The sequence below is a fragment of the Mesorhizobium sp. M0159 genome, from assembly GCF_040322295.1.
Taxonomy (GTDB): Bacteria; Pseudomonadota; Alphaproteobacteria; order Rhizobiales; family Rhizobiaceae; genus Mesorhizobium.
This window is the reverse complement of sequence record NZ_JAMYTF010000018.1, coordinates 55,042-112,695: the sequence shown is the minus strand read 5'-3', so window position 1 is coordinate 112,695 and position 57,654 is coordinate 55,042. Positions and strand designations below refer to the sequence as shown.

Below are 57,654 nucleotides of genomic sequence, written 5' to 3'. Positions count from 1 at the left end.
GCCCAAGGCCGCGCGCCTGGTCCTCAAGCGGCCATGACCGCTGGCATCGGATGGATTGCATGGAACGGAACGCAAAGCCGGTTCCAGGTGTTGATCATGCCGAGCGCCACCGAGAGCTTGACCAGCTCCTCTTCCGAGAAATATTCGAGCGTCCTTGCATAGAGTTCGTCCGACACACCGTTGTCGGCAATCCTGGTCAGCGCGTCGGTCCAGGCCAAGGCCGCGCGTTCGCGCTCTGAAAACAGCGGCGATTCCTTCCAGGCGGAGACGAGATAGAGCCGCTGCTCGCTTTCGCCGTCGCGGCGCGCTTCGCGGCTATGCATCTCGACGCAATACGAGCAGCCGTTGATCTGCGACGCCCTGAGCTTGATCAGATGCAACAGGCTTTTTTCGAGCCCGCATTCGTCGACTGCCTTGTTGAGCGCCGACACCGCCTTCATGATCTCCGGCGCCGCGCCGAAAAATTGCAGCCTCTGTTTCATCGTCTGTAGCCTTTCATGCTTGCTTGGTTGAACTTGATTTCTGCGGCCGCCGATGGCGCTCGACGAAGGCGCAGTTCGCGGCGACCGAACGGGGATCGGCATCGGCCGTGTATTCTGCAACGATGTCGGACAGCCGGGCGTCGGCGAGCGCGGCGCGATAGGCACGCTCGGCCTTCAGCATGGCTACGTTGATGCCGCAGGGTTTGACATAGACCGAGGCATCGAGCTTCGCTGGGCCGCGCTGGCGGATTTCGGCGCAGCGGAACGCCGGTTCACGCCCCTCGACGGCCAGCACGATATCGAGCAGCGTTATGCGTTCCGCCGGCCGCGCCAGCCGGTAGCCGCCGGACGGCCCCGGCACTGATTCCAGAATGCCGGACGCAGTCAGCGCGTTGAGATGCTTAAGCAGATAGCTCGGCGACAGCCCGAACGCTTCGGCCATGGCAGCACCTGGCAAGGTCGCGGCGCCGTCAACGCCGGCGAGCATCGCGGCGCAGTGGATGGCCGCTTCGACGCCTTCGCCCAGCTTCATTGTTCTGATCTCCAATTCATGGAGATATACTATCCTGGATAATTTATGTCCGCAATAGCCATTTGAAAAAAGCGGCGCCCGCAGGTGCCGCTTTTCCACAACGGGCTGTGCGCTACTCCGCCGCCACCTTGGCCATCGGATTGTTCGGATGCGTCGTCCAGTTGGCATAGATCGGCGACACCGGCCTGCCGGTGCGCTGGTCCATCACGCCGACCGCCAACGCCTCCATGGTGATGCAGTTCTCGACCGGACAGACATTGACGCAGAGATTGCAGCCGACGCATTCGGCCTCGATCACCTCGAAATGCCTGACGCTGTCGACGATTGCGGTGATCGCCTGGTGCGAAGTGTCCTCGCAGGCGATGTGGCAGCGGCCGCATTTGATGCAGGCATCCTGGTCGATATGCGCCTTGGCGACGTAGTTGAGATTGAGATACTGCCAGTCGGTGACGTTGGGCGTGGCACGGCCGACGATGTCGTCGAGCGTGGCATGGCCCTTCTCGTCCATCCAGTTTTCCAGGCCGGCGATCATCTCCTGCACGATCTTGAAGCCGTAGGTCATCGCCGCCGTGCACACCTGCACATTGCCGGCGCCGAGCGCCATGAATTCGGCGGCGTCGCGCCAGGTGGTGATGCCGCCGATACCGGAGATCGGCAGGCCATGCGTTTCCGGATCGCGCGCGATCTCGGCCACCATGTTCATGGCGATCGGCTTCACCGCCGGACCGCAATAGCCGCCATGCGAACCCTTGCCGTCGATCGTCGGCTCCGGCGCGAAATTGTCGAGGTTGACGCCGGTGATCGAATTGATGGTGTTGATCAGCGACACCGCGTCGGTGCCGCCGGCAAGGGCAGCGCGTGCCGGCTTGCGTATGTCGGTGATGTTGGGCGTCAGCTTGGTGATGACCGGCATGCGGGTATTGGCCTTGCACCAACGCACCACCATTTCGATGTATTCCGGCACCTGGCCGACTGCCGCACCCATGCCGCGTTCCGACATGCCGTGCGGGCAGCCGAAATTGAGCTCGATGCCGTCAGCGCCGGTCTCCTCGACCACCGGCAGGATCGCCTTCCAGGCATGCTCCTCGCACGGCACCATCAGCGAGACGACGATCGCCCGGTCGGGCCAGTCCATCTTGACCTGCTTGATCTCGCGCAGATTGACCTGCAGGTCACGGTCGGTGATCAGCTCGATATTGTTCAGGCCAAGCAGGCGACGATCGGCGCCCCAGATGGCGCCGTAGCGCGGCCCGTTGACGTTGACCACCGGCGGCCCTTCTTCGCCGAGCGTCTTCCAGACAACGCCGCCCCAGCCAGCCTTGAAGGCGCGGATGACGTTATAGGCCTTGTCGGTCGGCGGCGCCGAGGCTAGCCAGAACGGGTTCGGCGATTTGATGCCGACGAAATTGTTGCGGATGTCTGCCATGCTCATGCCCTCCCGTTCGAGGTCAGTGCCCGATGAATGCTCTCCGCAGCATCGCGGCCTTGCGCGACGGCTGAAACAGTCAAGTCATCGCCGCCGAAAATGCAGTCGCCGCCAGCCCAGACATTGGCCAGCGAGGTGCGCCCTTCCGCATCGACCTTGATGCGGCCGGCTTCCAGCGCGACCTCCGCACCGCTGCCGTTGAGCGCAGCTGGGACAAAGCTCTGGCCGATCGCCTTGAACACCTGGTCGGCGGTCAGCGTCAGCCGCTCGCCGGTGCCGACGAGCCGGTCGCCGTCCATCGCGGTGTATTCGAGCTCGATCGCCGACACCTTGCCGGCGTCGGCAATGACCCGCTTCGGCTGCAACCAGTGCCGGATGATGACGCCGTTGGCAGCGGCCAGGTCCTGCTCGAATTCGGAGGCGTTCATGTGCTCCGGGCCGCGCCGATAGCAGATCGTCACCTCTTCGGCTCCGAGCAGCTTCGACTGCACCGCCGCATCGATCGCCGTCATGCCGCCGCCGATGACGACGACGCGCCGGCCGACCGGCAGGCTGGCCAGATCGCTGGCCTGGCGAAGCTCGGCAATGAACTCGACGGCATTGCTGACGCCCGGCGCCTCCTCGCCATCCGCTCGCAAGGCATTGACGCCGGCAAGCCCCATGCCGAGGAACACCGCATCGTAATTCCTGGTCAGATCCGACAGCTGGTAATCACGGCCGAGCGCCTTGCCGTTCTGGATGTCGATGCCGCCGATCGACGTGACATAGTCGACTTCGGCCTGGGCAAAATTGTCGACGCTTTTATAGGCGGCGATACCGTACTCATTGAGGCCGCCGGGCTTCGGGCGGGCTTCCAGGATGGTCACGTCGTGGCCATGACGGGCAAGCCGATGCGCGGCGGCAAGCCCCGCCGGTCCGGCGCCGACCACGGCGACCGTCTTGCCGGTCGGTTCGGGGCGCTCGTAGAACTGCTTGTTTTCGGCCATGGCGACATCGGTGGCGTAGCGCTGAAGGCGACCGATCTGCACCGGCTTGCCTTCGGCCACCTCGCGCACGCAGACTTCTTCGCACAGCGTCTCGGTCGGGCAGACGCGGGCGCACATGCCGCCCAAAATGTTCTGGTCAAAAATAGTCTTGGCTGAGCCGATCGGATTGCCCGTCGAAATCTGGCGGATGAACAGCGGGATGTCGATCGAGGTCGGGCATGCATTCATGCACGGCGCATCATAGCAGAAATAGCAGCGGTCGGACTCGACCAGCGCCTCGTGATGATCGAGCGGCGGGTGCAGGTCGGCGAAATTGTCGGCATATTGGTCCGGCGAGAGCCGCCCGCCGGCAATGCCTTGCTTGAACTGGCCTTCTGGCATCGTCAGTTCCCCATGTTCTTGTTTTGGGGAAGGCTAGCACGTTTTCATTTTTTATCAATTGGTCAATTTTCTGCGCAAACCGCTGAAAAGCCACGACTAAACATGACAAGTATACTCATGTTACCAAAGCCGCCGACAGGGAAGCTTGGCCATAGCGGCACTGCCGTTGCTGGACTGAGTGGTCAGCCTGGTAAGCTTAGCGTTGGTTTTGATCACCGAAGGCAAAGGGCCCTGAAGTCTTCGTCCGTCAGCTGCGTCCAGCTGCCATCGGGGCCGGGATCGGCCTCCTCCTGATGGCACAGCGCGACAAGTTCGGAAGTGAGCGACATCCGGCGCATGGATCAACAACCCCTCGTTGACTGCGAGCAAAGTCGAAAACCGCAGGGCGCGCAACCCGGTAACATTTCCAATTTGCCGTCATCTTTTTTTGGTTGGCTGTCGGATTTTCGTCGTGAAGATCGTCCTAGAATGGATCGCGCATGATCGATGTACAAACCGCAAGGAGCACGACAATGCCACAGTCCCCCATGCCCTTCTTCTGGTACGAGCTGATGACCACCGATCTCGACGCCGCCGAGGCGTTTTACACCTCCGTGGTGGGCTGGAGGGGGCAGCCTTTCGAAGGGGCCCAGGGCATGCCGCGCTATATCGTCATGAATGTCGGCGAGCGCGGCGTCGGCGGGTTGATGACGCTGCCCGATGACGCGCGCAAGATGGGCATGCCGCCGGCCTGGGTCGGTTATATCCTCACGAGGGACGTCGATGCCGCAACGGCCTCCCTCAAGAAGGCTGGTGGCGCGGTTCACCGCGAGCCCGACGACATTCCTGGCGTCGGCCGCTTCGCCGTCGTTGCAGACCCGCAAGGCGCGATGTTCAACTTCCTGCAGCCCAGCGGCCCCGACCAGCCGCCGCTACCGTTGGCGACCCCCGGCAACATCGGCTGGCATGAGCTCTACACGTCAGACTGGAAGGCGGCGTTCGATTTCTATTCCAGCCAGTTCGGCTGGGAGAAGGGCGACGCCATGGATATGGGTCCGATGGGCGTCTACCAGCTTTTCGCCTTCGACGGCGAGCCCGTTGGCGGCATGATGAACAAGCCCGAGCAGATCCCGGCGCCGGTCTGGCAGTTCTATTTCAACGTGCCCGGCATCGACGCGGCAGCCAAGCGCGTCACCGACAATGGCGGCAAGATCCTGATGGGTCCGATGGAGGTCCCCGGCGGCAGCTGGATCGTACAGTGCACAGACCCGCAAGGCGCGCACTTTGCTCTGACAGCGCCCGGGCATTAACGGCCGCGCTGATCGCGGGGCCGCCATCGTGCGGCCCCAAGGCTGCAGCACGCCTCACGACTCATTCACCGACAGTTGAATGCAGGCCGGACTATGTGAATGGTCCGGCCTTTGGCGATGACCTATGGCCGGGCTAGGTGAAAATGGAGTCGTAGATGAAGCTTTTCGAAGGCCTCGCCGGATATCAACCGTTCGCCCTTGCCGCCTTGCGCATCATGACGGCGCTGCAGTTCAATTGAGCACGGCACCCAGAAACTGTTCAATTTCCCCGTCGGCGACCATGCCGGCACCATGAGCGGGCTATCGGCGACCGCGGCCATCCTGGAATTCGGAGGCGGCATCCTGCTGGTATTGGGGCTTTTCACCAGGCCGGTGGCATTCCTTCTCAGCGGCGAGATGGCGATCGCCTATTTCATGGCGCACATGCCGCGCGACTTCTTCCCGGTCAACAATGGCGGCGATGCGGCAATATCGTTCTGTTTCATCTTCCTCTATCTGGTGTTCGCCGGCGCCGGCGCCCTGGCGCTGGACAACCGCCGCGGTGCCTGAAACGTCACCCACGCATCCGCTCGAAATTCGCGTCGAACAGCGGGATCCGCTGCATGCGCGCAGCGTGGCGTTTGCCCAGAAGCTCAATCTCGAAGCCGTCGGCTTCGTCGGCAATCTCTTTCGGCACATAGCCGATGGCGACGGACTTTTTCGAATGATGCGCGTAGCCGCCCGACGTGACCCAACCGCGCACGGCACCGCCGTACCAGATTGCCTCGTCGCCGATGACGTCGGCATCGACAGTATCGACGACAAAGGCCCGCAGCCGCAGTCTGCCGCCTTGCTTGCGCTCGGCCAACGCCGCCTGCTTGCCGATGAAATCGGCCTCTTTGCCGTAGGCGACGAAGCGGTCGAGGCCGGCCTCCAGCGGCCCATAGATCGGCCGGTATTCGCGCGCCCATGAGCCGTAATTCTTCTCGAGCCGCAGCGCATTGAGCGCGCGCGAGCCGAACAGGCCGATGCCGAATTCCTCGCCCGCCGCCATCAGCGCCTGACAGGCGGCACGCTGATATTCCGGCGCCACCCAGATCTCGTAGCCGAGGTCGCCGGTGTAGCTGACGCGCCCGACCAGGCACGGCGCCATGCCGATATCCATCCTGCTGATGGCCATGAACGGAAAGGCCGTATTCGACACGTCAGATCGTGTGACCTTTTCAAGAAGGTTCCGCGCGCTCGGCCCGGCGATCGATAAGCCGGTGAGTTTTGCTCCCAGCGCCTCGATGCTAACAGAGTCGTCCTTCGGCAGGTGCGCTTCGAACCAGCGCATGTGGTACTGCTCGGCGACACCGCTGCCGGCCAGGAACCAATCCTTACATGCAGAATTTGGACCGCCGAGATTGGCCAGCGTGAAATCGCCGATTAGCCTGCCGTCTTCCTTCAGCATCGGCGCCAGCGTCATGCGGCCGGGCCTTGGCAGCTTGCAGGCCAGCAAGCGGTCGAGCCAGGTTGCTGCACCCGCGCCGGTCACTCTGTATTTGGCAAATGACGAGATTTCCGACAGACCAACGCGTTGCCGAACCGTCTCCACTTCTTTCGCGACATGCTCGAAGTCGCTCGAGCGGCGCCAGGAGAATTCGTCCTTGACCCCTTCGGGCGCATACCACAGCGGCACTTCCAGCCCATAGGCGACGCCCCATTGCGCGCCCTCGGCCGACAACAGATCATAGACCGGCGTCGTCTTGAGCGGTCGCCCAGCCGGCAGTTCCTCGTTCGGGAAGCGGATCGAAAACCGCCGCGAATAGTTCTCGCGCACCTTGGCGTTGGTATAGGCCATCGTCGCCCAGTCACCGTAGCGCGACACATCCATCGCCCAGATATCGGCGCCGGGATCGCCTTCGATCATCCAGTTCGACAGCGCCAGCCCGACGCCGCCGCCCTGCGAGAACCCGGCCATGACACCACAGGCCACCCAGAACCCGGGCAGGCCGCGCACCGGCCCGACCAGCGGATTGCCGTCCGGTGCGAAGGTGAAGGGCCCGTTGATGATCTGCTTGATGCCGGTGTTCTGGAAGGCCGGGAAATGCCGGAAGCCGACCTCCAGCGACGGCGCGATCCGGTCGATGTCGGGTTCGAGCAGCTCGTGGCCGAAATTCCATGGCGTCTGGAACTCGGACCAAGGCTTGTTGGCCTTTTCATAAGTGCCCATCAGCATGCCGCCGCGCTCCTGGCGCAAATACAGCTCGCCATCGAAATCCACGGCATGGATGATTTCGGAACCAGTCTTCTGGTTCCAGGCGGCGACTTCCGGCATGTCCTCGGTGATCAGGTACATGTGCTCCATCGCCAGCACCGGCAGCTCCAGCCCGACCATGCGGCCGACCTCACGCGCCCACAGGCCGCCGGCGTTGACGACATGCTCGGCCACCACCTCACCCTTGTTGGTGATGACACGCCACAACCCGTCGGCGCGCCGCACAATGTCCTCGACCTTGGTGAAACGCTCGACCTCGGCACCAAGCTTCCTCGCCGCCTTGGCGTAGGCATGGGTAACGCCGGACGGATCGAGATGACCGTCCTCCTTGTTGCGCACGGCACCGACGAACTGCTTGGGATCGAGCAACGGCATCAGCTCGGCCGCCTCATCAGGCGATATCTCCTCGAGCTCGATGCCGAGATAGCGGCCCTTGGCGACGACGCCGCGCAGCCAGTCGAGCCGCGCCTCCGTCGCTGCCAGCAAGACGCCGCCTGTCAAATGCACGCCGGTCGCCTGGCCGGACAGTTCCTCGATCTCCTTGTAGAGCGAGATTGTGTATTTCTGCAGCTTGGCGACATTGGGATCGCCATTGATCGTGTGCATGCCGCCGGCGGCGTGCCAGGTCGAGCCGGAGGTCAATTCATCGCGCTCCAGAAGCACGATGTCTGTCCAGCCGTGCCGGGCCAGATGGAACAGCACGGAGCACCCGACGACGCCACCGCCGATAACCACTACCTTTGCATGCGATTTCATGGGATTCTCTCTGACGTCAACGAGTTGGATGGGAACGATGAATTCGGGGAGGAGCCCCACGAGCGCGAGCCTTCGATCATCACGGCTCGCTTTGCCCGATCGCTTCCTTGCGCTTGGCCACGTACGTCTCAAGCGCCTCGCGCCTGGAGACTTCCATCACCGGCTCGACATAGTCCTCCAGCGCCTTCTTCCAAAGCCTCGTCGCCCGCGCCGTGGCATCGAGCCCGCCAGCCTCCTGCCAGGCCTCGAAATTTTGCCAGTTGGACAGCATCGGCTGGTAGAAGGCTGTGGCGTAGCGCTCCAGAGTGTGCGGCTCGCCGAAGAAATGGCCGCCGGTCGGAACCGCACCCAGAGCCTCGACAGCAAGCTCGGCCTCGTTGACCTCGATCGGGCGCAAAAACTCCATCATGTGCTGGATCATCTCGACGTCGATGATGAACTTTTCGAACGACGCTGTCAGTCCGCCCTCTTGCCAGCCGGCGGCATGGTAGACGAGGTTGCCATGGCCGAGCACCGCGCCCCACAGCGCCATCAGCGTCTCATAGGCGCCTTGCGCGTCGGCGGCATTGGAAGCCGAGCCCGGCGTTGTGCGATAAGGCAGGTTGTAACGCCGCGCCAACTGTCCGGACGCGATATTCGCCTTGGTGTTTTCAGGCGTGCCGAACGCCGGCGCTCCCGATTTCATATCGACATTGGAGGTGAAGGCGCCATACATCACCGGCGCTCCGGGGCGGACGAGCTGCGTCAGCACCACGCCGAACAGCGCCTCGGCATTCTGCTGGGCGAGCGCGCCGGCAAGCGTCACCGGGCTCATCGCCCCCATCAGCGTGAATGGCGTTACCGCCACCGACTGGCCGAACTCGGCCATCGTCATCAGCCCCTCGGCCATCATCTCGTCGAAGCGGCGCGGCGAATTGACCGAAATGATCGTGGTGACGCCGGGATCGTCGCGCATCTCGTCAAGCGTCAGTCCGCGCGCGATTGCCATCATTTCGATGCCGTCGAGCGCCCTGCCGCGGCCGATGGCCGAGACGTGAAAGCTTTTGTCGGTCAGTGTCAGATTGGCGAAATAGGTGTCGAGATGACGGGAATTCGCCGGCAATTCTACCGGCGCGCAGACCTGGTTGCCTAGCATGTGGATGCAGTTGAAATGCTGCGCCAGCCGGACGAGATCGGAATAATCGCGCAAATTGCCGGCACGGCGGCCGCGCTCCATGTCGTGCACATTCGGCGGCCCGGCGACGAGCGTGAAGTTGATGGTATTGCCGCCGAGGTGGACGGCATGGGCGGGATTGCGCGGCGTCAGCGTATAGCTGGACTGCGTCGTCTTCAGCGCTTCCTCGATCATGCCGCGATCGATGCGGACGTTCATCGTTGCATGATCGACCTTGGCCCCGGCCTTCTCGAACAGCGACAGCGCCCGCGGGCTCATCACCTCGATGCCGAAATTCTCCAAGATATGCATCGACGCCTGGTGGATCGCCTCGATCTGGTCGGCCGAGAGCATCGCCATTGGCGGATAGGGATTGGTGACGCGGCGCAACGGCAGTTGCGGGATGGCGGTCGGTCCCCTGTTGCTGGTTCGCTCGGCGCCGCGCTTGCGTCTTGGTTCGCTCATGCCGCGCATCAAAGCGCCGGCACGAGGATCGAGCTGTCAAGAATCCGCCACCTGCGGGCGTGATTTTAGCCAAGGCGGCATTCCGGGAATTTCACATCGGTAAAAGCGACAACAAACGTCGGAATGGTTATACTTGTTCCGCGTCAGGCAAAGCGGCCGATGAGCCGTTAAGGAACGCAGCAAGATTCCTTTTATGTTTTCGGCCTAATGCTCTTGCAATGCGTAGGTTGAGTTTTAGTAAAATTGTAGCGATTGCCGTGCCGCTGGCGCTTTCGGCCTGCGCGACGCCGCCGAACCACATCAACGATGTCTGCGCCGTTTTCGACCAGAATGACGGCTGGTTCGACAATTGGCAGGCGGCGGCACAACGCACCGAGCAGAAATACGGCGTGCCGGTTCCCGTGCTGATGGCGACGGTGCGCAAGGAATCCGGCTTCAAGAGCAACGCCAGGCCGCCGCGCACCAAGCTGCTGGGCTTCATTCCCTGGAAACATATCTCCAGCGCCACCGGCTTCTCGCAGGCGCTCGACGGCACCTGGGCGCAATACCAGAACGAGACCGGCAGCTGGGCGGCGCGCCGCACCAGGTTTGCCGATGCCGTCGATTTCGTCGGCTGGTATCATTCCAAGACCGCCGAGACCCTCGGCGTCGCCCGCAACGACACCTACAATCTGTATCTCGCCTACTATCTCGGCTGGAATGCCTATAAGCGCGGCAATCGCGGCGACGCCGACGTGCAGCGCTATGCGCATGCCACCGAACAGATGGCGCAGGACTACGCCGCGCAGCTACGGCAATGCGCGCCCTAGCCTATTAACGGCTCTCAGCCGCCCTTGGGTTTGCGCGGCTTGCGCGTGGCGTCCTCGGCCTGTCGGCCGTCGCCGACAGTCGGCGGCATGATTGGTGCCACCTGGCTGTCGGCAGAGCTTGAGGTGCCGGTCTCTGAAACCTCGTCGCGAACCTCGTGACGGCGGGCTTTGGCGACCGCTTCGGCATTCTCCACTGCCTGACCCTCGGCATCGGCTTCAACGCTGCCAGTCTTGCCATGCGGGCGCTTGGGCGGATCTCCGGCAAAGCCCGGGCCAACACCGTGGTTTGCATCATCCGGCACGCCCTCATTTGCGGCGTGCTCCTTGTCGAATTTGATCACCGGCTCCATTTTCGCCAGCACGTCGTCGGACAGCCAGCACAAGCTCATATGGCCGTCGCCGAGATTTTTGACTGGCGGCACCTTGGTTTCGCAAAGGTTGTCCGGCACCAGTTTCTTGTAGCCGCAGCGCGTCTGGAACGGACAGCCGGACGGCGGGTTCATCGCCGAAGGGATGTCGCCCTCCAGCACGACGTGCTTCTTGACCACGCTTGTGTCGGCGATCGGGATCGCCGACAGCAATGCCTCGGTATAGGGGTGATAGGGCGGCGCGAATATCTGGTCGGTCGTGCCTTGCTCAACGATATAGCCGAGATACATGACGACGACGCGGTCGGCGATGTAGCGCACAACCGACAGATCGTGGCTGATGAACAGCATCGTCGTCTTGTTCTTGCGCTGGATGTCCATCAAGAGCTCGGTCACCGCGGCCTGGACCGACACATCCAGTGCCGAGACCGGCTCGTCGGCCACCACCACCTTGGCGTCGCCGGCAAAGGCACGCGCAACGCCGATGCGCTGTTTCTGGCCGCCTGAAAGCTGGCGCGGCTTGCGTGTCTCGAATGCCCTCGGCAGCTTCACCAGGTCGAGCAATTCCAGCATCCGCTTGCGGCGGTCGGCCACCGAGTCGCCGACATTGAACTTTTCCAGCGTACGGATGATCTGCGAACCGACCGAATGGCTGGGATTGAGCGTGTCGAACGGATTTTGGAACACCATCTGGATCGATGACACCGTGTCGACGCTGCGCTTCTCGATCCCGGTCGACTGGATCTCCTTGTTGCCGAGCTTCACGCGGCCGGAGCTTGCCGTTTCGAGGCCGAGCAGCACCTTGGCCAGGGTCGATTTTCCGCAGCCGGATTCGCCGACGATAGCGACGGTCTCGGATTCGCGCGCCATGAACGAGATCGTCTCATTGGCCTTGACGACACGGCCCTCGCTCGAGCCGAACACTTCGCTGCCGCCGACCTTGTAGTACTTCCGGAGGTCTTCGATCTGGAGCACCGGCGCACCGGGCACCACCCGCTCGTTGACCTTCTTGGCGCCGGGTGGCAGCGCCTCCCAGTCGATCTCGTTGAAGCGCACACAGCGCGAGAAATGCCCGTCATGGCCTTCGACCGCGATCATCGGAATTTCGGCGGCGTTGCAGACGCCCTCGACGAAATGGTGGCAGCGCGGGCCGAAATTGCAGCCCTTCGGCCGCTCGTGCGGTAGCGGCAACTGCCCCGGGATGGAGATCAGCGGCCGCGAATTTTTGTCGGCGCCCGGCAGCGGGATCGAGCGGAACAGGCCTTGCGTGTAGGGATGGCGCATCCGGTCGAAGACGTCCTTGATCTTGCCGGTCTCCACCGCTTCGCCCGAATACATCACCGTGATGCGGTCGCAGGTCTCCAGGATCAGGCCGAGATTGTGCGACACGAAGATCATCGAGGTGCCGAACTTCTCGCCCAGCCCCTTGACCAGGTCGACGATGCCGGCCTCAACCGTCACGTCGAGCGCTGTGGTCGGCTCGTCGAGCAGAAGCAGCGCAGGCTTCGACAGCAGCGCCATGGCAATGACGATGCGCTGCTGCTGGCCGCCGGAAAGCTGGTGCGGGTAGGAACGCATCATGCGCTCGGGATCCGGCAGCTTCACCGCGCGCACCATTTCCAAGGCGCGTTTGTAAGCTTCGTCCTTCGACACCTTGTCGTGGATCAGTGGCACTTCCATCAGCTGCTGGCCGACCTTCATCGCCGGGTTAAGACTGGCCATCGGTTCCTGGTAGATCATCGCGATCTTGTTGCCGCGGATAGCTCGCAGTTCTTCGTCGGACAGTTCTCCCATGTCCTTGCCCTGGAATTTGATCTTTCCGCCAACGATCTTTCCGATGTTGGAGAGGTCGCGCATGATGCCCAGCGACACGGTCGACTTGCCGCAGCCGGATTCGCCGACAATACCCATCGCCTCGCCGGGCATGACCGTGCAGGAAAAATCCATGACCGCCGGGATTTCGCCCTTGCGGGTGAAGAAGGAGATCGACAGGTTCTCGATCTCGATGATCGGCCCATTGGTCGGCCCATTGGTCGGCTTGGCGGGATTTCGAACTGCCTCATTCATGGGTCGCTCCAATCCTTGTTCTTCAGGCATGTCGGGCCGAACCCGGCATCGATCTTCCCGGCATCAATCTTTCATAGACTGTTCGCGCAACGAATCCGCCAGGAGGTTGAGGCCGAGCACGAACGACATCAATGCGATCGTCGGCGGCAGCGCCGGGTGGATGAAGGAGCGCAGCAGCCGGCTGGCATCCTTGATCGCCGTGCCCCAGTCCGGGCTTTCCGGCGCCAGTCCCAGCCCGAAATAGCCGAGCGTGCCGAGCAGGATCGTGGTGTAGCCGATGCGCAGGCAGGCGTCGACGATCAGCGGCCCGCGCGCATTGGGCAATATCTCCCACAGCATTATGTACCAGGGCGATTCACCGCGCGTTTGTGCCGCCGCAACATAGTCGCGCGTTTTGATATCCATGACCAGGCCGCGCACGATGCGGAACACGCCGGGGCTGGAGGCGAACACCACCGCCACGAAGATGTTGAGCTGGTTGGGATCGATGTGGATGATCTTGAACGGATCGGCATCGAAGACAAGGCCTGCATAGATCCAGCCGCCAAGTACCAACGTCAGGCCAAGCAGGATATAGAGGCGGTCGGGGCGGTTCTTGTAGCGCGTCCAGAACAGCACACTGAAGAAGATGATCGGAAACAGGAAGAACAGCCCTGCCATCGCGTAGGGGATCGGCGTGTCCATGATGCCCGGCGTCACCAGCAGGTAGAACAGGAGGATCACCGGGAAGGCCAGCACAAGGTTGGCGAGGAAGGACAGCACCGTATCGATCTTGCCGCCATAATAGCCGGCCGGCAGGCCGAGCGTAATGCCGACCATCAGCGCAAAACCGGTCGCCGCCGGCGCGATGATCAGCACGATCTGGCTGCCATAGACCATGCGCGAGAACACGTCGCGGGCGAGCTTGTCGCCGCCGAAATAGTATACAAGTTTCGACGCCGGCTCGATTGCGCCCGGCAGCGCGTCCTTCATGATCGGCACTTGGGCGAGCGGATCGAAGGGCGAGATGGTCGACGCGAAGATCGCCGTAAACAGCCAGAACAGGCAGATGCCGACGCCGACGATGCCGACGCCGCTGTCGAAAAGCTGGCCGTAAAGGCCTAGCTTCTTCTTGTAGCCGAAGCTCGCCCCCATCACCAGGGCGAGAGCGATCCAGACCGGCCAGAAGCGGGTAAGCACGCCGAGTACGACGTTGAAGGCGCTGAGATATTCGACCTGCATCCGCCGGTCTCCTATTGAACTCTGATGCGCGGATTGAGAAACGCGTAGCCGACATCGGAGATGAGCTGTGTGATCAGGACGATAAACACCGAGACCAGCGAGCAGCCGAGCAGAAGATCGATGTCGTTGTTGCCGGCGGCCTCGACCAGCGTGTAGCCGAACCCCTGGTAGCGGAACATCACCTCGACGATGACGACGCCGGTGAGCAGCCAGGGGAACTGCAGCATGATGACCGTGAATGGCGCGATCAGCGCGTTGCGCAGAGCGTGCTTTATCACCACGCTGCCGAAGGAGAGGCCCTTCAGCCGGGCGGTTCGGATATATTGCTGTGTCATCACCTCCACCATCGAGGCGCGGGTCATGCGAGCGATGTAGCCGATGCCGTATATCGCCAGCGTCATCACCGGTAAGGTGAAATTATAGAAGGTGATGCCCTGGCTGGCCGAGGCCGCCGAACCGTTCAGCACGCCAAGCCAGGAGGCAAAGATCACGGTGAAGATAACGCCCGAAACATATTCGGGCGTCGCCGTCGAGGCGATCGAAGCCACCGACAATGTGCGGTCGGTGCGTGAACCCTCGCGCATGCCGGCGAGAATACCGATCAAAAGCGAGATCGGCACCATTACGGCCAGCACGCAGAGCATCAGGATGCCGGTGGCGCTGAGCGCCGGAAAGAGTTTCGAAGCGACCGTCGTCTTGAACTTGGTCGAGCAACCGAAATCGCCTTGCAGGATGCCGGAGAATGTCGGCACGACCGGATCGTTGCAGAAGGAGAAACGCTGTGCGGGCTTGCCGGTCGCCGGGTCGGTCACCGGCTGCTTGGGCATGATGCCCAGCCATTGGCCGTAGCGGATAAAGAAATTCTGCCGATAGCCATGGTTGACCAGCCAAGCCTCAAGCTGCTCGGCGGATGTGTGCATTTCGGTCTGGCTGATCGCGAGCTTCTTCAGATTAGGCCCGAGATTGACCAGGAAGAAGACGATCATCGTCAGGCACAGCATCGTCAATGCCATGGTGCCGAGACGCCTGATAACGAAAGAAAGCATGGCGGTCCCCTGCCGGTCGGGTTGGGGGGTGGAACCGGTTTGCAAGCCGTGCGCTGCCGCCAGCGGCAGAACAAGCCTTCAGACCAGTCCCAGATGCAATACCCTTTTTATTGCAGACCCAGGCCGAAGAGTCCGCAACTTTTTGCTGCGCCGACTTCCGGTCCAAGGACCATGCAAAGAGCGAGGGAAAGGGGCGAGACGCCCCTTTCCGGATCGTCCGGTCAGGCCTGCTCGAGCCAGACCTTGCCGTAGTCGCGCTCGAAGGTCGGGTGCATCTTGTAGTTCTGCACCGCCTTGACCGAATGGCTGTAGAGCTTGCGCCAATAAGGCTGGATGATAATGCCGGAATCCTGCAGGATCTGCTCGATGTCCTTCATCATTTCCTTGCGCTTGGCTGCGTCGGCAACCGCGAGCGCAGCGTTGAGCTTGGCATCCCACTCCGGATTCGACCAAGCCGTCTCATTCCAGGCTTCACCGGTACGATACCCGATCGCCAGAACCTGGACGCCGAGCGGCCGCATGTTCCAGTTGGTCATCGACAGCGGATACTTCGTCCAGTCGTTCCAGAAGGTCGAACCCGGCAGCACCGTACGTTTGACCTTGATGCCGGCGTCGCGCATCTGCGCGGCGATCGCATCGCCTGTGTTCTTGTGCCAGTCCTCGTCGACCGTGATCAGCTCGTGCTCGAAATCGGCCTGGCCGGCTTCCGCCATCAGCGCCTTTGCCTTCGCCGGGTCGCGAGCAACCTTCGGCAATTCGTAGTATTCCGGATGGATCGGGGCGACATGGTGGTTCTCGGCAACCGTGCCGGCATTGCCGTAGCCGAGCTGGAGGACGACAGCGTTGTCGACCGCGAGCTGCAGGGCGTTGCGAACCTTCTGGTCGCCGTAAGGCTTGTTGGCCACATTGGTGCGGCAGACGATCGTCGAGGCGGTGACGACCTCGGACTTCGCCAAGTCCATGCCGTCGAGGATCGACACATAGTCGGCCGAGGTTTCGAAATTGGTGTGCACTTCGCCTGCTTCGAAAGCGCTGACCATCGCCGCCGGATCGGTGCCGTAGTCGATGAACTCGATGCCGTCGAGGAAGACGTCACCATCCCACCATTTGTTGTCTTCGCGGCGCTTGTAGACCACTTTCTGGCCGACATCGTAGGAGACCAGCTCGAACGGCCCAGTGCCGATCGGGCAGGACTTGAAGTCGCCGCCTTTTTCGTCGAACGTCTTGTGGACGATGAGGCCGGGATAGTCGCACACGTTGGGAATGAGGGCGATATCCGGCTTGCTGAGCGTCAGCTTGATCGTGTGGTCATCGACCTTGGTCACCGCGCTCTCATCCAGCTTGTCGTCCTTGACCAGCGAACCGAGGCGACCCGGCATGGAATTGCCTTCGGCCTTCTTGTCGGCCCAACGCTTGAGGTTGAAGATGACGTCGTCTGCGGTGAACGGATCGCCGTTGTTCCAGGTGACGCCTTTGCGCACATGCAGCGTGTATTCGGTGGCGTCGTCATTCACGTCCCAGCTCTCCAGCAGATAGGGGCGGAACGTGTATTCGGTGGTGTATTTGACCAGCGGCTCGAGCGCCTGGCGCTCGGCATTGGCGATTTCCGACCAGTCGGACTTGCGCGGATCCTTCGGATCCTTAATCCATTGCGCGACCTTCAGTATCCCGCCTTTCTTGCCCTTCACCTCTTCCGCCTTGGCCGGCGTCGGGTCTGCAAGGCCAAGCATGCCATAGGCCATCGCCGTCGAGGCGCCGAAGACGCTGGCGAGAGCCAGAAATTCGCGACGATCCATCTTGCCTGCCTTGGCATCTTCGGCCATGGCCAGGATGTGATCGGGAACGCGGTCGCCGTTACTCTTGTAGATCGTCATGACTAACTCCCATTGTTGGCTTTCTGCCTTTTAACATTCCGCATCCGCGCCATGATGTCAAAGACGGCACGGATTGGGAACATGCCAAGGAATGTGCAACTTTGAAAGCAGGGCGGTTCGCGCGATAACGACAGTCTTGGCGCAAATTTGCTACTGCGCCAGGGATTTCGTCTGAAATCTCAACGGGCAATTAAACTGGGACATTCGCCGCTGCGCCGCTCGTTCTTCAGGCAACCAGTTGTTCTGCGCGAACGGCCGGTTTCAATATTCCCGTTCGTAGAAAACACCGCCTTTGGCTTCGCCGGCGTCGGTTGCCTCGCCACGCAGCTTGACGCCGCGCCCAACGTCGAGATCGACGGTTGCCTTACCCGAGCCCGGCCTGTCGCCCTTCTGGATCGTCACATAGGTACGGTCGTTGAGATACTTGCCCGCCGAGACGGCGGTGCCACCCTGTTCATCGGTGATTACGTCGAGATCGTCGACGCCGATTGCGCTGCGCAGGTTCTGCAGCAGGGAGGTCGAGCCGCCGACGCCGGCCAGTTGTCCGGCAGCCTCGGCAAGCTGCGCGATCTGCAGCGGCGACAGGTTCGACATCGAACGGCCGAAGATCAGCTGCGCCAGCACCTCATCCTCCGGCAACGCGGGTACCGAGGAGAAGGTGAATTTCGGGTTGTTCGCCTCGCCCGACACCACGATGGTCACGGTGGCGCTGGTCGTCTTCGATTGCGCCGTGAGATTGAGGTAGGGCACCAGAGAGCCGGAAAAGCCGACGGTGCCTTCGGTGAAGGTCAGCCGCTTGGCAAGGATCGTCAACCGCCCGCGCCGCAAGGTGAAGGTGCCGACCGCCTGGGGTGACGATGCCGGGCCGGTCAGCCGCAGCGAACCGCCGAGCTCGGCGTCGACACCCCTGCCCTGGATGAAGATCTGGCTCGGCGCATTGACTGTGACGTCGAGATTGAGGCCGCTGCCGCCGCCACCGCTGCTTGCAGCGGCCGGGCGCAACGCCTTGTCCTGCGCACGTACGGCGGCCGGCGCATTCTTGTGCTTGACGTTGAGCTCGGCCAGCGAGCCGGGCAGCTTTTCGGGTACGGTGATGACGGTCTTGGCCAAGTTGACGGTACCGGAAATCACCGGCGCGGAGATGAGCGGTCCCTTGACGGTCAGGTCGCCGCCAAGATTGGCAGTGACCACCTTGCCGTCGGTATAGCGGCCGTCGACGAGCTTGATCGACAGATCGGCTGGAAAACCCTTAGCCGGATCGATGCCGACGGTGCCGCTGGCCGAAAGGCTGCCGCGTGTCGACAGCGTGCCGGTCAGGCGATTGATCCTGGCCACGCCATTGCCGATAGCGACATCGGCAGTGATGTCGTTGATCGCAAGCCCCGAGCGCGCGTCGAGCAGGCGGGCGCCTGACGTGCGGACCGTGCCTGAGATCACCGGCGACGTCGCCGGGCCGCGCACCTGCACATCGACGTCGGCCGTGCCGCTCAGGGACAGGCCTTGCGCGGCGAGTGTCCTGGTGAGGAAGGCGAACGGCACCTTGCCGGAAAAGTTGAGATCAAGGGTGGGCCCGCCTGATGTCGTCATCGTGCCGCCGCCCTTGAGGCCGAGGCCGGCGGCATCGCTCATGTTGGCGTCGAACGTCAGTCTGTTGCCCGAATACGTACCTGAGGATGAAACGCCCATGCCGCCGAAACCTGCACCACGGGTCTGCGACGTCTGAACGCCTGCGGCGTCGATCTTGAAGGCAACGGCCGGATTGGCCGGCGCGCCCGTCACCTTCACCGTGCCTGAGATGGAACCGGCGGCATCGAGGCCCGGCGAAAAACTGTTGGCTATCGAGATCGGGATGCGGGCCAGCGTCGCGTTGAGGTCGAACGCCTGCCCAGCCTTGCCCGTGACCGTCGCCGTGCCGCCGCCGAGGTTGAGCACCAGCCTGTCGAGGCTGGTCACTCCATTGGCGATGTTGATGGTCGAGGCCTGGGCGATGGCCGCCTTGATGCCGCGGATGGTCGCCTCGCCGGAGGCAAGTTCGACCGTCGTCGTGCCCTTGACCGCCTTGACCCGGCCGGCCGCCCTCAGCGGAATATCCTTGACGGTGGCGCCACCGGAAAAGCCGGTCCATTCGCCGTCGCGCTTGAGATCGACGTTGACGCCCCGAATAGCCGTGCCGCCGGAAGTTACGCTGTCGGCACGGATTTTGCCCGAGATCACCGGTGCCGCCAGATAGTTGGCGATCAGCGCGTCGATGCTCACGGCCTTGGCCGAGACATCGCCGCGCGAGATCGAGGCCGTCGTCGCCTTGACGGCGACTTGCGGCACGGTACCCGCCTTGGAGAAGGCGATCGTGCCGCGCACATCGCCATCGGCCTTTTCCAGTGCCAGGGCCGCAAGCGGACCGATATCGGGCAGGTCGAGCGCCACGGTGCCGGCCGGCAGGAAGGCATCGTCGAGCGCCAGGTCGCCGGAGATACGGTTCTTGCCGAGCGACAGCAAAAGTCCATTGATGGCGCGTTTGCCGTCCGATGTCGCCAGCACGGCGCTGCCCTGCAGCGGTTGGCCGCCGACATTTCCGGTGAGTTGCACATTCGCAGCCGGGTTGGCGGCATCAGCCTTGCCGGTGGCAGTGAGCTTCAGACCGGTGATCTCGCGCGCCGCGACCGAAAGCCTGTCGCTGTTGATACTCAGCGACAGATCCGGCGCGGTGCTGGCGCCTTGCGCATTCAGCGCGAAAGAGATGGCGCCTTTGGCGTCCTTGGATAGCAGCGAGACGTCGCCTAGCGCGCCTTTGACGTCGGCGCTGAGCTTGTTGTCGGCAAGGCTCGCCTGGCCGTCTGCCGTCAGCGAACCGGACGACAGCCTGACGGTATTGGCGGTGACATTGCCATTGGCGTCCCGCTTCAGCGCGGCACTGAATTGCGTTCGCTCGGCGAGCACGCCACGTACCGACCCCGGCAGTGCCGCCGAGGCGGCGTCCGCCTTGACATTGAGGGCGATGGCGCCGTCGGCCAGCGAGACCCGCCCGTTGAAGCCGCTGTTCAACGCGTCGCTGGTCACCGTGCCGCTATCGATGACGATGGCATCGGCGGCAAGGCTGCCGGCGAGTTTGGCGGTGACCTTGCCGGCGATCAGCGGCGCGATAGTCGGATTGTCGAGGCCGATTTTTTCGGCAGTCACGGTGCCGGAGATCGGCCCGCTCCGGGCTTTCACGTCAAAGCGATCGGAGTGCAGCGCAAGCGTGATGCCCTCGATCTTAGCCAGATTGGTGGCGGCCGATGGCAGCGTCGCGGAAATGTCGAGCTTCGGCTGGGCGCCCTGCCCGGCCGCCGTTAGCGATATCGCCTGTAGCTCGAGCTTGATCGGGCTCTCCTTGCTGCCAAGTGACAACGGCAGGCTCGGACCGGTAGAGGCCAGGTCGAGCGAAAAATCGCTGGCACCGTTCGGATTGATGGTGCCGGCTGCCTTGCCGGAGATTTTCTCGCCGGCAAGCGTCGCCTGCTCGATGGCCAGGCCGCTGGCCGACGAGAAACGGCCTGCCGCGTCGAGATCCAGCGGCCCGAGGCCAGCCTGCCGGGTCTGGCTGGTTTCGGCGCCGCTGAGGCGGGCGGTGAAGCGAAATTCTGGTGCAGCCGACGATCCGGTGACCTGCGCGGTGCCGCTGAGCGCGCCGACGGCATCGAGACCCGGTGAAAAATCATTGGCAAGCGCTGCCGGCACCGCCGACAAGGTGGCAGCGAGATCGAGCGTCTGGCCGGCCGTACCCGACACGGCAACCGAACCACCGCCGACACCGAGCGCCAATTTCTCTATGCTCACCCTGCCATTGGCGATTGTCAGCGCTGATGGCTGCGCGACAGCTGCCTTGATGCCGCGGATGGTCGCCTCGCCCGAGGCAAGCTCGATGCTGGTGGTGCCGTTCGCAACCCTGACCCGCCCGGACGCGCTGGCCGGAATGCCGGCGACCGTGGCGCCGCCGCTAAAGCCGGTCCAGTCGCCATCGCGCTTCAGGTCGACATCGATGCCGCTGATCACCGTGGTTCCGGAGGTGATCGTGTCGGCCTTGATCTTGCCGGCGATTGCCGGTGCTTTGAGATAATTGGCGACCAGCGCGTTGACGGCGATTGTCTTCGCCGCCAGTTCGCCGCGCGAAATCACGGCGCTCGTCGCATCGATCGCGACCGTCGGCGCTCCGTTGTCGTTCGCAAAGCGGATGGTGCCGCGCACGTCGCCGGCTACCGACTGGCCCGCGAGTGCGGCCAGCGGAGCAATATCGGCGGCATCGAGGGTCAACGTGCCGAGCGGCAGCAGGTTGTCGTCGAGCCCGAGGTCGCCGGAGACCTTGTTGTCGGCTAACGAGACGGCAAGTCCATTGATGGAGCGCTTGCCGTCGGTTGTGACCAGCGATGCCTTGAGGTCGAGCGGCTGGTCGTCGACCGAGCCGGTCAGCGAGACATCGGCGGCTGGACTGGCGATATCGGCCTTGCCGCTCGCGCTCAGCTTGATCTGTTTCACCATATGACCGGACGCCGTCAGGCTGTCGCTGTTGGCCGAAACCGAGAAATCCGGAGCGCTGCGCGCGCCGCTTGCGGTCAGCGCGAAACCGACGGCGCCGCCGACCTTGGCGCCGACCAGCGGCGACAGCACCGATACGTCGCCCAGCGTACCCTTGATGTCGGCCCGGATATCGGTGCCTTGCGCACTGGCGGTGCCGCTGGCGCTAAGCGTGCCGGAGGTGAGTTGCAATGCGTTGGCGGCGAACGCACCGTCCGGGTCGCGTGTCGCGGTTGCGGAAAACTGCACGCGCTCGCCGAGAACCGAGCTGATTTGCGGCGGCAGCGCCGTCGAAGCCGCGTCGGCATTCATCTTGAGCGTCATCGACAGATCGGCAAGCGCCACTGTGGCTGTTACGGACGCATTGAGCGCGTCGCTGCGTAGCGTGCCGTCGTCGACGACAATCTGTTCCTTGCTGACGGAGCCGGCGAGACCGGCGCTGACCCTGCCCGTTATCAGCGGCGCCAAAGTCGCGACGTCGGTGTTCAGGTCGGCCGCCGTCAGCTTGATGGTGACCGGCCCGCTACGGTTCTGGATGTCGAAACCATCGGAATGCACTTGCCCGATCAGGTCGTCCACCCGCGTGCCGCCCGCCACCACCGAGACCAGCGACGCGCCGATATCGACCATCGGCGCCTTGCCACCGCCGAAAGCGCGGGCCGTGGCATCCTTGATCGCCACGGTTATCGGCTGCGCCTCGCTGCCGAGGCTGAGCACGATCGGCGGCCCCTTTGCGGCGAGCTTCACCGAAAGGTCGCTGGCGCCGTTCGGATCGACAATGCCTGTGGCGGTCGCGTGCACGGCGCCGCTGTCGATATTGGCGCGCTCGACATCGACGCCGCCGGCCGCGGTCGCTGTGCCGGCGAGGTCGAAGGTGGTCTTGCCGGCAAACAGCGGTTTCAGGGTTTCGGGCAGGAAGCGCTCGAATTCGCCATCGCCGTTGGCCTCGACATAATGACCCTTGTCGGTGAGCTGATGGCGACCGGTAAGCTGGGTGACGATCCGGCCGTCGACAACGAAGGTCCCTATGCCATTCCAGTTGGCGAGCGGTCCGGTGCCGGAAACGACAATGTTGACCGGCGGCGCGCCCGGCAGGTTGAGCAGGTTGGCGATGATGCCGCCGGCCGGCTCGGATGCCTTAAGGTCGAGGTCGAGCTTGTTGTCGGCCGGCGCGAAATGGGCTTTGGCGTCGACCGTGCCTTGCTTGCCGTCGTGGCGAACGATGTTGAGGTTGGTCTCGATCGCCAATGGTGAGGCGTCCGCCTTGAGCGCTCCCTTGGCTGCAAGTTCGGCGACACCGCTGCCGGCCAGAGCCTGCCCGAGCGCGATTTCGGGAAGGTCGAGTTGCCTGACGTCGATGGAAACCGGCAGCGTCGTCGCTCCGCTTTGGCTCGACTGTGTATTGGCCACCGGCAGCCTTGCCAACTCGATACGCTCGGCCCCAATGCGATCGGCGCTGAAGCTCTTCGACAGGAGTGCCAGCGGCGACCAATCGACGGCCACGTTGCGCGCCACCATCCAGGCGCCTTCGCGATCCTCCAGAACGACATGATCGACCCTCAGCGCGCCCGACCAGATGCCGTCGATGCCGACGACAGTGACCTTGCGATCACCGGTCGAGGCCATGGTCGAGATGATGCCGGCAAGGTTTTCGCGGCCGCGCTCGGTTTTGGTCAGCACGACGAGCGCCCCCACCGCCGCTGCCACGACGATGAGCAGCGTGTAGAAAAGGATACGGAGGATGCGCCTGAATATTGCCATCAGAATGCCTGGCCGATGCCGGCATAAATGCCGAAATGAGGATCGTCGGGGCCGCGGTTGAGCGGCACCGCCGCGTCGACGCGCAGCGGCCCGAACGCCGTCAGATAGCGCAAGCCTACACCCGCGCCGACCTTCATGTCCGAAAAATCGGGGACCTGCCTGGTCGACACCGTGCCGGCATCGACGAACGGCACGACGCCGATCTTGTCGGTGACGGCGATGCGCATCTCGACCGAGGTCTCGAAGAAGGAAAGCCCGCCGATCGGCTCTCCATTGCTGTCCTTCGGGCCGATGCCTTGATAGGCATAGCCGCGCACCGAACCGCCGCCGCCTGAGTAGAAGCGTCGATCTGCCGGAACATCTTGAAGACTGGCGCCGATGATAGAGCCGATGGCGACACGTTCGGCGAAAACGAATTTCGAGGCCGAATCGAGTGACTGGTAGGCCGACCCCTCGCCCTTCAGCTTGACAAACGCAGCCCCGCTCAAAATGTCGTAGCTAGGCTCGCCATAGGCCAGCACCCTGAAGCCCCGGGTCGGATTGAGCTTGCTGTCGCGATTGTCGTAGACATATTGCAGTGGAATGCTGGCGATCAGATAGGTCTGCTTGCCGAAAGCGTCGTGGATCCTCGAATAATCCAGCGCGACTTGCGCGGAAACCGTCTGCTTCTTGTCGAGTTCGTAGGATAGGCCGGTGCTGCCCTTGACCGAGAAATGGTCGTAGGCGTCGGGGTGCTCCAGCACGGTATTGACGCTGGCAATGAATTTCGACGCCGGCCCGACCACGCCCGGCTTTTCGAACATGACGCCGGCATTGTAATTGAGCTGGGTCAAGTCGTTGCTGCCGATGCCGCTGATCTTGCCGTCGATGCGCAGCTTTTCGGCGCGGCCAAACAGATTGCGATGCCCCCAATAGCCTTCGAGGCCCAGCCCTTCGGTGTTTGAGAAGCTGCCGCCAATGCCGAAATAGCGCGGCTTGCGTTCGCTTACCTGGACACCGATCGGGATGTTGCCCTCGGCGTCGAGGGCGTCGGCTTCCTTCACCGTCACGCTGTTGAAGACCTCGAGCCCGAGCAGCCGGTCGCGCGCATCGTCGATCTCATCGGGCGAATATTGGCGCCCGCGCTTAAGGCCGGTCATATATTCGGTGAAGTCGCGGTCGACCTTTTCCGTGCCCTCGACAGTGGTGTCGCCATAGCCGGCGACCGGGCCGGCCGCGACGGCAAGCGTCACGTCGAGCGTCGAACCGGCGTGCTCGGCGACGATCTCGCGGCCCGTCACCTTGGCCAGCGGCCTGCCTTCTTGCTTGAGTGCCCGCACGATCGCCGCCTCGGCCTTGAGCACGGCGCCCGAACTGGCGTCACCGCCGGCGATCAGGCCGAAATCGGCACTTGCCAGCCCCGCCGCATCGCCTTCCAGTCTGATGTTGCCAAGCGTGAATTTCGGCCCGGCTGCTATGCTTATCACCACCGGTATCGGCTGCGGACCCGAAAATTCGGCATCGGGCGGCAGATCGTCGAGCGGTTTGCCTTGGATCGTGATAGTGACCACACCCTCGTAGCGCGCGTCAGCGTAGAGTGCGGCAACAAGTTGCTCACGGTCACTGCGCGCCTTGGCCAGCAGGCCGAGAGAACCGGATACCGGGTGTTCCTCGTCGGCCTTCAGCGCCGAGGCGTTTTCGAGCTTCTCGGCGAGATCCTTGTCGGCGTCCGGCGCCTCGATCGTCACCGCATAGCGCAGCGGGTCGACGATATCGGCATCTTCGTCTTTGGATCCCCACAGCTTGATGCCGAAAATCTCGAAGGCTGCCGCACTTCCGGTTTCGGCAACAAGTGCCGTAGAGCACAACAATGCGAAAAGCAGGGCGCGCGAAAGCGCGCGCCGTGGCGCGGTTCCTCCCGACATCTGCCTTTCATACGCCGGCATTACGCTCCTAGCCTAGCTCGCAAACCTAAAATTGGAATGAAGTTCTGAAGCACTCGTAAAGGGGCCACAATCCAATTGCTGAAATAGACAGGGCTTGGAACTCACACCTTCTGCGTCGCCGCAAGAAAGCGTGATCCCCTGTCCTATGGAGCTACTACCGGTCACCGGCCGGAAAGCAAACCGTTGGCAGGCGGATCCTGCCGCGTCCCGATGTTGACAAGCGCGACTGAAGCTTGAAGATTTCTGGACGTAAGCACTTGTCTGGAGGGGTTTATGGCAATGCGCGCGGCTCGTGGTCTATCGATTCTTTTCCTTCTCTTTTTTGCCTGGAACGGTGTCGCGCAAGCGGCCGAAGCCCGGCGGGTGGTGACATCGGACAATTCCGACTATTTCGGTTTCGATCTCAGATCCGACCAGAATGTCAGCCTCGACCAGTGCAAGACCACCTGCCTCGGCGACCCGGCCTGCCGCGCCTTCACCTACAACCTCAAGGCCAAATGGTGCTTCCTTAAATCCGATTACAATTCGTTGAAACCCTTCGGCGGCGCCGTCGCCGGCAAGATCGTCAACATCGATGGCGATCCCGACATCGGCGCGCCACCCGAACTCGCCTTCTTCCCCAACTGGATGGCCGACCAGGCCCAGCAATACCGCAACAAGCTCACTGGCCCGACCTACACCAAGCCGACAGAAGGGCTGACGGCGCTAAGGGCCGCCGCCGAACAGTCGGCGCTGACGGGCGATCATCGCGCGGCCATGCACAAATACGAAGCGGCGGTTTCGGTGTTGCCTGATGATGGCCAGCTCTGGCTCGAGCTGGCGCGCGAAACGCTTGCCGTCCATCCGACCGCCAACAGCTCGGAGCCGTCGACCCTACCGGCGAACGCCACTTCCGCCGCCTTCAACGCCTACAAATTGCTGCGCACCACCAAGACGCGCGCCGACGTGCTGGCGCTGCTCGGGGACGGCCTTGATCGCCGCGATCTCTACAGGCCGGCCCTGCAGGCCTACGAGGCGAGCCTCGCTCTCGTCAATTCGCCGGCAGTCAGGGCCGCCTATCAGGATCTCAAGGCCCGCAAGGGCTTCCGCGTCATCGATCATACCGTCGATGCCGACACCAGCGCGCCACGCATCTGCGCGCAGTTCTCCGAGGAACTGGTCAAGACCGGCGTCGACTACTCGCAGTTCGTTACTGTCGACAACGCCGCTCCCAAGGGCGTCGAAGCCAAGGACAAGCAGATCTGCGTCGAAGGACTCGAGCACGGCCAACATTATGACGTGACCTTCCGCGCCGGCTTGCCGGCCGCCATTGGCGAAGTCACCGCGGCACCGGTGGTTCTGTCGATCTACGTGCAGGACCGCGCGCCTTCGGCCCGCTTCACTGGCGACAGCTTCGTGCTGCCCGCAGGCGCACGCCGCGGCATACCGGTCGTCACCGTCAACATGAATGCCGCCGAAATGAAGCTCTTCCGCATCGGCGACCGCTCGCTGGCCCAGCTTCTGTCGGGATATCAGTTCCTGCGCCAGCTTGACGGCTACGACATTTCGAACATCTCCGAACAGATGGGCGAGCCGGTCTGGCAAGGCCAGCTCGACATCGCCAACGACCTCAACAAGGAAGTCACCACCTCCTTCCCAATCGACGAGGCTTTGCCGAAGCGCAAGCCCGGCGTCTATGTGCTGACCGCACAAGCCGTCAACGATCGCAGCGACGACTATGATTCGCACGCCACGCAATGGTTCGTCGTCTCCGATATCGGCCTGTCGACCTATACCGGACAGGATGGGCTGAACGTCTTTGCCCGTTCGCTCGCAACCGCCAAGCCGATCGCCGGCGCCGAGCTGACGCTGCTGGCCAGGAACAATGAAATCCTCGGCACCGCGACCACCGACGCGGAAGGGCGGGCGGTGTTCAATCCCGGCCTGACGCGCGGCGACAGCGGCATGGCCCCGGCCGTGCTGATGGCCAAACAGGGCGACGACGATTTCGTCTTCCTCGATATGGGCCGCGCCGGCTTCGACCTGTCCGACCGTGGCGTCGCCGGACGGCCGGCACCTGGCGCGCTCGACGTCTATGCCTGGACCGAGCGCGGCATCTACCGCGCCGGCGAAGATGTCCATGTCGCGGCCCTTGCCCGCGACAGTGCCGCCAAGGCGGTCGAGAACCTGCCGCTGACCTTCATCTTCTCGCGGCCCGACGGCGTCGAGGACCGCCGCATCGTCAGCGATGGCGCATCGGCCGGTGGTCACGCGGTCGACCTGCCGCTGGAACCCAACGCCATGCGCGGCACCTGGACGGTGGCGATCCATACCGATCCCAAGCAGGCGGCGGTCGCCAGCCAGATGTTCCTGGTCGAGGACTTCGTACCGGACCGCATCGAGTTCGACCTGTCCTCCGACAAGCAGGAGATCGCGCAGGGCGAGACCGCCAACATTACCGTCGACGGCCGCTTTCTCTACGGCGCGCCGGCCGCGGGCCTCGCGCTCGAAGGCGAATTGACGCTGTCGACCGCCCGCGACTGGGATCGCTTCAAAGGCTATTCCTTCGGTCTGGCCGACGAACAGTCGGCGGAACCGACGGTGACGCCCTTCACCGGCCTGCCGGTGGTCGGCGAAAACGGCAAGGCGACCTTCCCTGTCTCCGTCGATCAATTGCCATCCACCACCAAGCTGGTCGATGCAAAGGTCACTGTCAGGATGCGTGAAACCGGCGGCCGTGCCGTCGAGCGCTCGCTGAATATCGGCATCCGCCCGCAGGGCCACATGATCGGCATCCGCCCGGATTTCGACGACGACGAGGTGCCGCAAGGCGGCACGGCCAAGTTCAGCCTGATCGCTGTCGACCCAGACGGCAAGCGTGAGGCGCTGAAGGGCGCGCAGTGGTCGCTGGTCAAGGTCGAGCGCAGCTACCAGTGGTACCGCTCGAGCAACTCCTGGAACTATGAGCCGGTCACCTTCACCAAGGCGGTGGCCAACGGCCAGGTCGACCTGAGCGCCGATGGCGAGGCGACGGTGTCGCTGCCGGTCGACTGGGGCCGCTACCGGCTCGAGATCGAGACAGCGGATCCGGAAGGCCCGGCCACCAGCTACGAGTTCGACGCCGGCTGGTATGTCAGTTCCACCACCACCGAAACGCCCGACGGCCTCGAGATCGCCCTCGACAAGGATACCTATGCGGCGGGCGAAGTGGCCAAGCTCAAAGTGTCGCCGCACTTTGCCGGCGAGCTGCTCGTCACCATCGGCGCCGACAAGCTCCTGAAGACCGTCACCGCCAGCGTGCCGGCCGGCGGCAGCACCGTCGACATCCCGGTCGGCGACGACTGGGGTGCCGGCGCCTACGTCACGGCAACGCTGTTCAGGCCGGGCGATGCGCAAGAGACACGCATGCCGGCGCGCGCCATCGGCGTCAAATGGCTGAAGCTCGATCCCGGCTCGCGGAAGCTTGCCGTCAGCTTGGCGCCGCCGGACAAGACCATGCCGCGCCAGCAGCTGTCGATCCCGGTGGCCGTAGCCGGCGTGCAGCCCGGCACCAACGCCTATGTCATGGTCGCGGCCGTCGACGTCGGCATCCTCAACCTGACCAACTACAAGGTTCCGGATCCGGAGAACTGGTTCTTTGGCCAGCGCATGCTCGGTCTCGAGGTTCGCGACATCTATGGCCGGCTGATCGACGGCTCGCTGGGCACAACCGGTAAGCTGCGCACCGGCGGCGACGGCGCCAACATGCAATCGCAAGGCAGTCCGCCGACCGAAAAGCTGGTCGCCTTCTTCTCCGGCCCGGTCCAGCTCGACGCCGACGGCAAGGCGCGGATCGACTTCGACATTCCGCAGTTCAACGGCACCGTGCGCGTCATGGCCGTCGCCTGGACAAAGGAAGCAGTCGGCCATGCCCAGTCCGACGTCATCGTTCGCGATCCGGTGGTGATCACCGCCGGCCTGCCGCGATTCCTGGCGCCCGGCGATTCCGCCGTCATGCGGCTCGACATCGCCGACACCGACGGCCCCGCTGGCGACTACAAGCTGACCATCGACACGACGGGCGACCTGTCTACCGGCAGTGCCGCCTTGCCTGAAAAGCTGACGCTGGCCAAAGGCAAGCGGCAGACGCTGACCGTGCCGTTGATTGCGCAGACCGCGGGCAACGCCTCGATCACCATCAAGCTTGCGCATGCCGACGGCACCGCCGTCGAGCAGACGCTCTATGTGCCGGTGCGCCCAGCGCAACTGCCTGTGACCACCCGCATGGTCGTCGACCTCAAGGGCAATGGCGGCGCGCTGCGCGTCGACAAGGAACTGCTGGCGGCAAGCCTGCTCGATGGCGCTTCGGTCAGCGTCGGCGTTTCGCAGGCGGCTGCCTTCGATGTACCGTCGCTGCTGATGACGCTCGACCGCTATCCCTATGGTTGCGCCGAACAGACCACCAGCCGCGCCATGCCGCTTCTCTACGTCAACGAGATGGCTTCCGGCATCGGCATGGCCAGCGACCCCGATCTGCATGGCCGCGTCCAGGACGCCATCTACAAGGTGCTGAGCTATCAGGCCTCGGCCGGCAGCTTCGGCCTGTGGGGTCCGGGTTCCGGCGATCTGTGGCTCGACGCCTATGTCACCGATTTCCTCACCCGGGCGCGCGAGCAGAAATACGACGTACCGGCCCTGGCGATGAACCAGGCGCTGAGCAATCTGCAGAACGCGATCGGCTACGATCAGGACGTCCAGGATCGCGGCAGCGAGATCGCCTATGCGCTCTATGTGCTTGCCCGCAACAAAAAGGCCTCGGTCGGCGATCTGCGTTATTATGCCGACACCCAGCTCGAAGCCTTTACCAGCCCGATGGCCGTCGCCCAACTGGCGGCGTCTCTCGCGCTCTACGGTGACACCCAGCGCTCGGAGGCAACCTTCCAGGCCGCGCTGCAACTGGCCAAGTCGACGCCCGAATATGACTATTACCGGTCCGACTATGGCTCGCCACTGCGCGACGGCGCGGCGATCCTGGCGCTTGCCGCGGAAAGCAAGCCGGTGCCGACCATCGTGCCGGCGCTGATCCAGCTGGTGACCAGGGAACGCGCCGACGCCAGGTGGACCAGCACACAGGACGAGTCCTGGATGCTGCTGGCCGCCCGCGCGCTGAAGGCCGGCAATGATTCGATCGCGCTGACCGTCAACGGCGCACCGCATGCCGGCGGCTATTCGGACCAGATCGCCGGTGGCGACCTGGCCGACAGTCCGCTGACCATCGTCAACACCGGCAGAAATCCGCTGCAGGCGGTCGTCACCACCGTGGCCTCGCCGATCCAGCCTCTGCCAGCCGGCGGCAACGGCTTTACCATCAGCCGTACCTACTACAAGCTAGACGGCACAGAGGCCAACGTGACGGAGGTCAAGCAGAACGAACGCTATGTCGTCGTGCTCAAGGTTTACGAGCAGAACACCTGGCCTTCGCGACTGCTGATCACCGACCTGTTGCCGGCCGGCTTCGAGATCGACAATCCGGGCCTGGTCTCCAGCGCCCAATTGACGAACTTCTCCTGGCTGGCGCAGACTGATGCCGCCCATCTCGAATTCCGCGACGACCGTTTCGTCGCGGCTTTCAATCCCAACGACGGCGATGGCGACCGCAACATCACACTCGCCTACGTCGTGCGCGCGGTGACGCCGGGCACCTACGCCCACCCGGCGGCAACGATCGAGGACATGTACCGGCCGCAATATTCGGCTCGCACCGCCACCGGCATGATGGAGGTCAAGGCGCCGTAAGGCAAAAAATAGCGGATAGGAATATGGCGATGGCGCTGCCCCTCATTGCCCTGCCGGGCATTTCTCCCCGTATAGAGACGGGGAGAAAGAGCCATGCGCCGAAGTTTTCGCCGAACTTTAACGTCGCAGAAAAGGCGCCAAGGGTCGCGACAGCCCCCTTCTCCCCGTCACTAAACGGGGAGAAGGTGCCGGCAGGCGGATGAGGGGCGGCGCCATGCTCTCCAGAAAATTCCTGCGCCGAGCGGCCATCACGGGCATTTCCTTGGTCGGTCTCGCTGCAATCACCGCCGCCGCCCTCTGGCAGCTCGACCGCGCTTTTCCGCCGCCGCTGCCGGCTGCTTTGGCGGTCTCGACCGAGGTGCAGGACCGAGACGGCCAGCTGCTGCGCGCCTTCGCTACGCCGGATGGCTACTGGCGGCTCGCTACCAGCCTGGACCAGGTCGACAAGCAGTTCGTCGACATGCTGGTCACCTATGAGGACAAGCGTTTCTGGGATCATCAAGGCGTCGACGTGCTGGCTCTGGCGCGTGCCGCCGGCCAGTTCGCGACCAGCGGCCATATCGTCTCCGGTGGTTCGACGCTGCCGATGCAACTCGCCCGGCTGATCGAACCGCGCGACAGCCGCAGCCTCGGCTCGAAGATCAAGCAGATGCTGCGCGCCCTCCAGATCGAACGGCGGCTTTCCAAGCGCGAGATCCTCGAACGCTATCTGACGCTGGCGCCCTATGGCGGCAATCTCGAAGGTGTGCGCGCCGCTTCGCTTGCCTATTTCGGCAAGGAGCCGAAACGGCTGACGGTCTCGGAGGCGGCCCTGCTCGTCGCTTTGCCGCAATTGCCGGAAAAGCGGCGCCCTGACCGCAACCTCGACGTCGCCCATGCCGCCCGCGACCGCGTGCTGACCCGCATGGTCTCGGCAGGCCTGCTCGGCGAACGTGAAGCCGCGCGTGCCGCGCTCGACGATGTGTCGGGGCTGCGGCGGACCTTGCCGGCGCTCGCTGCCCATGCGGCCTATACGATGCTGTCCAAGGCCATTCCCGGCCAGAAGCTGCAACTGACGATCCGCAAGAGTGTCCAGGAAGGGCTGGAGCAGGTGGCCAAGGATGCGGCCGCCAGGCTCGGCCCTCGCCTCTCGGTGGCCATGGTACTGGCCGATGCCCGTACCGGCGATATTCTTGGTGAGGTCGGCTCTGCCGATTTCTTCGATGCCAGCCGTTCGGGCTGGATCGACATGACCAAGGTCGTTCGCTCGCCTGGCTCGACGCTGAAGCCGTTCATCTACGGCCTCGCCTTCGAACAGGGCCTGGTGGCGCAGGAGATGCTGATCGAGGACAGCCCAGCCGATTTCTCCGGGTATCGGCCGAAGAACTTCGACATGGGCTATCAGGGCGATGTCAGCATCAGGCAGGCGCTGCAATTGTCGCTCAACGTGCCGGCGATCCGCGTGCTCGACGCGGTCGGCCCGGCCCGGCTGATGGCACGCTTTCGCCAGGCCGATGTGACCCCTATCCTGCCCGTCAACGAAGCGCCCGGCCTGGCGATCGGCCTCGGCGGCGTCGGGGTGACCCTGCGCGACCTGGTCCAACTCTATGCCGGCCTTGCCAATGGCGGCAAGGCACACACGCTGCATGACGGCACCGAGCCGGCGAATGCCGAACGCTCGACCACCACCATCCTCGACGGGCAGGCGACCTGGCAGATCACCGACATCCTGTCAGGCGTCAAGCCTCCCCAGGGTGCCGCCCAACGCGGCATCGCCTACAAGACCGGCACCTCCTACGGCTATCGCGACGCCTGGTCGGTCGGCTTCGACGGCCGCTACGTGCTCGGCGTCTGGGTCGGCCGCCCCGACGCCGGCGCTGTGCCCGGCCTGTCCGGCTATGTCTCGGCTGCGCCCATCCTGTTCGAAGGTTTTGTCCGTTCCAGCCTGGCCGCCGTACCGCTGCCGAGCCAGCCGTCCGGCGTCCGGCGGCCGAAGCGCGAGGTGCTGCCGGTGACGCTGACGCGCTTCGGCGCCGGCGCCGATGGGCTGGTACAGGCGATGCCGACCGAACCTGCGCCAACCATCATCTTTCCGCCCGACGGCGCTCGCGTCGATCTCGGCACTTCCTCGGCCGACCCCTCGCCGCTGGTGCTCAAGCTGCAAGGCGGCCGCGCACCATTCCGCTGGCTGGCCAACGGCAAGCCGCTGGTCGGCATCGACCGGCGGCGCACCGCGACCTGGCAGCCGGACGGCGCCGGCTATTCGACCCTAACCGTGATCGACGCGGCGGGACGCGCGGCCAGTGTGAAGGTTTTCGTCGAGTGAAAGTTTCCCTTGAATAATTTCCGGCAGGTGATTCAGGGGATTGTGTTTTACGTCTTGCTTTCGGCCGCCGGTACTTTCTCGGCGTCTGCTGACGCGCTGCCCGCCAGCTTTGTTCGGCTAGCCGACATCGATCCCAATATCCGGCAGGATATCCGCTATGCCGGCCTCGAAAATTTCCTGCATCGCAAGGTAAGCGGCTACGATGCGCCGGTATGCGTCCTCACCAGGCAAGCGGCGCAAGCGCTTTCGGCAGTGCAGAAAGCGATTGCCGCCGAAGGGCTGACGCTGGTCGTGTTCGACTGCTATCGCCCTGCGCGGGCTGTCTCCGACATGGGTGACTGGACAAAAACGAGTGGACCACCGGACCCGCAGTGGTACCCAAAGGTCAAGCGCAAGGATCTCATCGCCAAGGGCTATATCGGCGAACTGTCCACCCATTCGCGCGGATCGACGGTCGATGTCGCGATCGCGCGAGCCGACCGCAAGAGCGCTCCGAAACCGTCCTGCGGCGCGACCGATGCCGACACGCTCGATTTCGGCACGGGTTTCGACTGTTTCGATCCAGCGAGCGAAACGGCTCACCGATCCATAGCCAGTGAAGCGGCGGCTAACCGCAAAAGACTTGTCGAGGCGATGCGTGCCGGCGGCTTCAAGAATTACGCCCGCGAATGGTGGCACTTCACGCTGGAGAAGGAGCCGTTTCCAAAAGAGCGCTTCAACTTTCCCGTTACCGCCGAATAGCCGGCCGAAACCTTCGGGCGCGACGCAGCCATTGCCGAAAAGCTAGCCGTCTCTAGATAATCGCGTCGGGAGCGCGATCATGGTCCATGCGGGGAAAATAGTTTCTCGCATCGCCGAAACTAGGCGAAAAATTGCTTCAATAGGCCAAAAAAGGCAACATTGAATGCATCTAAATTCTATCAATTCGGTAGATTGGCGCGAGTTCAACGGAGGCGGAAATGACCAAACCTCATTTCAGGAAACTGCTCGGCGCACTGGTCGCCACGTCTGTCCAGTTCGGCACGCTCGGTTTCGCGTTTGCCGACACCACCATTCTCAACGTGTCCTATGATCCGACGCGTGAGCTCTACAAACAATTCGACGAGGCCTTCACCGCCCACTGGAAGGCCGAGACAGGCGAGACGGTCACCGTCCAGCAGTCGCATGGCGGGTCGGGCGCGCAGGCTCGCGCCGTGATCGACGGCCTCGACGCCGACGTGGTGACGCTGGCGCTCGAAGGCGATATCAACGCCATTGTCTCGAAAGCGAAGAGGATCAATCCCGACTGGCGGACGAAATTCGAAAACAATTCGGCGCCCTACACCTCGACCATCATCTTTCTCGTCCGCAAGGGAAACCCCAAGGGCATCCATGACTGGGGCGATCTGGTCAAGGACGACGTCCAGGTGATCACGCCGAATCCCAAGACCTCCGGTGGTGCGCGCTGGAACTATCTCGCCGCCTGGGCCTATGCCAGCGCCAAGGATGGCGGCGACGAGGCCAAGACCAAGGAATTCGTCGGCAATCTCTATGCGCATGTCCCGGTTCTCGACACCGGTGCGCGCGGCGCAACCGTGACCTTCGCGCAAAAAGGGCTGGGCGACGTGCTGCTCGCCTGGGAAAACGAGGCCTATCTGGCGCTCGACGAGTTCGGCGCCGACAATTTCGATATCGTCTACCCGCCGACCTCGATCCTGGCCGAGCCGCCGGTCGCCGTGGTCGACGCTAATGTCGACGCCAAAGGCACGCGGAAAGTTGCCGAAGCTTATCTGAGCTATCTCTATTCCAAGGAAGGCCAGACGCTCATCGCCAAAAACCATTATCGCCCTTCGAAGCCCGAGTTGGTGCCGGCGGAGGACTTGGCCAAGCTGCCTGAGATCAAGCTGATCACCATCGACGACCCGCTTTTTGGCGGCTGGAAGAAGGCACAGCCTTATCATTTCGGCGATGGTGGTATATTCGACCAGATCTACAAGCCGGCCCAGTAGCATTTAGATCAGGACGACATGACCACAGCACCCGCCAAGGCGAGGTGGCGATTCAGGCAGCCGAGCGTCATTCCGGGTTTCGGATTGACGCTCGGCTTCTCGCTTGCCTACCTCACCCTCATCATCCTCATCCCCCTGTCCGGGCTGATCTGGCGCTCGGCGGCGCTCGGCTGGACCGACTTCTGGGCGATCGTCACCGACCGCCGCACCATCAACGCGCTTGAAATCAGCTTCGGCACCGCCTTCGTTGCCGCCGCCGTCAACGTCGTCTTCGGCACGATCGTCGCGTGGGTGCTGGTGCGCTACAGCTTTCCAGGCCGCCGCATCGCCGATGCCATGGTCGACCTGCCCTTCGCGCTGCCGACGGCGGTTGCCGGCATCGCGCTGACCACGCTTTACGCACCGAACGGCTGGATCGGAAGCCTGCTGACGCCGCTCGGCATTAAGGTCGCGTATACGCCGCTCGGCATCGTCATCGCGCTGGTCTTCATCGGTCTGCCCTTCGTCGTGCGCACCGTGCAGCCGATCATGGAGGAGATCGACAAGGAGGTAGAAGAAGTGGCCGCCACGCTCGGCGCCAATCGCTTCCAGATCATCAGCCGCGTTCTACTACCCGGACTGGCGCCTGCCATCGTCACCGGTTTCGCGCTGGCCTTCGCGCGCGGCGTCGGCGAGTACGGTTCCGTCATCTTTATCGCCGGCAACCTGCCGTTCAAATCCGAGATCGCGCCGCTTCTGATCGTCATCCGGCTGGAGGAATATAATTACGCCGCGGCGACCGCGATAGCGGCGATCATGCTGGCGCTGTCCTTCGTCATGCTGCTGGTCATCAACCTGGTGCAGACCTGGAGCCGCAAGCGCTATGGCTGACCCGGAGATCAAATCCTACGCGCCGCACCATGAAAGCCAGTCGCCGGCGGTGACCGAGAGCCGCACGGCGAGAACCGTGCTGATGATCGTGACCTTTGCCTTCCTCGGCATTTTCCTGCTCCTGCCGCTGATAATCGTCTTCAAGGAAGCTTTCGCCAAAGGTATCGAGGCCTACACACAGGCGCTGAGCGAACCGGACACGCGCTCGGCGATCCGCCTGACGCTTCTGGTCGCGGCGATCTCGGTGCCGCTCAACATCGTCTTCGGTATTTCCGCCGCCTGGGCGATCGCCAAGTTCGAGTTCAAGGGCAAGGCGTTCCTGACCACACTGATCGACCTGCCGTTTTCGGTCTCCCCGGTCATTTCAGGCCTGGTCTATGTACTTCTGTTCGGCGCGCAAGGCCTGCTCGGCGCCTGGCTCAAGGCGCATGGCATCGTCATCCTGTTTGCCGTGCCGGGCATCGTGCTGGCCACCGTCTTCGTCACCTTCCCCTTCGTCGCCCGCGAATTGATCCCGCTGATGCAGGAACAGGGCAATGGCGACGAGGAGGCTGCCCTGTCGCTCGGGGCCAACGGCTGGCAGGCGTTCTGGTACGTGACGTTGCCCAACGTCAAATGGGGATTGCTCTACGGCGTGTTGCTGTGCAATGCCCGTGCCATGGGCGAGTTCGGCGCGGTCTCGGTCGTGTCGGGCCACATACGCGGGCTAACCAACACCATGCCGCTGCATGTTGAAATCCTTTATAACGAGTACAATGCCGCCGCCGCCTTTGCCGTCGCTTCGCTGCTTGCCGGCCTGGCGCTCGTCACGCTGGTCTTGAAAACACTTCTCGAGATGCGCTACGGCGCCGAGATCGCCGCGACGCGCGGACACTGACAAATGCATGTCGCCCAAAAGTGTGTAGCGTTTTTTGGACAACGACATGCATAAAATAAAGATTTGATGTCGCCCAAAAGTGGGAACCGGTTTTGGGATAACGGCATGCATCAACTACAAAAGGGATTTGCATGGAAGTTCGCGTTGCCAACGTGCGCAAGGAGTTTGAGCGGTTTCCGGCCCTCCGCGACGTTTCGCTCGACATCAAGTCGGGAGAACTGATCGCCCTGCTGGGACCTTCCGGTTCCGGCAAGACGACGCTGCTCAGGCTGATTGCCGGCTTGGAGCGACCGACCCGCGGAAAGATCTTCTTCGGCGAAGAGGATGCCTCCCAAAAGTCGATTCAGGAGCGCAATGTCGGCTTCGTCTTCCAGCACTACGCGCTGTTTCGCCATATGACGGTCGCCGACAATATCGGCTTCGGACTCAAGGTCCGGCACGGGCCGTCACGCCCGTCGGCGAAGGAAATCCGCCGCCGCGCCTCGGAACTCCTCAACCTCGTTCAGCTTTCCGGTCTGGAAAAACGCTATCCGGCACAGCTTTCGGGCGGCCAGCGCCAGCGCGTGGCGCTGGCCCGCGCCATGGCGATCGAACCGGCCGTGCTTTTGCTCGACGAGCCGTTCGGCGCGCTCGATGCGCAGGTGCGCCGCGAACTGCGCCGCTGGCTGCGCGACATCCACGACGCCACCGGCCACACCACGGTCTTCGTCACCCATGATCAGGAAGAGGCGCTGGAGCTTGCCGACCGCGTCGTGGTGATGAGCCAGGGCCGCATCGAGCAGGTCGGCACCGCCGACGAAATCTACGACACTCCGAACTCGCCCTTCGTCTACGGCTTCATCGGCGAATCGAGTTCGCTTCCGGTCAAGGTCGAGGACGGCCAGGTCTGGATCGCGGACCGGCCGATCGGGCTTTCCGCGCCGCACGCACCGCAAGGCGAAGCGACGCTGTTCTTTCGCCCGCACGACGTCGATCTGGTGGAAGAATGCAACGGCTGCATCGCCGGCACGGTCGCCGCCAGCCGCCGCGTCGCCGGCACCAGGCGGGTCGAGCTCGAAATCGGCGGCGAACGTCAGCGGGTCGAGATCGAATTGCCGGTCGACCATCCGGCGGCGCAGAAAACTCGAGTGGCTTTTCGGCCGCGGCGCTGGAAGCTTTTTCCGGCTGCTTGATCCTCTATCAGGCGCTACACCAGCCAGTTCTCGACCTTCAGGCCTTTGATCCGGTTGAAATCCCCGGTGTCGGCGGTCACCAGGGTAGTTCCAAGCGCACGGGCGTGGGCAGCAATAAAAAGGTCATTTTGGCCGATGGTCTGGCCCCTGCCTTCCAGTTCTGCGCGAATCGCGCCGTACTCGGCATCCACCGGCACATCGAGCGGCAAGACGGGAATCTCAGCCAGCAATTCCTCGACCTTCTTGTGCAACTTGGCTGATCTTTTCTTGACGCAACGCCGACGGCATCGGCGCCGCTGCCAAGCTGTCCTGAGACTCTGCTTGAAAGAAAAAACTAGAAATCGACCACAGCGGGAATATTTCTTCTATCGACAACGTGGAGCGGCCGCTCTGCGTGCCTCGTCGCGCACGATGCCTTGCCGCTATGGTCCGGCATTAAGCTCATGGCATTGGAGCCTGTTTTCATGAAGCGATTTTTGCTTGGCGTCGCCACATTGGCCGGCCTGGTCCTCGCATCCTCCCAAGCCTGGTCGGCCGACAGATTGCTCAATGCTTCCTATGATGTCGGCCGCGAACTGTTTGCGCAGGTCAACAAAGCGTTCGTCGCCGGGCACCCCGGTGTGACCATCGATCAGTCGCATGCCGGAACGTCGGCGCAGGCGCGTGCCATCGCCGAAGGCCTCGGCGCCGACGTCGTCACCTTCAACCAGGTCATCGACATCGACTTCCTGGTCAAGAAGGGCCTCATCTCCGCCGACTGGCAGAAGGACTTTCCCGACAACGCCTCGCCGTTCTATTCGCTGCCGTCCTTCCTGGTGCGCGCCGGCAATCCGAAGCACATCAAGGATTGGAACGATCTCGTGCGCGACGACGTCCAGGTGATCTTCCCCAATCCGAAAACCTCGGGCAATGCGCGCTACACCTATCTTGCGGCCACCGCCTACGCCAAGGAAGCCTTCAAGGGCGATGATGCCAAGGTGAAGGAGTTTGTGACAAAGCTGTTCAACAACGTGCCGGTGTTCGACAGCGGCGGGCGCGCCGCGACCACCACGTTCGTGCAGCGCGAAATCGGCGACGTACTCATCACCTTCGAGTCGGAAACGCGCGGCGTCCGCAAGGAGTATGGCGAGGACAAGTTCGAGCAGGTAACGCCTTCGGTCAGCCTGTTGGCGGAATTTCCGGTGGCGATCGTCGACACCGTTGCAGACGAGCATGGCACGCGCGATCTCGCCAAGACCTATCTCGACTTCCTCTATACGCCGGAGGGCCAGGACATCGCCGCCCGCAACGGCCTGCGGGCCCGGGACGCGGCGGTCGCCGCCAAATACAAGGCTGAGTTTCCCGATGTCCGCCTGCTGACGGTGGAGGACGTCTTCGGCGGCTGGGCCAAGGTCCAGGCCGACCACTTTGCAGCGGGCGGCCTGCTCGACCAGACTTATGGCAGCCGCTGAGGCGATCTTCCAACTTTGACAGAGGCCGGCTTTGCCGGCTTCTTTGCTTTCGCGCCGCGAAAGGTGATTTCTGGCACTTTCCGGGCGCATTCCGTCCAAAACGTTACAAAGAATCAACGCGTTTGTGCCTACCGTGAGAACGGACGGCTTGTTTTCGCGAACGGCTTCGCGTGATCAAACCGTCATGATTTGCACACAAACAGCCGCCAGACGCGGGTGGTTGGGGCTTCATGGGTTGACTCGGGGCATGCTTACCAAAAAAGGCAAATACGGCCTCAAGGCCCTCGTGCATCTGTCGGGCCTGCCGGTCGGCCAGCTCGCATTCGTCAACGACATTGCGGTCGCCAATAACATCCCCAAGAAATTCCTGGATGCCATCCTGGGCGAGTTGCGTAACGCCGGCTTCGTCCAGAGCCGCAAGGGCAAGGAAGGCGGTTACCGCCTTGCCCGGCCGGCTTCCGACATCAAGATCGGCCATGTCGTGCGTGTCCTCGACGGGCCGCTGGCGCCGATCCCCTGCGCCAGCCGCACGCAATACCAGCGCTGCGAGGATTGCGACGAGGCGACCTGCCAGGTTCGGCACATGATGCTGGAGGTCCGGCAGGCGATCGCCGAGGTGCTGGACAACCGCAGCCTCGCGGCCATGCGCGACGCCGACAATGACGATTTCCCGGTCGAACTGACGTCGCAAATCTAGCGCGCGAGCAGGCTCAACGCAGTCGCGACGGTGTCGGCGGCCGGACGCGTGCCATCCAGGGTTATCGCCGCCTCGTCCGCCGCTGGCGCCTCGAGCGTGGCGAACTGGCTGTCGACCAGGCTTGCCGGCATGAAATGACCCTTGCGATTGCCGACGCGCTGTTTTGCTGTTGCCGGGTCGATCTCCAGGTAAACGAAAACGATATCCGGGCAAAAGCCGCGCAGGCGATCGCGGTAGCTGCGCTTCAGCGCCGAGCAGGCGGCGACCACACCTTGCCCGCTTGCGACCGACGCGGCCATCCGCTGGCCGATCGCGTCGAGCCAGCCCTCGCGCAGCGCGTCGGTAAGCGGCTGCCCGCTCGCCATGCGCGCGACGTTTTCGGGCGGATGCAGCCTGTCACCTTCGATAAAGACGGCGCCCAATGCCGCTGCAAGCGCTTCGCCGACGACCGACTTGCCGCAGCCGGCGACGCCCATCACCACGATGGCGGGTGTCGTTCGAACAGTGCTCGCCGGCTTATATGCCACGTCTTGACCGGTCATGCAGGTCAGCGGCTTGCCGGCGCGCGGCCATAGAGCAGCAGCATGGCTACGATGACGACGCCGTAGATGATCTGCCGTCCCGCCTCCGGCATCTGCATGACAGAGAGAATGGACTGCAAGAGGGTGATCAGGATTACCCCGGCGACGGTGCCGAGATAGGAGCCGCGCCCGCCGAGGATCGAGGTGCCGCCGAGCACCACCGCGGCGATCGACGGCAGCAGATAGGCATCGCCCATCGACTGTGCCGCCTTGGAGGCATAGCCGGCCAACAGCACGCCGCCGAAGGCGGAGAGCCCGCCCGAAACCGCAAAGGCGATCATCACCACGCGCCTTGTATCGATGCCGGAAAGATAGGCGGCACGCTCGCGATTGCCGATGCCGTAGACGGTGCGGCCGAAGCCGGTGCGGGTCAGCACGAACACCATTGCGGCGCCGATCAGCGCCCAGATGAGGACGGCGTTGGGCACGCCAGGAACGGCAAAGCCGGTCGCCAGATAGCGCATCGCACCGGTCGCCGAATCCTGCGGCGAGAAACCGCCCGTGTAGACCACCATCAGCCCCTGCGCGACGGCGTTGGTGGCAAGCGTGATGATCATCGAGGGAATGCGCAGATAGGCGACGCCGATGCCGTTGACGATGCCGATCAGAACACCGCAGAAGATGCCGAACGGAATGGCAAGCGCCACGCCGACGGTACCGTATGCGGCCGCGGCGCAGGCCATCATGGCGCCGGCCGCCACCGACCAGGGCACCGACAGGTCGATCTGGCCGAGCAGGATGACCAGCATCATGCCGGTCGCGATGACGCCGAGAAACGACGCCACCTTGAGCTGCTGCAAAAGGTATTCAGGCGACAGGAAGCTGCGCGAATAGAGGCTGCCGAGGAACAGCAGCAGCACGATACAGGCGAACGCCGTCAGCACCGCCGGGTCGGCGCGGCGGAGGAATTTCGGCATGCGGCCTGCGAGACCACTCACAGTCGTTTCGCTCACAGGAACCACTCCAGCCGGTTGCGGACCCGAAACAGAGCGAACGCGCCGAGGCTGACCGCGATCAGCAGAATGACGCCCTGGAACAGGGGCTGCCAGAGCGGATCGAAATCGAAGACGAACAGCAGGTCGCCGATGGTGCGGAAGGCAAGCGCGCCGAAGATCGCGCCGATGGCGCTGCCCTTGCCCCCGAACAGCGACACGCCGCCAAGCACGACCGCGGCAATCGAAAACAGCGTATAGGCGTTGCCGCTGGCATAGGCCGCATCACCGGTATAGGTGAAGAACGTCAGGAACAGCCCGCCGATCGCGGCAAGCAGACCGGCAAGCGCATAGGCGGCGAACTTTCCACGCCGGATCGGCACGCCGGACATGTAGGCCGCCATCTCCGAGGAGCCGGCTGCATAAGCGGCGCGGCCTAGCACCGAACGGCTGAACGGCACCCAGACCACGAGCACGACCGCCAGCAGCGTCACCAGACTCGCCGGCACAAAACCAAACAGGCGCCCGGTCAGCGCATCGGCGAGCCCTTCATTGACCGAGCCGCCGGGAAACGGCCGAAGCAGCAGCGCGATGCCGAAATAGACCGCGCCGGTGGCGATGGTGGCGACGATCGGCTGCAGGCGTCCATAGATGACGATCGCACCGTTGATTGCCCCGCACAGCAGCCCGGTGCCGAGCACGGCGAGGACGCCGAAGGCGGTCTCGATGCCGGTGCCGACGACCAGCCACGAGGCCAGGCAGTTGGTCAGCGTGAAGATCATACCGACCGAAAGGTCGATGCCGGCGGTGATCACCACCAGCGTTTGCGCCATGGCGACGAAGGCGAGCAGCACGCCCTTGTTCGAGGCCGTTTGTACGACGTTGGCGGTGAAGCCCGCCGGATGGTTCGAGGTGTAGATGACGAACATGACAACGAAGATGCCGAACGCCAGCAGCGTTCCGCGCTGTTCGGCAAGCCAGTAGCGCCAATCCTTCACGCGTCCGCTCCTTGCTTTGGCATCTCTTCGTGAATGTTGAGCGCGCTGGCGATCAGCGCCCGCTCGGTGATTTCGGCGCCGACCAGTTCGCGCTTGACCGCGCCGTCATAGAGCACCAGCACGCGGTCGCAGCAGCCGATCAGCTCGTCATAGTCGGTCGAATAAAACAGGATCGCCGCGCCCTGGTCGGCAAGCTTGCGCATCAACTGGTAAAGCTCCTGCTTGGTGCCGACATCGATGCCGCGCGTCGGATCGTTGAGCAGGATGATGCGCGGCTGCCGCATCAGCCATTTGGCGATGACGACCTTCTGCTGGTTGCCGCCGGACAGTGCGCCGACCGGAATGTCGAGCCCGGCCGTCTTGATCGCCAGGAGACCAACCATGTCGTCGATCAGCCGCTGCTCGGCGGCGCGATCGATGATGCCGGCCCTGGACAGCCGGTCGAGGGCGGCAAAGGAGAGGTTTTCGCGCACCGTCATCGGCAGCATCAACCCTTCCGTCTTGCGGTCCTCCGGGATCAACGCCATGCCGATCCGGTCATCGCGCGCGGCGGCCGGGCTGGCGATCGCCACCGGCCTGCCGTCGATCAGGATCTGGCCTGACAGGCCGCGCAGCACACCGAAGAAGGCGAGCAGCAATTCGCGCTGACCCTGGCCGTCGAGGCCGCCAAGGCCGACCACCTCGCCCGCCCCGACCGACAGCGAGACATCGTGCAGCCGATCCGTCCAGGACAGGCTGCGCGCCTCGAGAACCGGCGCGGCTGCGGCAGCCGCCCGTGCGGGCTTGGGCGGAAAGATGTGGCTGTATTCGCGCCCGATCATCAGTTCGACGACTTCATTGTCGCTCTTGGTGCCGGCCGCGTAGCTGGCGACATTGCGGCCATTGCGGAACACCGTGCACTGATCGGCCAGCTCGGCGATCTCGTTCATGCGGTGCGATATATAGAGCAGCGCCAGCCCTTCCGAACGCAGCCGCTTCAACACGGCGAAAACTCTGGCGACGTCAGCCGCAGTCAGCGCCGAGGTCGCCTCGTCGAGGATCAGGATGCGTGGCTTGCGCGCCAGTGCCTTGGCGATCTCGACCATCTGCCTTCTTGAAAGGGGAAGATCCTTGACCAGCGCCAGCGGATGGATATCGGAAGCGCCGGCGCGAGCAAGGGCTTCTTCGGCGATGCGGCGCTGCGCCTTGCGGTCGATCATGCCGAAACGCTTCGGCGGATCGGAAATGACGATGTTGTCGGCAACGCTGAGTTCGGGGACGAGCGACAGTTCCTGGAAGATGCAGACGATGCCGGCCTGATTGGCAGCGGCCGGCGAAGCGAAGGTAACTTCGCTTCCGTCCAGCATCATGCGGCCCTCGTCGGGCGCAACGACCCCCGCCATAACCTTGATCAGCGTCGATTTGCCGGCGCCGTTCTCGCCGAGAATGGCGTGGATGCTGCCTGGAGTGACCGACAGTTCGGCCTTCTCCAGCGCCCGCACGCCGCCATAGCGCTTGGATATGCCTTCCATGCGGAAGAGCGGAACCGCACCGTCCATCGGCCCTCCCCAGGCGCTTGGCAATCAGGATGTCGAGCGCCGACGCCGCGGGATTCCCGCGGCGTCGGGCTGTCGGAGTTTACTGGTTTTCCTTGCTCTGGCCCATGATTTCCTGCGCCGTGAAATTGATGCCGCAGGTCGGGAAGGAATTGCCGACGAAGAAATTGTCGGACTGATCGGGGAAGAAATCCTGGCCTGCCTTGAAGTTCGGATCCTCGACGATCGCCAGCGGCAGCTTGACCGCTTGCGGCACGACCTGGCCTTCAAGTGCTGCAATCGCCGTCTTGATGGCAACCGCGACCTGAGCCGGGCCGGTGCCGGCCGACGAGCATTTCAGGCCGTCAGCGGCGAACTTGGCGCAGAATTTGCGGAAGCCGTTCTCCGTCTCGCCGCCGAACGGCACGAACGGATGCTTGGCATCGATCATCGCCTGCACGATGCCGGTATCGCCGCCCTGTCCGGTAATGCCGTCGAAGGGGCCGTTGGTGGCAATGGCATCGGCCGTAGCCTTTTGCGCAACGCCGTCATCCCACTTGCCGACGACCTCGGTGACATCCCATTTCTTGCCGGAAGCGTCGAGAACCTCGTGGATGCCGTTATGGCGATCGGTGTCGACGGACGTGCCGGCGACGCCGCGCACTTCCAGCACCTTGCCGCCGTTCGGCACGTGCTTGACCAGCCAGTTGGCCCACAATTCGCCAAGGCCTTTCTGGTCGACATTGACGTTGATGGCATCCTTGGTGTCGAGGATGTTGTCGAAGGCGACCAGCACCACGCCGGCTTCCTTGGCCCGCTTGATGACAGGACCGAATGCGGTCGGGTTCTGGGCGTTGACGACAATCGCGTCATAGCCGGAATCGATGAAATTGTTGATCGCCGAAATCTGGGCCGGCACGTCTTCGCCGGTCGAGACCACCTTGAATTCCTTGAGCTTGGCCGCGACGTCCGGCTGCGCTGCATAGGCCTTTGCCGTCTGCACCATCTGGATGCGCCAAGTGTTGGCGATATAGCCGTTGGCCAGAGCGATGCGGTACGGGCCGTCTTTCTTGGGGAACTTGAAGAACTGCGTATCGGCCGACCAGGGCGCGAAGCAGTCAGGCTCGGCCGATGGCCCCTTGACGATTTCAGGATCGGCGATCGCCGACGAGCTCAGCATGACGAAAGCAGTGGCGGCAACGATACCGCCAACGAGTGACTTGATCATCGATATTCCTCCCAGTTGCAGTTTTGTTTGTTGTTACGCCGATGAATTTGCGCGTTTCCGGCCCGGCACCTCCCGCCGTACCCGTCGCGCGTTCAGGTGGCCGAATGCCGACCCGATCCCCTCCTTTGCTGCCCGGCTAGTCCCACAAAAACTATCATATTATACATAATAAACAAGCATGAGCTGTCGCTTATGTATAATAAACAGCCTCCCATCGTCGGGGCGAAGTATCGCCCGGCGATAACTGGTAGCGCTACCATGACGTAGTGTAAAGCGCCATTGCGTCGAAGCTCGCTTCAGCGCGCCGTGCTCTCACGTCGCTTGAGTTCGAAGCCAAGGTCGACGACCCGCTGCTCTGGCCTGTTGCCTTCGATCGCCGCAAGCGCCATGGCGACCGCCCGCCGGCCGATCTCGTAGCGGTAGGTCCGAACGCTGGTGACCGACGGAAAGGCCACCTCCATCATGTCGAGATCGTTGAAGCCAACGATGCCGATCGTCTTCGGCACGGCGATCGAAGCGCGATGGCATTCGAACAGCACCCCGAGGGCGATATCGTCATTGTTGCAGAACACCCCATCGAGGCTCGGCACCTTGGCCAGCGCGTCGCGGAACAATTCGCGGCCGAGGGTGACGCTGGAGGGCACCGGCGTCGTGGTGGTGAGCCTCGGATCGAACAGGCCGGCCGCCTCCGTCGCCGCGCGATAGCCGGCAAGCCGCCGCTGAGAACGCGGATCCATGCGCGCACCGATGAAGCCGATCCGGCGATAGCCTGCCTCGATCAGATGTTCGGCTGCCGCCTTGCCGCCTTCGAAATGCGAGAAGCCGACCATCATGTCGACCGGATCGGGCCCGGTCTCCATCACCTGCACCACCGGACAGCCTGCCGTTTCCAGCAGTTTTCGCGACGCCGGCGTCTGGTCGATGCCGGCCACGATCAGCGCCGCCGGGCGTTGCGGGCCAAACACCTGCAGCAGCCGCTCTTCCTCAAGGCCGGAATAGTGGGTGTTGCCGAGCTGAATCCGGAAAGGGCCGTCCGACAGGCTGTCGTAGATGCCGCGCACCACTTCGGCAAAGACGTTGTTGGTAAGCGACGGCACCAGAACGCCAAAGACCTCGGCGCGCGCCGAAGCCAGCGCCCGCGCATTCGGGTCGGGCACATAGCCGAGCTCGTTCACGGCGGACTCGATCTGGCGGCGCAGATCTTCCGAGACACGCCCCGGCTCACGCAAGGCGCGCGATACGGTAATGGCGCCGACGCCGGCCTTGCGGGCGACGTCGGCGATGGTCGGGCGGCCGCCGCCGCGGCGTGAGCGCGGCTTGATCACCGTACTCGTCCGGACGCCGGGCAACCGCCCACACGCGACCGTGAAACGATGTTCAGCGTTTTTGAAACTGCTGCCATGCCAAACTGGCCCGTTGCCACACCTTGTCTGGCGTCGCGCAGCCTTCGGCTGTTGTCAAGCGACGGCCGGAGAGACTGTATCCGTACCGCTGTGCTTCAGGCGATCACAGCAGCGCTGCGCCGCGCCTTCCACAGCAGCAGCACCATGGCCAAAATGTTCAGCAGGTTCCAGGCAATGCCGTTGAGGAACGCGGCGGCATAGGAGCCGGTCAGATCGTAGATCCAGCCCGACATCCAGCCGCCGATCGCCATGCCGAAGATGGTCGCCATCATGACGATGCCGACGCGCTGGCCAGCCTCCTTGGCTGGCATATATTCGCGCACGATGATCGCATAACAGGGCACGATGCCGCCTTGCGACAGGCCGAAGACCAGCGAGACGACATAAAGCGAGGCAAGCCCGTCGAACGGGATATAGAACAACAGCGACAGGCATTGCAGCACCGAGCCGATCAGCAGGGTTTTCACGCCGCCGATGCGATCGGCAAGGAAACCCGAGCCAAGCCGGCTGACGACGCCCGCCGCCAGCATGATCGACAGCATATCAGCGCCATGCGCCACGCCGTAGCCGAGATCCATGCAATAGGCGACGATATGGACTTGCGGCATCGACATCGCCACGCAGCAGCCGAGCCCGGCCACGATGAGCAGCGCCTGCAAGGCCGCCGGCGACAGGGAGATCGGCTGGACCACGCGGCTGCCCGGCGATCCCGGAGCCGCCTGGGGCGGTGCGCCGCGCCGGAGCAGCAGGATCAAGGGCACCATGGTGACCAGGCAGACGACGCCGATCGCGGCATAGGTGAAGCGCCAGCCCTCGGTCTGCATGACATAGGGCATCGCCGTCGGCCAGATCGCTCCGGCGAGATAGTTGCCGGATGCGGCAGCCGTCACCGCGACGCCGCGGCGCCGGTTGAACCAGTGCGAGATGTCGGCGATCAGCGGCCCGAAGATCGCCGACGAGCCAACGCCGATCAACAGGCCCTGGATGAGGGTGAACTGCAGGATCGAACTGGTCAACGACGCCAGCAGGAAGCCGGCGCCAAGTGTAATCGCGGCAATCAGCGCCGGAATCCAATACCCCATGCGGTCGATGGCGCGGCCGAACAGCACATTGCCGGCGGCAAAGCCGACCATGGTCGCAGTATAGGGCATAGAGGCAGCGGCGCGATCGACGCCGAATTCTGCCTGCACGGCAGGCAGCACCACGACCACCGCCCACATGCCGACCCCGCCGATCGTTGCCAGCAGCATCGAGATGCCGAGCCGTATCCAGGCATAGGCACTGTCGATGCCGGAACTTGCTGCCTGGTTTGAGGCGATTGGGGTCAAGAGCGTTTCCTGTCCGCGGTTCTTAATCGGCGGTTCTGCCAGTATCGGCGCATTCGCATCGCCGAGCAGCGCCACGACAGGCAAATCCGTGGCTCCAGGGATTCGGGCCGAAGTGGAACAGGGGTGCGCCATAAGGCGTTTTCCCGGCAACGACCTAGTGGAAGGAGTTTGCCATGACCGCGCAACGGAAATGGTCCGCCGACGTCACCGAGCACAGCGACGCGCTGGACCTCGAGGAACACATCTTCGAATCCCACGATCCCAAGAAGATCGCCGCCTCGTTGAAGCGATCGGCCGAGCACAGCGACCGACGCAAGGCAGGGCCGTTTCAATCCGCCATGTCGATGCTGAATTTCTACATCAACCGCGCCGGCAAGAACCTGCCGGCGGCGCAGAAGAAAGTGCTGGAGGACGCCAAAGATGAACTGCGCGTCCTTTTTGGCCGCCCAAAGGAAGACTAGAATCGGTCACCATTAATTGGTTCTGCCAAATTCGGCTGAACTGGACCTAGTGACAGGGCCTCTTTGTCGCCAGTCTGCAGGCTCGGCTTGTATTCCCAAGCCCGCAAAAGCCTGGCGTCATGACGGTGAAGATCGGCATCAATCCCATCACCTGGAGCAATGACGACGTTCCGGCGCTTGGCGGGGATACGTCCTTGGAGACCTGCCTGTCGGAAACGGCGCTGGCCGGCTATCGCGGCACCGAACTCGGCGGCAAATTTCCGCGCCAGGCTGAAGTGCTTGGGCCGCTCCTGTCCTCCTACGGCCTGGAACTCGTCTCCGGCTGGTATGATGGCCGCATTCTCGACCGTACGGTCGACGAGGAATTCGCGGCGATCACCCCGCATCTTCAGCTGTTGCGCGACCTTGGCGCCAGGATCGTCGTCTACGCCGACACCTCGCGCGGTCGCCATGACGGCATTTTCGCACCGATCTCCGAGCGTCCGCGCCTCGCCGACAGGGACTGGCCGTCCTATGGCGAGAAACTGACCGCCCTCGCCGACCGCATGGCCGCATTCGGGGCCGGCATGGCCTTCCACCACCACATGGGCACCATCGTCGAGACGGACGATGAAGTCGACAGGCTGATGGCGGCGACGGGCCGAAGCGTCGGCCTTTTGTTCGATAGCGGCCACTGCCTGTTTTCGGGCGGCGACCCGCAATCGCTGCTGCAACGGCATCTCGACCGTATCGTGCATTTCCATTGCAAGGACGTTCGCAGGGCGGTGCTGGAACGGGCACGCCGCGAGGACATGAGCTTCATGGCGGCGGTAATGGACGGCATTTTTACCGTGCCCGGCGACGGCTCGGTCGATTTCCTGTCATTGCTGAAACTCCTCGCCGCGCGCGGCTATGAAGGCTGGCTCGTTGTCGAAGCCGAGCAGGATCCGGCCAAGGCGCATCCGCTGACCTATGCCAGCAAAGGCTATTTCTCGCTGCTCGCCACCACCCGCGAGGCCGGCTTCGAAGTGGCGACTCGGCAGGCAGAATGACCGGCCCGCATTGCGAGCCGGAGGAACATAATGGGCGCGCGCCTCGATGGGGTTAGCGACGCGAAGGCGCCCGGCGATCCGCGCCGCCTTGCTCCCTGCGCGGCGCGGATCGCAGAATCCCGGCTCTGGATTTCAAACCCCGACTTTCAAGCTTGAGGCCGGCCGGAAGCCGTGCCTTGATGCAACCGAGGAGGAGCGACATGGCTTTCGAAGCTGCGCTTGGCATGGAACGGCTTTGCACCATCCGGGAGATTGCCGAGAAGGCGGAACTTGGCGCCGCCACCGTGCATCGCGCGCTGAAGAACAGCCGCGAGATCAGCCCCGAAACCAGGCGACTGGTGCTCGACACCGTCTGCCGGCTCAACGAGGAAAAGATCGCCCGCGCCGCCCGGTCCGTCGGGGGATAGTGCCGTGGCGGACCACATGCGCCTTTCCCTCGACATCATGTCGGTCGACCGCGCTTCGGAAGAACCGATGCATCGTCAGATCTACGGCGCCTTGCGACGCTTCATCCTTGACGGCCAAATCCCGCAGAACACGCTGCTGCCGTCGACGCGCTCGCTGGCCGAAGATCTGAAGGTCGGGCGCAACACGGTCATCGCCGCCTATGACCAGCTCCTTGCCGAAGGTTTTATCGAGGCGCGTGCCGGATCGGGCACCTGGGTGGCGCCGATCCAGCAGAACCGCCCCTTGGCATCCCTGCGCGCCGGACTGGCAGCGCCGCAAAAGCTGTCGCGGCGTGGCCAGACCATCGTCAACGGCCCGCAGCCGCCACGCAATGCCGGCGTCATCAATTTCCATCCCGGCGTGCCTGAAACGGCATCGTTTCCGTTCACCATCTGGTCAAGCCTTCTGGTGCGCAATGCACGCAGCCGCGACGAGAGCCTGCTTGGTTATCTCTCCTTTGCCGGCCACCCCGGCCTGCGTCAGGCCATTGCCTCGACCATCGGCCTGTCGCGCGGCATCAGCTGCACCGCCGACCAGGTGATCATCGTCACCGGTGCGCAAGCAGCACTCGATCTCGTCTCGCGCGTGCTGATGGACGAAGGCGACCATGTCTGGATGGAGGAGCCCGGCTATCTCGGCGCCAAGAGCGCCTTTCTCGCCAGCGGCGCCAGGCTGGCACCGTTGAAGGTCGACCGGCGCGGCTGGCATCTTGCCGATCCGGAGCTGCCGCCGCCGCGGCTGATCTATGTGACGCCATCCTGTCAGTGGCCGTTCGGCACCATCATGCGCATCGAGGAGCGATTGCAGTTGCTCGACATCGCCGAACGCAACGGCGCCTGGATCGTCGAGGATGACTATGACGGCGAATACCGGTTCCGCGGCCGGCCGGTGCCGGCGCTGCGCGGGCTCGATCATGCCGACCGCGTCGTCTATATCGGCAGCTTCGGCAAGACGCTGATCCCGGCGCTGCGCATCGGTTATCTGATCGTGCCGCGCGAATTGTCGGTGCCCTTCGACCGGGCGGTGAGCATCACCGGTCAGTTCGCGCCGCTGATCCTGCAGGCAACGGTCAACGACTTCATCACCCAGGGCTATTTCGCCACGCATCTCAAACGCATGCGCCGGCTCTATGCGCGCCGGCAGGCGAACTTCGTCAAGCTATGCCAGGAGCATCTGGCCGAATGGCTGACCGTCACGGAAAACGATTCCGGCATGCAGCTGCTGGCGAGCTTCGTCAGGCCCTATAAGGACAGCGACGTGGTTGCCGCGGCCGTCAAGGAAGGGCTCGACGTCCAGGGCATCTCGATCAACTACCATTCCACAGAACCCGAGCACGGCCTGTTGCTCGGCTATGCAGCGATGGACGAACGCCAGATCCTGCGCGCCGTGCTGGCGCTGCGCGCCGCGTTTCTAAGATTGGACAGAAGCTAGAGCCGGCTCTCCATCTCGTTCACCGCGGGGTTGAGTCAATCGCCCGCAGTGATTAGGAAGATGGGGCGTCGGTCCTTGTTTTTCGGCGTTCGCGCAAAGCGCGCTTCCCAAGGCCGAACCACCCCGAAAACCAGAAGCATGCCCACCGCCGGTACGGCGGGCACGCATTCATCTGAACCATGAGGATTGCCATGAGAACCGCATCCTGTGCCTGTGGGCAACTGAGGATCTCCTGTAACGGAGAGCCGCAGCTGGTCGCACAGTGCCACTGCCTCGACTGCCAGAAACGGACCGGCAGCACATACGGCGTCGCCGCCTTCTTTGCGCGCGACAAGGTAGAAGCCGAAGGCGACGCCAGTACCTACAGGCGATCGGCTCGGAGCGGCCATCACGTCATTTTCCATTTCTGCCCGGGCTGCGGCTCGAGCGTCTTCTGGGAGCCCGAGCGAAAGCCTGAATGGATCGCCGTCGCGGTCGGCTGCTTCGCCGATCCGGCCTTTCCGGCCCCGGCGCATGTTGGGTGGGAAGAACGGCGTCATCCCTGGGTTTCCGGTTAGCGACGCCAACCCGCCAGGGCAGCGCTTTATCTTACTGGTTGATCTCGGGTTCAACGAGCTTCGCCAGATTTCGCAGCGACTCCTGCCAGCCGAGATAGCAGGCCTCAACCGGGATGGCGTCTGGAATACCTGCCTGCGTGATATTCACTTCGGTGCCGACCGACACTTTCTTCAATGTCACGGTCACCTCGATCTCGCCGGCCAGGTTGGGGTCGTCGAAGCGGTCGGTGTAGCGCAGCTGCTCATTGGGGACGAGCTCGACATATTCGCCGCCGAACGAGTGGCTGTCGCCGGTGGTGAAGTTGCGGAAGGACATTTTGAACGTACCGCCGACTTTCGCCTCGAAGTGATGAACCGTGCAGGTGAAGCCGTTCGGCGGAAGCCATTTCGCAAGTGCATCTGCTTCGAGGAACGCGCGGTAGACTTTCTCCGGGCTTGTTGTCAGAACGCGGTGCAGCCGTACGGTGCCGGGCATATCGTTAATCCTCCGTGTTGGTGATCGATGCCCCCTAGGACGAGCGGAGCCCGGCCTATCCGACACGGGCCTGCGGATTTTTTGGCGACCGGTAATGCCGGCCGGAATCCTCGCCCGGCCGCCGGACAAGGAACTCGACCGCAGGGTAGCAAACCGCGCCGGATCTGGTCTAGTTCACACTGTCGAACTTCTGCAGATCAACCGGTGCCGCCTTGCGCAATTCGATATCATCGAGCGAAGCATTCTCCAGCGCCACCCGCACCGCCGCGTCGATGTTGTGGATCATGTCCTGAATGTCGGCATCGCTGTGCGCCGGGTTCATGGCGACCATCACGGTACGGTTGAGGATGTCGAGCGAGCGCTTGCCGAGGTCGTCGGGATAATCCAGCCGCAGGCCCTGGTTCTCGGGCAGTGCGTAAGGATTGAGCGCCGGATGATGCGCGCCTTCATGCATCAGCACCTGGTCCCACTGGGTGAAATTGTGACGGCCGGTCTTGCCGGCAACGACGCTCGGAATGGTCTTCGAAAAAGTCTGCGCCGCCTGCTCGCTCGGCAGCAGGTACATCACCTGTGCGGCACAATCGTCGTCCGCGCTGTTCATCGGCGACGGTGTCAGCCCAAGATTGTCGAGATGGCGGGTGCCGGCCAGCACCTTCTTTTTCTCGGCCCGCATCGCCTCGATGATGCCGTCCAGCCGGTCGAGTTGGACGTTGAGCATCGCCCCCATCAGTTCGGAAGCACGCGCGCCGATGCCGGCGAAGGGTTTGATGCTGTCGCTTCTGCCCTGCCAATAGAAATGGCAAGGGTCGATGGCGCAGCGCGCCCGCTCCGCCACTTTCGGATCGCTGGTGGCGATGCCGCCGCCCTCACCCGAGGTCATGTTCTTGAAATAGTTGAAGGAATAGGCGCCGGCATGGCCGATCGAGCCGAGCTTGCGGCCCTCATAGCCGCCGCCGATGCCTTGGCAGACATCCTCCAGCACCAGCAAGCCGCGCTTGGCAGCAATGTCCATGATCGCATTCATGTTGCAGGCCGCGCCCCACATATGCACCGGGATGATCGCCCTGGTGCGCGGCCCGATGGCGTCGCGCAAAGCGATGGGATCGATGGTCAGGCTCTCGTCGATATCGACGATGACGGGAATGGCCCCGACCGACAGCACCGCGGTCGCTGTCGCCATATAGGTGTGCGCGGGAACCAGCACTTCGTCCCCCGGGCCGATGCCGAGCCCGATCAGGCCGGCGGCGAGCCCATAGGTGCCGCTGGCGGCCAGTGCGAAATGCTCGACGCCAAGATGCTGCGCATAGCGGGCCTCGAAGCGGTCGCATTCGCTGTCCTTGCCGTAACGAAACAGCGCGCCCGAGCGGATCACCCTGGCAATGGCTTCGATTTCCTCTTCGCCGGCGGTGTACATGACAGGCCTCCAAGGCTCTTGATAATGTGGTCGCTTGATGGTGTGGACAGCTGTAGGCTTGTCGGCACAGTTTGAAAGAACCACTCCGCCGCTATTCGACCAAGCCATCTGCGCCCGGAAGACGGTTCCTATGACTGGTTTTGAACCGTGATTGGGGAAATCGGTAGCTAAGTGTCTCAGCCGGCAGGCAAATCGTACCCATCCGAATTCGCCAAAGTGGCCCTGTCGGAAACCCAACTTTCGGCGTTCCATTCCGGCCAGTTGGGCAAACGGTTGGTTCCATGAAATACGGGACACACTTTGGAAGACCCTCGAAACCGGCGCGCCGGCGGGAAGGCGGCCGGTCGTGAACGCCGCCGGCTCCAGCAAACGGATCGTGGTCCACGAGGACGATGTCGGCATGTGCCACGGCGCCAACAGCGCCTTCCTCGAATTGAGCGGGCTGGGTGTCTGCAGTTCCGGCGCGGTGATGGTGCCATGCCCGTGGTTCCTCGAAATGGCCGAGAGCGCCGTCGCCAAACCTGCCCTTGACCTTGGCGTTCACCTGACGCTGAACAGCGAGAAGCAGCATTACAAATGGCGGCCGTTGACCGCGCCGTCGCGGGCGGCCGGCCTGACCGACGAGTTCGGCTTCTTCTGGCCCGACGTGGCGACCACGCGCCGCAAGGCGGTGCCGCAGGCGGTCGAGGCCGAGCTTCGCGCCCAGATCGACACCGCCTATCGCGCCGGCATCGACGTCACCCATCTCGACGCGCATATGGGCGCGGCATTGTCGCCGGAATTTTGCGACATCTACATCAAGCTCGGGCTCGAATATCAGCTGCCCGTGCTGTTGACCAAGACCCTGTCCGCCTATTCCCCCAACGACAATCTGGTCGGCGTCACCGAGGAGGCGTTCCAGCGCGGCGTGGCGCTGGCCCGTGCCGGCGGCTTTGCCATTTTCGACGCCGCCATCCAGACGACCTGGGGCCGGCCGCGTTCCAGGCCGATCGAGCCGGCTTACAAAGCGCTCATCGAGGGTGTGCGCGAGGGCCTGACCTTCTTTTGCCTGCATTGCAACGCGCCCGGTGAACTCGAGCTGATCGAGCCGCGCTCCGCCTATATCCGCACCGAAGAGTACGAGCTGTTCCGCGACCAGGGCTTTCGCGACTGGCTCGCCGCACAGCCGATCGACGTCATCGGCATGAAGCCGTTGCGCGAGGAGCTTCGCGCCGCACTCTCGGCCGGGCGATTATCAACGACAGCCCGCGGCAACACCGCGGGCGAACAGCGATTGGCGTCGGCAAAGGCCCGCAAAGCGGCCACCCGATCCGCGACGTGAGCCGATCGTCGCGGCCGGAAAACGGCGCCAGAGGGATTGGAACTGCAACGACAAATGGGAGAATAAGATGAAAACTCTTCTGAAAGTGGCATTGGGCGCCTTCGTCTCGGCGGGCCTGATGACAGGCATTGCGCATGCCGCGGGGCTCAAGGATCCGAAGGACGTGCGCATCACCTTCGTGGTGCATGGGTCGGCGTCCGATCCCTATTGGTCGGTGGTCAAGCGCGGCGTCGATGACGCGGCCGCCCTTACCGGCGCCAAGGTCGAATATTACGCGCCGCAGGTCTTCGACGTGGTCGAGCAGGCCCGGCTTCTCGACGCCGCCATCGCCACCAAGCCGGACGGTATCGCCGTCTCCATCGCCGACGCCAATGCGCTCGGCAAATCGGTCAAATCCGGGCTTGCCGCCAATATTCCCATGGTGGTTCTGGATTCCGGCGAAAAGGAAGGCGCCGAGCTCGGCACTACGCTCTATGTCGGCACCGTTTCCGAATATGATTCCGGCAAGAAGGCCGGCGAGCGGCTGGCCAAGGAAGGCACGCTCAAGGTCGTCTGCATCAACCACGAGGTCGGCAATGTCAGCCTCGACCAGCGCTGCCAGGGCCTCAATGACGGGCTGAAGCCCTCCGGCGGCGGCACCGAGGTTCTGGCCGTGGCGCCCGATCCCGCAGACATCCAGCGCCGCACGGAAGCCTATCTGTCGGCGCATCCCGACACGCAGGCCGTCTTTGCGCTCGGCGCCACCGCCGCCAACCCGCTGATCCCGATGTTCCGCGACAAGGAACTGTTCGGCAAGCTCAAGCTCTACACATTCGACATCAGCCCGGAGGTTCTCGACTCTGTCGTCGCCGGCGAAATGGGCTTCGGCATGGACGCCCAGCAATATCTGATGGGCTATCTGCCGGTGATCTATCTGGTCGAGCAGGCAACGCACGGCTTCTGGCCGCAGAACAACGCCTATACCGGACCGCTGTTCATAGACTCACCGGAAAAAGCCAAGGCGATCCTGGCGCTCGCCAAAGAGGGCATCCGCTAGGCAAGCGCTCCGACGGAACGGGAGAATGCGCCAAGCGCTCTCCCGATCCGTTCGAAGATTGCGAATTGAGCGATTGGAGAGCCTAATGGCGGTCGTGGAAGACAAGGCGATACCTCCGGGCGAACTGAAGGCGACCGACCGCTTCGGCATGACGTCGAAGCGGGCCGCCGGCGCCGACGAGCGGCTGGCCAGCACCGGCAAGCTGACCCAGTGGCTGCGCCGGCCGGAAGCCGGTGCCGCCGGTGGGCTGCTTGCGACGATCATCATCTTTGCGCTGCTGCCGGGCGCGGCAAACCTCTATTCGCTGCAGGGATCGATGACATTCCTGACGCTGTCGGCGGAGCTCGGCATCGTCGCCACCGCGGCAGCACTCCTCATCATCGCCGGCGAGTTCGATCTTTCGGTCGGCTCCATGGTCGGCTTTGCCGGTGTCGTCATCGGGCTGACGGTGAAGTACTGGGGCCTGCCGCTATGGGGTGGCATCGCCTGTGCCTTCGCCGTTGCCATCCTCACCGGCTATCTCAACGGCCTGATCGTGGTGAAGACGCGCCTGCCCTCCTTCATCGTCACGCTCGCCACGCTCTATATCCTGCGCGGACTGTCGATCGGCATCACCCGCGCCGTCACCGGCCGCACCCAGATCCCCTACATACTCGAAGGCGCACCGGACCCGGCGACGGCCGGCATTTTCAACGGCCATCTGCTCACCAGCCTGTTCCGCTGGATGGGCGCGCAAGGCTGGATCGCCACCCGCAGCGACGGCATTCCCTTCGTCGCCGGCATTCCGATGTCGATCGTCTGGTGGCTCGGCCTGACGGCGCTGGCCGGCTACGTGCTCACCCAGACGAAATACGGCAACTGGATCTTCGCCACCGGCGGCGACCTGATCGCAGCCCGCAACGTCGGCGTGCCGGTCGATCGCGTAAAGATCAGCCTGTTCGTCTACACCGCTTGCGCGGCGACACTGCTTGCCACCATCCAGGTGATGGAGGCGGGCTCCGCCGACACCACGCGCGGCCTGCTCAAGGAATTCGAGGCGATCATCGCCGCCG

At 63.4% G+C, this 57,654-nt stretch carries 40 protein-coding genes and 3 pseudogenes (1 of these 43 only partly in view); 20 read left to right on the top strand and 23 right to left on the bottom strand.

Annotated features, from left to right (window positions below):
- Positions 1-23 precede the first annotated feature (23 nt).
- From NKJ32_RS18815 to NKJ32_RS18795, 5 genes and pseudogenes are all read right to left on the bottom strand, one after another.
- Positions 24-482: a carboxymuconolactone decarboxylase family protein gene (locus tag NKJ32_RS18815; protein ID WP_352700215.1), complete on the bottom strand. Its 459-nt coding sequence runs from the start codon at positions 480-482 to the stop codon at positions 24-26.
- A 13-nt stretch (positions 483-495) separates the two neighbouring features.
- The gene (locus NKJ32_RS18810) at positions 496-1,014 is read right to left on the bottom strand and encodes an RrF2 family transcriptional regulator (RefSeq protein WP_352453193.1); all 519 of its coding nucleotides are present in this window, start codon (positions 1,012-1,014) and stop codon (positions 496-498) included.
- A 112-nt stretch (positions 1,015-1,126) separates the two neighbouring features.
- The gene (preA, locus tag NKJ32_RS18805; protein ID WP_352828434.1) at positions 1,127-2,440 is read right to left on the bottom strand and encodes an NAD-dependent dihydropyrimidine dehydrogenase subunit PreA; all 1,314 of its coding nucleotides are present in this window, start codon (positions 2,438-2,440) and stop codon (positions 1,127-1,129) included.
- A 2-nt stretch (positions 2,441-2,442) separates the two neighbouring features.
- Positions 2,443-3,807 (bottom strand): NAD(P)-dependent oxidoreductase, encoded by a 1,365-nt coding sequence (locus NKJ32_RS18800; protein ID WP_352571783.1) that lies wholly within the window; start codon positions 3,805-3,807, stop codon positions 2,443-2,445.
- 215 nt (positions 3,808-4,022) lie between these two features.
- Positions 4,023-4,145, bottom strand: a pseudogene (locus NKJ32_RS18795) (gamma-glutamylcyclotransferase); the annotation flags it as partial.
- Positions 4,146-4,319: 174 nt separating this feature from the next.
- Here NKJ32_RS18795 and NKJ32_RS18790 point away from each other — a divergent pair.
- Positions 4,320-5,096 carry a VOC family protein gene (locus NKJ32_RS18790; RefSeq protein WP_352757367.1) on the top strand — a complete coding sequence of 259 codons (777 nt, stop codon included), beginning with the start codon at positions 4,320-4,322 and terminating at the stop codon, positions 5,094-5,096.
- 155 nt (positions 5,097-5,251) lie between these two features.
- A pseudogene (locus NKJ32_RS18785) lies at positions 5,252-5,645 on the top strand (DoxX family protein).
- A gap of 4 nt (positions 5,646-5,649) precedes the next feature.
- Here the strand turns inward: NKJ32_RS18785 and NKJ32_RS18780 are convergent.
- Positions 5,650-8,091, bottom strand: coding sequence for a GcvT family protein (locus NKJ32_RS18780; RefSeq protein WP_352796769.1), 2,442 nt, complete (start codon positions 8,089-8,091; stop codon positions 5,650-5,652).
- A gap of 79 nt (positions 8,092-8,170) precedes the next feature.
- On the bottom strand, positions 8,171-9,709 hold the full coding sequence (locus NKJ32_RS18775) for a trimethylamine methyltransferase family protein (RefSeq protein ID WP_023675851.1): 1,539 nt from the start codon (positions 9,707-9,709) through the stop codon (positions 8,171-8,173).
- 218 nt (positions 9,710-9,927) lie between these two features.
- Here NKJ32_RS18775 and NKJ32_RS18770 point away from each other — a divergent pair, with 218 nt between their 5' ends.
- On the top strand, positions 9,928-10,518 hold the full coding sequence (locus NKJ32_RS18770) for a transglycosylase SLT domain-containing protein (RefSeq protein ID WP_023675850.1): 591 nt from the start codon (positions 9,928-9,930) through the stop codon (positions 10,516-10,518).
- Between the two features lie 14 nt (positions 10,519-10,532).
- On the opposite strand, the gene NKJ32_RS18765 is transcribed toward NKJ32_RS18770, so the two are convergent.
- The 6 genes from NKJ32_RS18765 to NKJ32_RS18740 form a co-directional block, all read right to left on the bottom strand.
- Positions 10,533-12,953 carry a dipeptide ABC transporter ATP-binding protein gene (locus tag NKJ32_RS18765; RefSeq protein WP_023675849.1) on the bottom strand — a complete coding sequence of 807 codons (2,421 nt, stop codon included), beginning with the start codon at positions 12,951-12,953 and terminating at the stop codon, positions 10,533-10,535.
- Between the two features lie 63 nt (positions 12,954-13,016).
- Positions 13,017-14,174: an ABC transporter permease gene (locus NKJ32_RS18760; RefSeq protein ID WP_023675848.1), complete on the bottom strand. Its 1,158-nt coding sequence runs from the start codon at positions 14,172-14,174 to the stop codon at positions 13,017-13,019.
- Between the two features lie 11 nt (positions 14,175-14,185).
- A complete protein-coding gene (locus NKJ32_RS18755) occupies positions 14,186-15,220 on the bottom strand; it encodes an ABC transporter permease (RefSeq protein WP_023675847.1) in 1,035 nt (344 codons plus the stop codon).
- Between the two features lie 221 nt (positions 15,221-15,441).
- Complete coding sequence (locus tag NKJ32_RS18750) at positions 15,442-17,094, bottom strand: ABC transporter substrate-binding protein (RefSeq protein ID WP_023675846.1); 1,653 nt, start codon at positions 17,092-17,094, stop codon at positions 15,442-15,444.
- Positions 17,095-17,355: 261 nt separating this feature from the next.
- The gene (locus NKJ32_RS18745) at positions 17,356-23,406 is read right to left on the bottom strand and encodes a translocation/assembly module TamB domain-containing protein (protein ID WP_352828429.1); all 6,051 of its coding nucleotides are present in this window, start codon (positions 23,404-23,406) and stop codon (positions 17,356-17,358) included.
- The gene (locus NKJ32_RS18740) at positions 23,406-25,331 is read right to left on the bottom strand and encodes an autotransporter assembly complex protein TamA (RefSeq protein WP_352757365.1); all 1,926 of its coding nucleotides are present in this window, start codon (positions 25,329-25,331) and stop codon (positions 23,406-23,408) included. Before NKJ32_RS18740 ends, NKJ32_RS18745 begins: the two co-directional genes overlap by 1 nt.
- Positions 25,332-25,604: 273 nt before the next feature.
- Here NKJ32_RS18740 and NKJ32_RS18735 point away from each other — a divergent pair, with 273 nt between their 5' ends.
- The 7 genes from NKJ32_RS18735 to NKJ32_RS18705 all read left to right on the top strand — a co-directional run bounded on the left by NKJ32_RS18735 (position 25,605) and on the right by NKJ32_RS18705 (position 38,297).
- Positions 25,605-31,085, top strand: a complete 5,481-nt coding sequence (locus NKJ32_RS18735) for an alpha-2-macroglobulin family protein (protein WP_352828426.1) — start codon at positions 25,605-25,607, stop codon at positions 31,083-31,085.
- A 214-nt stretch (positions 31,086-31,299) separates the two neighbouring features.
- Positions 31,300-33,390 carry a penicillin-binding protein 1C gene (pbpC, locus tag NKJ32_RS18730; protein WP_352828425.1) on the top strand — a complete coding sequence of 697 codons (2,091 nt, stop codon included), beginning with the start codon at positions 31,300-31,302 and terminating at the stop codon, positions 33,388-33,390.
- 42 nt (positions 33,391-33,432) lie between these two features.
- A complete protein-coding gene (locus tag NKJ32_RS18725) occupies positions 33,433-34,131 on the top strand; it encodes a M15 family metallopeptidase (RefSeq protein ID WP_352828423.1) in 699 nt (232 codons plus the stop codon).
- Between the two features lie 218 nt (positions 34,132-34,349).
- Positions 34,350-35,378 (top strand): sulfate ABC transporter substrate-binding protein, encoded by a 1,029-nt coding sequence (locus tag NKJ32_RS18720; RefSeq protein ID WP_023675840.1) that lies wholly within the window; start codon positions 34,350-34,352, stop codon positions 35,376-35,378.
- Between the two features lie 18 nt (positions 35,379-35,396).
- A complete protein-coding gene (gene cysT, locus NKJ32_RS18715; RefSeq protein WP_352621238.1) occupies positions 35,397-36,248 on the top strand; it encodes a sulfate ABC transporter permease subunit CysT in 852 nt (283 codons plus the stop codon).
- A complete protein-coding gene (gene cysW, locus NKJ32_RS18710) occupies positions 36,241-37,125 on the top strand; it encodes a sulfate ABC transporter permease subunit CysW (RefSeq protein WP_352621239.1) in 885 nt (294 codons plus the stop codon). Before cysT ends, cysW begins: the two co-directional genes overlap by 8 nt.
- A 131-nt stretch (positions 37,126-37,256) precedes the next feature.
- Positions 37,257-38,297 carry a sulfate/molybdate ABC transporter ATP-binding protein gene (locus NKJ32_RS18705; RefSeq protein WP_023675837.1) on the top strand — a complete coding sequence of 347 codons (1,041 nt, stop codon included), beginning with the start codon at positions 37,257-37,259 and terminating at the stop codon, positions 38,295-38,297.
- A 14-nt stretch (positions 38,298-38,311) separates the two neighbouring features.
- Here the strand turns inward: NKJ32_RS18705 and NKJ32_RS18700 are convergent.
- A pseudogene (locus NKJ32_RS18700) lies at positions 38,312-38,581 on the bottom strand (PIN domain-containing protein); the annotation flags it as partial.
- A 180-nt stretch (positions 38,582-38,761) separates the two neighbouring features.
- Between NKJ32_RS18700 and NKJ32_RS18695 the strand changes: the two are divergent.
- Together NKJ32_RS18695 and NKJ32_RS18690 are read left to right on the top strand one after the other, a co-directional pair.
- Positions 38,762-39,748 (top strand): sulfate ABC transporter substrate-binding protein, encoded by a 987-nt coding sequence (locus NKJ32_RS18695; protein ID WP_352623372.1) that lies wholly within the window; start codon positions 38,762-38,764, stop codon positions 39,746-39,748.
- A gap of 247 nt (positions 39,749-39,995) precedes the next feature.
- Positions 39,996-40,445, top strand: coding sequence for an RrF2 family transcriptional regulator (locus NKJ32_RS18690; protein ID WP_023675833.1), 450 nt, complete (start codon positions 39,996-39,998; stop codon positions 40,443-40,445).
- Here NKJ32_RS18690 and NKJ32_RS18685 read toward each other — a convergent pair.
- The 7 genes from NKJ32_RS18685 to NKJ32_RS18655 form a co-directional block, all read right to left on the bottom strand.
- Positions 40,442-40,921 (bottom strand): gluconokinase, encoded by a 480-nt coding sequence (locus NKJ32_RS18685; RefSeq protein WP_031211547.1) that lies wholly within the window; start codon positions 40,919-40,921, stop codon positions 40,442-40,444. The genes NKJ32_RS18690 and NKJ32_RS18685 overlap by 4 nt on opposite strands.
- 71 nt (positions 40,922-40,992) lie before the next feature.
- Complete coding sequence (locus tag NKJ32_RS18680) at positions 40,993-41,979, bottom strand: ABC transporter permease (RefSeq protein WP_023675831.1); 987 nt, start codon at positions 41,977-41,979, stop codon at positions 40,993-40,995.
- Positions 41,976-42,956, bottom strand: a complete 981-nt coding sequence (locus NKJ32_RS18675; RefSeq protein WP_023675830.1) for an ABC transporter permease — start codon at positions 42,954-42,956, stop codon at positions 41,976-41,978. Before NKJ32_RS18675 ends, NKJ32_RS18680 begins: the two co-directional genes overlap by 4 nt.
- Positions 42,953-44,494 (bottom strand): sugar ABC transporter ATP-binding protein, encoded by a 1,542-nt coding sequence (locus NKJ32_RS18670; protein WP_352705128.1) that lies wholly within the window; start codon positions 44,492-44,494, stop codon positions 42,953-42,955. The genes NKJ32_RS18675 and NKJ32_RS18670 overlap by 4 nt, the downstream gene beginning before the upstream one ends.
- 79 nt (positions 44,495-44,573) lie before the next feature.
- The gene (locus tag NKJ32_RS18665; protein ID WP_352571765.1) at positions 44,574-45,698 is read right to left on the bottom strand and encodes a sugar ABC transporter substrate-binding protein; all 1,125 of its coding nucleotides are present in this window, start codon (positions 45,696-45,698) and stop codon (positions 44,574-44,576) included.
- Between the two features lie 296 nt (positions 45,699-45,994).
- Positions 45,995-47,023, bottom strand: coding sequence for an HTH-type transcriptional regulator GntR (gene gntR, locus NKJ32_RS18660; RefSeq protein ID WP_352828420.1), 1,029 nt, complete (start codon positions 47,021-47,023; stop codon positions 45,995-45,997).
- Positions 47,024-47,196: 173 nt separating this feature from the next.
- A complete protein-coding gene (locus NKJ32_RS18655) occupies positions 47,197-48,429 on the bottom strand; it encodes an MFS transporter (protein WP_352757250.1) in 1,233 nt (410 codons plus the stop codon).
- A gap of 173 nt (positions 48,430-48,602) precedes the next feature.
- On the opposite strand from NKJ32_RS18655, the gene NKJ32_RS18650 reads away from it, so the two are divergent.
- The 5 genes from NKJ32_RS18650 (at position 48,603) to NKJ32_RS18630 (ending at position 52,356) form a co-directional block, all read left to right on the top strand.
- Positions 48,603-48,890 carry a DUF3175 domain-containing protein gene (locus NKJ32_RS18650; RefSeq protein WP_352453278.1) on the top strand — a complete coding sequence of 96 codons (288 nt, stop codon included), beginning with the start codon at positions 48,603-48,605 and terminating at the stop codon, positions 48,888-48,890.
- A 119-nt stretch (positions 48,891-49,009) separates the two neighbouring features.
- A complete protein-coding gene (iolE, locus tag NKJ32_RS18645; RefSeq protein ID WP_352757252.1) occupies positions 49,010-49,921 on the top strand; it encodes a myo-inosose-2 dehydratase in 912 nt (303 codons plus the stop codon).
- A 200-nt stretch (positions 49,922-50,121) separates the two neighbouring features.
- The gene (locus NKJ32_RS18640; RefSeq protein WP_352757253.1) at positions 50,122-50,328 is read left to right on the top strand and encodes a LacI family DNA-binding transcriptional regulator; all 207 of its coding nucleotides are present in this window, start codon (positions 50,122-50,124) and stop codon (positions 50,326-50,328) included.
- Between the two features lie 4 nt (positions 50,329-50,332).
- The gene (gene mocR, locus NKJ32_RS18635) at positions 50,333-51,799 is read left to right on the top strand and encodes a rhizopine catabolism transcriptional regulator MocR (protein ID WP_245274662.1); all 1,467 of its coding nucleotides are present in this window, start codon (positions 50,333-50,335) and stop codon (positions 51,797-51,799) included.
- 179 nt (positions 51,800-51,978) lie between these two features.
- Positions 51,979-52,356 carry a GFA family protein gene (locus NKJ32_RS18630; RefSeq protein ID WP_023675821.1) on the top strand — a complete coding sequence of 126 codons (378 nt, stop codon included), beginning with the start codon at positions 51,979-51,981 and terminating at the stop codon, positions 52,354-52,356.
- A gap of 31 nt (positions 52,357-52,387) precedes the next feature.
- Here the strand turns inward: NKJ32_RS18630 and NKJ32_RS18625 are convergent, their stop codons facing one another.
- Complete coding sequence (locus NKJ32_RS18625; protein WP_023675820.1) at positions 52,388-52,831, bottom strand: SRPBCC family protein; 444 nt, start codon at positions 52,829-52,831, stop codon at positions 52,388-52,390.
- 169 nt (positions 52,832-53,000) lie between these two features.
- Positions 53,001-54,245: a DegT/DnrJ/EryC1/StrS family aminotransferase gene (locus tag NKJ32_RS18620; protein ID WP_352595386.1), complete on the bottom strand. Its 1,245-nt coding sequence runs from the start codon at positions 54,243-54,245 to the stop codon at positions 53,001-53,003.
- 346 nt (positions 54,246-54,591) lie between these two features.
- On the opposite strand from NKJ32_RS18620, the gene NKJ32_RS18615 reads away from it, so the two are divergent.
- The 3 genes from NKJ32_RS18615 to NKJ32_RS18605 form a co-directional block, all read left to right on the top strand.
- Positions 54,592-55,566 carry a polysaccharide deacetylase family protein gene (locus tag NKJ32_RS18615; protein ID WP_352757257.1) on the top strand — a complete coding sequence of 325 codons (975 nt, stop codon included), beginning with the start codon at positions 54,592-54,594 and terminating at the stop codon, positions 55,564-55,566.
- 67 nt (positions 55,567-55,633) lie between these two features.
- Positions 55,634-56,602, top strand: coding sequence for a rhizopine catabolism ABC transporter substrate-binding protein (locus NKJ32_RS18610; protein ID WP_023675817.1), 969 nt, complete (start codon positions 55,634-55,636; stop codon positions 56,600-56,602).
- Between the two features lie 148 nt (positions 56,603-56,750).
- Positions 56,751-57,654, top strand: partial view of an ABC transporter permease gene (locus NKJ32_RS18605; RefSeq protein ID WP_023675816.1) — the 5' portion only. It continues 212 nt past the right edge of the window; only the first 904 of its 1,116 coding nucleotides appear in the window; it begins with the start codon at positions 56,751-56,753; its stop codon lies off the right edge, out of view.

What these genes read in the sequence shown, in the direction of transcription:
- NKJ32_RS18750 (WP_023675846.1), bottom strand. Translation starts at nt 17,094, where the DNA reads ATGACGATCTACAAGAGTAACGGCGACCGCGTTCCCGATCACATCCTG.
- NKJ32_RS18620 (WP_352595386.1), bottom strand. Translation starts at nt 54,245, where the DNA reads ATGTACACCGCCGGCGAAGAGGAAATCGAAGCCATTGCCAGGGTGATC.
- NKJ32_RS18810 (WP_352453193.1), bottom strand. Translation starts at nt 1,014, where the DNA reads ATGAAGCTGGGCGAAGGCGTCGAAGCGGCCATCCACTGCGCCGCGATG.
- NKJ32_RS18685 (WP_031211547.1), bottom strand. Translation starts at nt 40,921, where the DNA reads ATGGGCGTCGCCGGCTGCGGCAAGTCGGTCGTCGGCGAAGCGCTTGCA.
- pbpC (WP_352828425.1), top strand. Translation starts at nt 31,300, where the DNA reads ATGCTCTCCAGAAAATTCCTGCGCCGAGCGGCCATCACGGGCATTTCC.
- iolE (WP_352757252.1), top strand. Translation starts at nt 49,010, where the DNA reads ATGACGGTGAAGATCGGCATCAATCCCATCACCTGGAGCAATGACGAC.
- NKJ32_RS18815 (WP_352700215.1), bottom strand. Translation starts at nt 482, where the DNA reads ATGAAACAGAGGCTGCAATTTTTCGGCGCGGCGCCGGAGATCATGAAG.
- NKJ32_RS18640 (WP_352757253.1), top strand. Translation starts at nt 50,122, where the DNA reads ATGGCTTTCGAAGCTGCGCTTGGCATGGAACGGCTTTGCACCATCCGG.
- NKJ32_RS18690 (WP_023675833.1), top strand. Translation starts at nt 39,996, where the DNA reads ATGCTTACCAAAAAAGGCAAATACGGCCTCAAGGCCCTCGTGCATCTG.
- NKJ32_RS18745 (WP_352828429.1), bottom strand. Translation starts at nt 23,406, where the DNA reads ATGGCAATATTCAGGCGCATCCTCCGTATCCTTTTCTACACGCTGCTC.
- NKJ32_RS18765 (WP_023675849.1), bottom strand. Translation starts at nt 12,953, where the DNA reads ATGAATGAGGCAGTTCGAAATCCCGCCAAGCCGACCAATGGGCCGACC.
- NKJ32_RS18695 (WP_352623372.1), top strand. Translation starts at nt 38,762, where the DNA reads ATGAAGCGATTTTTGCTTGGCGTCGCCACATTGGCCGGCCTGGTCCTC.
- NKJ32_RS18720 (WP_023675840.1), top strand. Translation starts at nt 34,350, where the DNA reads ATGACCAAACCTCATTTCAGGAAACTGCTCGGCGCACTGGTCGCCACG.
- NKJ32_RS18625 (WP_023675820.1), bottom strand. Translation starts at nt 52,831, where the DNA reads ATGCCCGGCACCGTACGGCTGCACCGCGTTCTGACAACAAGCCCGGAG.
- NKJ32_RS18790 (WP_352757367.1), top strand. Translation starts at nt 4,320, where the DNA reads ATGCCACAGTCCCCCATGCCCTTCTTCTGGTACGAGCTGATGACCACC.
- preA (WP_352828434.1), bottom strand. Translation starts at nt 2,440, where the DNA reads ATGGCAGACATCCGCAACAATTTCGTCGGCATCAAATCGCCGAACCCG.
- NKJ32_RS18670 (WP_352705128.1), bottom strand. Translation starts at nt 44,494, where the DNA reads ATGGACGGTGCGGTTCCGCTCTTCCGCATGGAAGGCATATCCAAGCGC.
- NKJ32_RS18630 (WP_023675821.1), top strand. Translation starts at nt 51,979, where the DNA reads ATGAGGATTGCCATGAGAACCGCATCCTGTGCCTGTGGGCAACTGAGG.
- NKJ32_RS18755 (WP_023675847.1), bottom strand. Translation starts at nt 15,220, where the DNA reads ATGCTTTCTTTCGTTATCAGGCGTCTCGGCACCATGGCATTGACGATG.
- NKJ32_RS18780 (WP_352796769.1), bottom strand. Translation starts at nt 8,091, where the DNA reads ATGAAATCGCATGCAAAGGTAGTGGTTATCGGCGGTGGCGTCGTCGGG.
- cysT (WP_352621238.1), top strand. Translation starts at nt 35,397, where the DNA reads ATGACCACAGCACCCGCCAAGGCGAGGTGGCGATTCAGGCAGCCGAGC.
- cysW (WP_352621239.1), top strand. Translation starts at nt 36,241, where the DNA reads ATGGCTGACCCGGAGATCAAATCCTACGCGCCGCACCATGAAAGCCAG.
- NKJ32_RS18665 (WP_352571765.1), bottom strand. Translation starts at nt 45,698, where the DNA reads ATGATCAAGTCACTCGTTGGCGGTATCGTTGCCGCCACTGCTTTCGTC.
- NKJ32_RS18770 (WP_023675850.1), top strand. Translation starts at nt 9,928, where the DNA reads ATGCGTAGGTTGAGTTTTAGTAAAATTGTAGCGATTGCCGTGCCGCTG.
- NKJ32_RS18610 (WP_023675817.1), top strand. Translation starts at nt 55,634, where the DNA reads ATGAAAACTCTTCTGAAAGTGGCATTGGGCGCCTTCGTCTCGGCGGGC.
- NKJ32_RS18740 (WP_352757365.1), bottom strand. Translation starts at nt 25,331, where the DNA reads ATGCCGGCGTATGAAAGGCAGATGTCGGGAGGAACCGCGCCACGGCGC.
- NKJ32_RS18735 (WP_352828426.1), top strand. Translation starts at nt 25,605, where the DNA reads ATGGCAATGCGCGCGGCTCGTGGTCTATCGATTCTTTTCCTTCTCTTT.
- NKJ32_RS18775 (WP_023675851.1), bottom strand. Translation starts at nt 9,709, where the DNA reads ATGAGCGAACCAAGACGCAAGCGCGGCGCCGAGCGAACCAGCAACAGG.
- NKJ32_RS18705 (WP_023675837.1), top strand. Translation starts at nt 37,257, where the DNA reads ATGGAAGTTCGCGTTGCCAACGTGCGCAAGGAGTTTGAGCGGTTTCCG.
- NKJ32_RS18800 (WP_352571783.1), bottom strand. Translation starts at nt 3,807, where the DNA reads ATGCCAGAAGGCCAGTTCAAGCAAGGCATTGCCGGCGGGCGGCTCTCG.
- NKJ32_RS18650 (WP_352453278.1), top strand. Translation starts at nt 48,603, where the DNA reads ATGACCGCGCAACGGAAATGGTCCGCCGACGTCACCGAGCACAGCGAC.
- NKJ32_RS18760 (WP_023675848.1), bottom strand. Translation starts at nt 14,174, where the DNA reads ATGCAGGTCGAATATCTCAGCGCCTTCAACGTCGTACTCGGCGTGCTT.